At 59.8% G+C, this 57,671-nt stretch carries 51 protein-coding genes (2 of these 51 cut by a window edge); 34 read left to right on the forward strand and 17 right to left on the reverse strand.

Annotation, left to right across the window (positions count from 1 at the left end):
• The 4 genes from ACR0DB_RS05525 to ACR0DB_RS05540 all read left to right on the forward strand — a co-directional run.
• Positions 1–244: the 3' portion of a UDP-N-acetylmuramoyl-tripeptide--D-alanyl-D-alanine ligase gene (locus ACR0DB_RS05525; RefSeq protein WP_480549419.1), read on the forward strand. The gene continues 1,151 nt to the left of window position 1, outside the view; 244 of the gene's 1,395 nt are visible here — the last part of the coding sequence; the start codon falls outside the window, past its left edge; its stop codon occupies positions 242–244.
• A 24-nt stretch (positions 245–268) separates the two neighbouring features.
• Positions 269–1,351: a phospho-N-acetylmuramoyl-pentapeptide-transferase gene (mraY, locus tag ACR0DB_RS05530; protein ID WP_170784112.1), complete on the forward strand. Its 1,083-nt coding sequence runs from the start codon at positions 269–271 to the stop codon at positions 1,349–1,351.
• 150 nt (positions 1,352–1,501) lie between these two features.
• Entirely contained in the window at positions 1,502–2,902 is a 1,401-nt protein-coding gene (gene murD, locus ACR0DB_RS05535) for a UDP-N-acetylmuramoyl-L-alanine--D-glutamate ligase (protein WP_480549422.1), read from the forward strand.
• A gap of 105 nt (positions 2,903–3,007) precedes the next feature.
• Entirely contained in the window at positions 3,008–3,382 is a 375-nt protein-coding gene (locus ACR0DB_RS05540) for a glycine zipper family protein (protein WP_480549423.1), read from the forward strand.
• A gap of 23 nt (positions 3,383–3,405) precedes the next feature.
• On the opposite strand, the gene ACR0DB_RS05545 is transcribed toward ACR0DB_RS05540, so the two are convergent.
• Positions 3,406–4,584, reverse strand: coding sequence for a BaiN/RdsA family NAD(P)/FAD-dependent oxidoreductase (locus ACR0DB_RS05545; RefSeq protein WP_480549425.1), 1,179 nt, complete (start codon positions 4,582–4,584; stop codon positions 3,406–3,408).
• 9 nt (positions 4,585–4,593) lie between these two features.
• Between ACR0DB_RS05545 and ACR0DB_RS05550 the strand changes: the two genes are divergently transcribed.
• From ACR0DB_RS05550 to ACR0DB_RS05625, 16 genes are all read left to right on the forward strand, one after another.
• Positions 4,594–4,725, forward strand: coding sequence for a hypothetical protein (locus ACR0DB_RS05550; protein ID WP_272871033.1), 132 nt, complete (start codon positions 4,594–4,596; stop codon positions 4,723–4,725).
• Positions 4,722–5,078 (forward strand): cupin domain-containing protein, encoded by a 357-nt coding sequence (locus ACR0DB_RS05555; protein WP_170784119.1) that lies wholly within the window; start codon positions 4,722–4,724, stop codon positions 5,076–5,078. Before ACR0DB_RS05550 ends, ACR0DB_RS05555 begins: the two co-directional genes overlap by 4 nt.
• 155 nt (positions 5,079–5,233) lie before the next feature.
• On the forward strand, positions 5,234–6,397 hold the full coding sequence (gene ftsW / locus ACR0DB_RS05560; protein WP_170769212.1) for a putative lipid II flippase FtsW: 1,164 nt from the start codon (positions 5,234–5,236) through the stop codon (positions 6,395–6,397).
• Positions 6,397–7,488, forward strand: a complete 1,092-nt coding sequence (locus ACR0DB_RS05565; RefSeq protein WP_480549427.1) for a UDP-N-acetylglucosamine--N-acetylmuramyl-(pentapeptide) pyrophosphoryl-undecaprenol N-acetylglucosamine transferase — start codon at positions 6,397–6,399, stop codon at positions 7,486–7,488. Before ftsW ends, ACR0DB_RS05565 begins: the two co-directional genes overlap by 1 nt.
• Entirely contained in the window at positions 7,485–8,894 is a 1,410-nt protein-coding gene (murC, locus tag ACR0DB_RS05570) for a UDP-N-acetylmuramate--L-alanine ligase (protein ID WP_480549429.1), read from the forward strand. The genes ACR0DB_RS05565 and murC overlap by 4 nt, the downstream gene beginning before the upstream one ends.
• 72 nt (positions 8,895–8,966) lie before the next feature.
• Positions 8,967–9,215, forward strand: a complete 249-nt coding sequence (locus tag ACR0DB_RS05575) for a DUF2484 family protein (RefSeq protein ID WP_170769215.1) — start codon at positions 8,967–8,969, stop codon at positions 9,213–9,215.
• Complete coding sequence (locus ACR0DB_RS05580) at positions 9,212–9,466, forward strand: DUF2484 family protein (RefSeq protein WP_170784125.1); 255 nt, start codon at positions 9,212–9,214, stop codon at positions 9,464–9,466. Before ACR0DB_RS05575 ends, ACR0DB_RS05580 begins: the two co-directional genes overlap by 4 nt.
• Before the next feature lie 45 nt (positions 9,467–9,511).
• Positions 9,512–10,438 (forward strand): UDP-N-acetylmuramate dehydrogenase, encoded by a 927-nt coding sequence (gene murB, locus ACR0DB_RS05585; protein ID WP_480549432.1) that lies wholly within the window; start codon positions 9,512–9,514, stop codon positions 10,436–10,438.
• Positions 10,439–10,540: 102 nt separating this feature from the next.
• Complete coding sequence (locus ACR0DB_RS05590) at positions 10,541–11,464, forward strand: D-alanine--D-alanine ligase (RefSeq protein WP_480549434.1); 924 nt, start codon at positions 10,541–10,543, stop codon at positions 11,462–11,464.
• A complete protein-coding gene (locus ACR0DB_RS05595; protein ID WP_480549436.1) occupies positions 11,452–12,453 on the forward strand; it encodes a cell division protein FtsQ/DivIB in 1,002 nt (333 codons plus the stop codon). Before ACR0DB_RS05590 ends, ACR0DB_RS05595 begins: the two co-directional genes overlap by 13 nt.
• Positions 12,454–12,461: 8 nt before the next feature.
• The gene (ftsA, locus tag ACR0DB_RS05600; protein ID WP_170769828.1) at positions 12,462–13,796 is read left to right on the forward strand and encodes a cell division protein FtsA; all 1,335 of its coding nucleotides are present in this window, start codon (positions 12,462–12,464) and stop codon (positions 13,794–13,796) included.
• Between the two features lie 750 nt (positions 13,797–14,546).
• Positions 14,547–16,145, forward strand: a complete 1,599-nt coding sequence (gene ftsZ / locus ACR0DB_RS05605) for a cell division protein FtsZ (RefSeq protein WP_480549438.1) — start codon at positions 14,547–14,549, stop codon at positions 16,143–16,145.
• A gap of 213 nt (positions 16,146–16,358) precedes the next feature.
• On the forward strand, positions 16,359–17,279 hold the full coding sequence (gene lpxC / locus ACR0DB_RS05610) for a UDP-3-O-acyl-N-acetylglucosamine deacetylase (protein WP_170769222.1): 921 nt from the start codon (positions 16,359–16,361) through the stop codon (positions 17,277–17,279).
• Between the two features lie 127 nt (positions 17,280–17,406).
• A complete protein-coding gene (locus ACR0DB_RS05615) occupies positions 17,407–18,249 on the forward strand; it encodes an outer membrane protein assembly factor BamD (RefSeq protein WP_170769223.1) in 843 nt (280 codons plus the stop codon).
• A gap of 35 nt (positions 18,250–18,284) precedes the next feature.
• The gene (gene recN, locus ACR0DB_RS05620) at positions 18,285–19,934 is read left to right on the forward strand and encodes a DNA repair protein RecN (RefSeq protein ID WP_480549440.1); all 1,650 of its coding nucleotides are present in this window, start codon (positions 18,285–18,287) and stop codon (positions 19,932–19,934) included.
• Positions 19,935–20,015: 81 nt separating this feature from the next.
• A complete protein-coding gene (locus tag ACR0DB_RS05625; RefSeq protein WP_170788335.1) occupies positions 20,016–21,701 on the forward strand; it encodes a chloride channel protein in 1,686 nt (561 codons plus the stop codon).
• Here the strand turns inward: ACR0DB_RS05625 and ACR0DB_RS05630 are convergent.
• Positions 21,698–23,065 carry a DUF3179 domain-containing protein gene (locus tag ACR0DB_RS05630; RefSeq protein WP_480549442.1) on the reverse strand — a complete coding sequence of 456 codons (1,368 nt, stop codon included), beginning with the start codon at positions 23,063–23,065 and terminating at the stop codon, positions 21,698–21,700. The two genes, ACR0DB_RS05625 and ACR0DB_RS05630, sit on opposite strands and share 4 nt — an antisense overlap.
• Before the next feature lie 501 nt (positions 23,066–23,566).
• Between ACR0DB_RS05630 and ACR0DB_RS05635 the strand changes: the two genes are divergently transcribed.
• Positions 23,567–24,892 carry a hypothetical protein gene (locus tag ACR0DB_RS05635; protein WP_480549444.1) on the forward strand — a complete coding sequence of 442 codons (1,326 nt, stop codon included), beginning with the start codon at positions 23,567–23,569 and terminating at the stop codon, positions 24,890–24,892.
• A gap of 10 nt (positions 24,893–24,902) precedes the next feature.
• Here the strand turns inward: ACR0DB_RS05635 and ACR0DB_RS05640 are convergent, their stop codons facing one another.
• The 4 genes from ACR0DB_RS05640 to cobS all read right to left on the reverse strand — a co-directional run bounded on the left by ACR0DB_RS05640 (position 24,903) and on the right by cobS (position 30,138).
• Complete coding sequence (locus ACR0DB_RS05640) at positions 24,903–25,244, reverse strand: DUF427 domain-containing protein (protein WP_170769228.1); 342 nt, start codon at positions 25,242–25,244, stop codon at positions 24,903–24,905.
• 65 nt (positions 25,245–25,309) lie between these two features.
• A complete protein-coding gene (locus ACR0DB_RS05645) occupies positions 25,310–27,091 on the reverse strand; it encodes an aminopeptidase P family protein (protein ID WP_480549446.1) in 1,782 nt (593 codons plus the stop codon).
• A gap of 64 nt (positions 27,092–27,155) precedes the next feature.
• Complete coding sequence (gene cobT, locus ACR0DB_RS05650) at positions 27,156–29,033, reverse strand: cobaltochelatase subunit CobT (protein ID WP_480549448.1); 1,878 nt, start codon at positions 29,031–29,033, stop codon at positions 27,156–27,158.
• Between the two features lie 121 nt (positions 29,034–29,154).
• Positions 29,155–30,138 (reverse strand): cobaltochelatase subunit CobS, encoded by a 984-nt coding sequence (gene cobS, locus ACR0DB_RS05655; protein ID WP_170769231.1) that lies wholly within the window; start codon positions 30,136–30,138, stop codon positions 29,155–29,157.
• A gap of 478 nt (positions 30,139–30,616) precedes the next feature.
• Here cobS and ACR0DB_RS05660 point away from each other — a divergent pair, with 478 nt between their 5' ends.
• The gene (locus tag ACR0DB_RS05660; RefSeq protein ID WP_480503151.1) at positions 30,617–31,387 is read left to right on the forward strand and encodes a Hint domain-containing protein; all 771 of its coding nucleotides are present in this window, start codon (positions 30,617–30,619) and stop codon (positions 31,385–31,387) included.
• 5 nt (positions 31,388–31,392) lie between these two features.
• Here ACR0DB_RS05660 and ACR0DB_RS05665 read toward each other — a convergent pair whose 3' ends face one another.
• Positions 31,393–32,019: a J domain-containing protein gene (locus tag ACR0DB_RS05665; protein WP_170769233.1), complete on the reverse strand. Its 627-nt coding sequence runs from the start codon at positions 32,017–32,019 to the stop codon at positions 31,393–31,395.
• A 108-nt stretch (positions 32,020–32,127) separates the two neighbouring features.
• Here ACR0DB_RS05665 and ACR0DB_RS05670 point away from each other — a divergent pair, with 108 nt between their 5' ends.
• Both ACR0DB_RS05670 and ACR0DB_RS05675 read left to right on the forward strand, forming a co-directional pair.
• Entirely contained in the window at positions 32,128–32,382 is a 255-nt protein-coding gene (locus ACR0DB_RS05670) for a BolA family protein (RefSeq protein ID WP_170753030.1), read from the forward strand.
• Between the two features lie 31 nt (positions 32,383–32,413).
• Positions 32,414–32,638, forward strand: coding sequence for a GDCCVxC domain-containing (seleno)protein (locus ACR0DB_RS05675; protein WP_480549966.1), 225 nt, complete (start codon positions 32,414–32,416; stop codon positions 32,636–32,638).
• On the opposite strand, the gene ACR0DB_RS05680 is transcribed toward ACR0DB_RS05675, so the two are convergent.
• From ACR0DB_RS05680 to pepN, 5 genes are all read right to left on the reverse strand, one after another.
• The gene (locus ACR0DB_RS05680; protein WP_480549450.1) at positions 32,635–33,057 is read right to left on the reverse strand and encodes a DUF4177 domain-containing protein; all 423 of its coding nucleotides are present in this window, start codon (positions 33,055–33,057) and stop codon (positions 32,635–32,637) included. The genes ACR0DB_RS05675 and ACR0DB_RS05680 overlap by 4 nt on opposite strands.
• A 158-nt stretch (positions 33,058–33,215) precedes the next feature.
• On the reverse strand, positions 33,216–34,727 hold the full coding sequence (gatB, locus tag ACR0DB_RS05685; protein ID WP_480549452.1) for an Asp-tRNA(Asn)/Glu-tRNA(Gln) amidotransferase subunit GatB: 1,512 nt from the start codon (positions 34,725–34,727) through the stop codon (positions 33,216–33,218).
• Positions 34,728–34,798: 71 nt separating this feature from the next.
• The gene (locus ACR0DB_RS05690) at positions 34,799–36,049 is read right to left on the reverse strand and encodes a hypothetical protein (protein WP_480549454.1); all 1,251 of its coding nucleotides are present in this window, start codon (positions 36,047–36,049) and stop codon (positions 34,799–34,801) included.
• A gap of 128 nt (positions 36,050–36,177) precedes the next feature.
• On the reverse strand, positions 36,178–36,561 hold the full coding sequence (locus ACR0DB_RS05695) for a hypothetical protein (RefSeq protein ID WP_480503146.1): 384 nt from the start codon (positions 36,559–36,561) through the stop codon (positions 36,178–36,180).
• 41 nt (positions 36,562–36,602) lie between these two features.
• Positions 36,603–39,155, reverse strand: coding sequence for an aminopeptidase N (gene pepN / locus ACR0DB_RS05700; protein ID WP_480549455.1), 2,553 nt, complete (start codon positions 39,153–39,155; stop codon positions 36,603–36,605).
• A 205-nt stretch (positions 39,156–39,360) separates the two neighbouring features.
• Here pepN and ACR0DB_RS05705 point away from each other — a divergent pair, with 205 nt between their 5' ends.
• The 3 genes from ACR0DB_RS05705 (at position 39,361) to ACR0DB_RS05715 (ending at position 42,983) form a co-directional block, all read left to right on the forward strand.
• Positions 39,361–41,496 (forward strand): malate synthase G, encoded by a 2,136-nt coding sequence (locus ACR0DB_RS05705; protein ID WP_480549456.1) that lies wholly within the window; start codon positions 39,361–39,363, stop codon positions 41,494–41,496.
• 82 nt (positions 41,497–41,578) lie between these two features.
• Complete coding sequence (locus tag ACR0DB_RS05710) at positions 41,579–42,004, forward strand: GlcG/HbpS family heme-binding protein (protein WP_170410912.1); 426 nt, start codon at positions 41,579–41,581, stop codon at positions 42,002–42,004.
• Positions 42,005–42,203: 199 nt separating this feature from the next.
• A complete protein-coding gene (locus tag ACR0DB_RS05715) occupies positions 42,204–42,983 on the forward strand; it encodes a gamma-glutamyl-gamma-aminobutyrate hydrolase family protein (RefSeq protein ID WP_170769239.1) in 780 nt (259 codons plus the stop codon).
• 46 nt (positions 42,984–43,029) lie between these two features.
• Here ACR0DB_RS05715 and ACR0DB_RS05720 read toward each other — a convergent pair whose 3' ends face one another.
• The gene (locus tag ACR0DB_RS05720; protein ID WP_480549457.1) at positions 43,030–45,270 is read right to left on the reverse strand and encodes a xanthine dehydrogenase family protein molybdopterin-binding subunit; all 2,241 of its coding nucleotides are present in this window, start codon (positions 45,268–45,270) and stop codon (positions 43,030–43,032) included.
• Positions 45,271–45,273: 3 nt separating this feature from the next.
• Positions 45,274–45,738 (reverse strand): (2Fe-2S)-binding protein, encoded by a 465-nt coding sequence (locus ACR0DB_RS05725; RefSeq protein WP_480549458.1) that lies wholly within the window; start codon positions 45,736–45,738, stop codon positions 45,274–45,276.
• Between the two features lie 88 nt (positions 45,739–45,826).
• Between ACR0DB_RS05725 and ACR0DB_RS05730 the strand changes: the two genes are divergently transcribed.
• Positions 45,827–46,420 carry a TetR/AcrR family transcriptional regulator gene (locus ACR0DB_RS05730; protein WP_170788349.1) on the forward strand — a complete coding sequence of 198 codons (594 nt, stop codon included), beginning with the start codon at positions 45,827–45,829 and terminating at the stop codon, positions 46,418–46,420.
• Here ACR0DB_RS05730 and kynU read toward each other — a convergent pair.
• Positions 46,413–47,606 carry a kynureninase gene (kynU, locus tag ACR0DB_RS05735; RefSeq protein WP_480549459.1) on the reverse strand — a complete coding sequence of 398 codons (1,194 nt, stop codon included), beginning with the start codon at positions 47,604–47,606 and terminating at the stop codon, positions 46,413–46,415. The two genes, ACR0DB_RS05730 and kynU, sit on opposite strands and share 8 nt — an antisense overlap.
• A 204-nt stretch (positions 47,607–47,810) precedes the next feature.
• Between kynU and ACR0DB_RS05740 the strand changes: the two genes are divergently transcribed.
• The 6 genes from ACR0DB_RS05740 to ACR0DB_RS05765 all read left to right on the forward strand — a co-directional run bounded on the left by ACR0DB_RS05740 (position 47,811) and on the right by ACR0DB_RS05765 (position 55,374).
• On the forward strand, positions 47,811–48,260 hold the full coding sequence (locus tag ACR0DB_RS05740) for a methyltransferase family protein (protein WP_170784172.1): 450 nt from the start codon (positions 47,811–47,813) through the stop codon (positions 48,258–48,260).
• A gap of 132 nt (positions 48,261–48,392) precedes the next feature.
• Entirely contained in the window at positions 48,393–49,964 is a 1,572-nt protein-coding gene (locus ACR0DB_RS05745; protein WP_170769245.1) for a Re/Si-specific NAD(P)(+) transhydrogenase subunit alpha, read from the forward strand.
• Between the two features lie 13 nt (positions 49,965–49,977).
• A complete protein-coding gene (locus ACR0DB_RS05750) occupies positions 49,978–51,429 on the forward strand; it encodes an NAD(P)(+) transhydrogenase (Re/Si-specific) subunit beta (protein WP_480549461.1) in 1,452 nt (483 codons plus the stop codon).
• A 283-nt stretch (positions 51,430–51,712) separates the two neighbouring features.
• Positions 51,713–52,990, forward strand: coding sequence for a DUF3422 family protein (locus tag ACR0DB_RS05755; RefSeq protein WP_170784174.1), 1,278 nt, complete (start codon positions 51,713–51,715; stop codon positions 52,988–52,990).
• Positions 52,991–53,058: 68 nt separating this feature from the next.
• Positions 53,059–54,195 carry an MFS transporter gene (locus tag ACR0DB_RS05760; protein WP_331252254.1) on the forward strand — a complete coding sequence of 379 codons (1,137 nt, stop codon included), beginning with the start codon at positions 53,059–53,061 and terminating at the stop codon, positions 54,193–54,195.
• Between the two features lie 15 nt (positions 54,196–54,210).
• Positions 54,211–55,374, forward strand: coding sequence for a M20 aminoacylase family protein (locus ACR0DB_RS05765; RefSeq protein ID WP_480549463.1), 1,164 nt, complete (start codon positions 54,211–54,213; stop codon positions 55,372–55,374).
• A gap of 46 nt (positions 55,375–55,420) precedes the next feature.
• On the opposite strand, the gene ACR0DB_RS05770 is transcribed toward ACR0DB_RS05765, so the two are convergent.
• Both ACR0DB_RS05770 and moaA read right to left on the reverse strand, forming a co-directional pair.
• The gene (locus ACR0DB_RS05770) at positions 55,421–56,743 is read right to left on the reverse strand and encodes a 3-deoxy-D-manno-octulosonic acid transferase (protein WP_480549465.1); all 1,323 of its coding nucleotides are present in this window, start codon (positions 56,741–56,743) and stop codon (positions 55,421–55,423) included.
• Between the two features lies 1 nt (position 56,744).
• Positions 56,745–57,671 carry the 3' portion of a GTP 3',8-cyclase MoaA gene (gene moaA, locus ACR0DB_RS05775; protein ID WP_480549467.1) on the reverse strand. 81 nt of this gene lie beyond the right edge of the window, so the window shows 927 of its 1,008 coding nt (coding positions 82–1,008); its start codon lies beyond the right edge, outside the window; the stop codon is at positions 56,745–56,747.

Here is a 57,671-nt window from a genome sequence, read left to right on the forward strand (position 1 = left end):
TGCGGCGATGGCCACGGTCGATCACGTGCATTGCATTGGTCCGCTGATGAAATCGTTGCACGACGCGCTGCCCGACGACAAGCGCGGGCTTTGGACGGAAACAAGCGCCGAGATGGCCACCAAGCTGCCTGACCTGATCCGGTCGGGGGATGTAGTTCTGGCCAAGGGCTCGCTGAGTATGGCATTGGCACGGATTGTTGACGGGCTGAGTGAAATGGGGCAAGGGAGCGCGCTTGAGCCATGATCGCCGCATCAGAAAGGTACTAGGATGCTCTATTGGTTGACCGGCCTATCGGATGGCGGGGACTTCTTTAACCTCTTTCGCTATATCACCTTCCGTGCGGGTGGTGCCTTTATGACAGCGCTGATCTTTGGGTTTATCTTCGGCAAACCGCTGATCAATGTGCTGCGTCGCAAGCAGGGCAAGGGTCAGCCGATCCGTGACGATGGTCCCGAGGGGCATTTTTCCAAGGCGGGAACGCCAACGATGGGGGGCTTGCTGATCGTGGGTGCTCTGGTCACGTCGACGCTGGTCTGGGCGCGGTGGGACAACCCCTATGTTTGGATGGTTTTGTTCGTGACTTTGGCATATGCGGCGATTGGCTTTGCGGATGACTACGCCAAGGTCTCCAAACAGAACACCAAGGGCGTATCAGGGAAGATGCGCTTGGCTTTGGGCGTGTTGATTGCAGTGCTGGCCTCGGTCTGGGCAACGCTGCACCACCCAGAGGCGTTGCAGAACCAATTGGCGGTGCCGGTGTTCAAGGATACGCTGGTTAATCTGGGTATTTTCTATATCCCGTTTGCGATTGTTGTGATCGTGGGGGCTGCGAATGCGGTGAACCTAACCGACGGGTTGGACGGGTTGGCGATTATGCCTGCGATGATTGCAGCCTCGACTTTGGGTGTGATTGCCTATGCGGTTGGGCGGGTCGACTTTACCGAATATCTGGACGTGCATTATGTGCCGGGGACTGGCGAGATTTTTATCTTTACCTCGGCGCTCTTCGGCGCGGGACTTGGGTTCCTGTGGTACAATGCACCCCCGGCGGCGGTGTTCATGGGTGACACGGGGTCGTTGGCCTTGGGCGGTGCTTTGGGGGCGATAGCGGTGGCCACGAAGCACGAACTGGTGCTGGCTGTTGTTGGCGGCCTGTTCGTGGTCGAGGCGCTGAGTGTTATCATTCAGGTGCTGTATTTCAAACGGACCGGGCGACGGGTGTTCCTGATGGCGCCGATCCATCATCACTATGAGAAAAAAGGTTGGGCCGAGCCGACGATTGTGATCCGGTTCTGGATCATCTCGCTGATCCTGGCGATGATCGGATTGGCGACGCTGAAGGTCCGGTAACGCTCCCGCCTGGTTCGGAGGGCCTGCGGCCCGCCTGCCACCAGTTGGGCCCGGCTCGCGCTGACGCGCGAGCCTTTTGCGTCTCTTGCCAATGCTGGTTTCTTCTGCGCAGTGTGGCGGCGCATTTGGCGGCAGAAGAAGGTGGGCGGCATGATCCCGGTCAAAGGGTGTTCAGGACAGAAAATTGCAGTTCTGGGGCTGGGGCGATCCGGGTTGGCGACCGCGCGGTCCCTGCGGGCCGGGAAGGCTGAACCGATCTGTTGGGATGACAACCCAGCAGCCCGAGAAAAGGCCGAAGCCGAGGGGTTCACTTGCGCTGATCTGCGGCGGCAAGGTGCGTTTGACGATATCGTGAGCCTGATCGTTTCCCCCGGCATTCCGCATCTCTACCCCGAGCCGAACCCGGTTGTTGCGGCGGCATTGGAGGCCGGGGTGCCGGTGGACAATGATATCGGCCTGTTTTTTCTGTCTTTCGCCGGGCCGGAGTGGAACAATTTCGACACCCCTCCGCGGGTCATAGCGGTCACGGGGTCGAACGGTAAATCAACGACCGCCGCGCTGATCCATCATATTCTGACTGCGGCCGGGCGAGAAACGCAACTGGCGGGCAATATCGGGCGCGGTGTGCTGGATATCGAGCCGGGGGGCGATGGCTCGGTCGTCGTGCTGGAACTGTCGAGCTATCAGACCGAACTGGCGCGTGCGCTGACGCCGGATGTGGCGGTTTTTACCAACCTGTCGCCCGATCATCTTGATCGGCATGGCGGGATGGGCGGCTATTTCGCGGCCAAGCGCCGCCTGTTCGCCGAAGGCGGGCCCGACTGCGCGGTGATCGGAGTGGATGAGAAAGAAGGTGCGTTTCTGGCAGGCCAACTGGCCGAGGGGCCCGCGGATGACCGGGTCATGCGGATTTCGGTCACGCGCAAGCTGACGGGGCCGGGGTGGCAGGTTTTTGCGCGCAAGGGGTTTCTTTCGGAATACCGCAAAGGCCGCCAAACCGGCGCGATTGACCTGCGTGAGATCAAGGGTCTGCCGGGTACCCATAACCATCAAAACGCCTGTGCCGCCTATGCAGCGTGCCGCGCGCTGGGGTTGGCCCCGCGCGTGATCGAAGATGCGCTGCACAGCTATCCGGGCTTGCCGCATCGCAGTCAGATCATCGCCGAGGCGGACGGCGTCATCTATGTAAACGACTCAAAGGCCACCAATGTGGACAGCGCGCTCAAGGCCTTGCGCGCGTTCAAGAAGATTCGCTGGATTTGCGGTGGGCTTGAGAAAGAGGGCGGGCTGGACGCTCTGAACGGCGCGAAGGACCATGTTGTCAAAGCCTATGTCATCGGGCGTGAGGCTGCTGGTTTTGCCATGCAGCTTGAGGCCGAGGCGCAGGTTTGCACCACCATGGGCGCAGCCGTGGCGCAGGCCTTCGCCGATGCCCAACCGGGTGAGACGGTCTTGCTGGCCCCGGCGGCGGCCAGCTTCGACCAATATGACAATTTTGAACAACGAGGCGACGACTTCACGGCAGAGGTGCAGAAGCGGCTGGCGGACTAAGGATTTGCAATAGACCGCCGGTTGCGCCAAGCTGCGGTGCCATCTGCTTGACGCACCAGCATTTTTGGTTTTGCGTGCCACCAAATTCAATGTGAGGTTAAGATTATGTCCTACCGTAAAGTCTCTTTGATCCTGCCCGCTCTGCTTGTTGCGGGGGCCTGCACCAATGTGGGTGCCAATTACCAGCCCGTGGTCGATGGGCCCGTGGGTCCGAACTACAACGCGGATCTGGCCCAATGTCAGGCGCTGGCCCGGTCGCAACCGGTGGTGGATGGTAACACGGCAGGGGCTGCGGCGATTGGCGCTGCAGGTGTCGCAGGCACCAAGGCTATCATCGACGACAGCGCCAGTGATCTTGGCCGCGCGGCAGTTGCTGGTGCCATTGTCGGGGCAGGGGCCAGCGCGATCAGCAATACTCAGAACCAGGAAGTCATCGTGCGCAACTGCATGCGCAACCGTGGCTATGCAGTCGTCGGCTAAATCTGCGCAAACTGAAGTGACGGTTATCGCCCTGCGATAGCCGTTGCGGCCGCGTGGCCCGAGGACCACGCCCACTGGAAGTTATAGCCGCCCAGCCACCCGGTGACATCCACCGCTTCACCAATCGCATAGAGGCCGGGGACATCCCTGGCCTCCATCGTTTTGGACGACAGATCATCTGTGTCGATCCCACCCAATGTGACCTCGGCGGTGCGATAGCCTTCGGTGCCCGACGGAGTCAGGGGCCAGTCGGACAGAGCCGCTGTGAGATCGGTCAGGGCGGCGTCGGACTGATCGGCCAAGTTTCCGCTCATCGGAATGTGGTGCTTCAGGTACTCCACCAACCGCGCGGGCAGGTGGCGGGCCAGTTCGGTGGTCAGGGCCTTGCGCCCTCCGGCCTGACGCTGATCGCGTAGCAGGTCGAACAGGGGCAAGTCCGCGATCAGGTTGACGCAGATCGCCTCGCCTTCACGCCAATAGGATGACAGTTGCAGCACTGACGGTCCGCTGAGGCCGCGATGGGTGAACAACAACGCCTCATCAAAGCTGGTGCGCGCGTTCGACAGGCGCGCAGGTACGGACACGCCTGACAGCTCTTTGAACCGGCCATCCGAGAAGGTGAAGGGCACCAGCGCCGCGCGGGTATCCGTGACCCGCAGGCCGAACTGTCGCGCGATGTCATAGGCCAGCCCGGTCGCGCCCATCTTGGGGATGGACTTGCCACCGGTAGCCAGCACCAGATTGCGGCAGGTCAGGTCGTGACGCTGACCTTCCCGCTCGACCTCCAACGCGAACCCAGCTTCGGTCTTGCGCAGATCGCGAAGACTAGTTTGCACCCACAGCTCGGCCCCGGCGCGCGCCATCTCATCCAGCAACATCTGGATGATCTGCTTCGACGAGCCGTCGCAAAACAACTGCCCCAGCGTTTTCTCGTGCCATGCGATGCCATGGCGACCAACCAGATCAACGAAATCCCACTGCGTGTACCGTGCCAGCGCGGATTTGCAGAAATGCGGGTTTTGCGACAGGAAATTGCCCGGCCCCGCATGCATATTGGTGAAATTGCATCGCCCACCGCCCGAGATGCGGATCTTCTCACCCGGCGCTTTGGCGTGGTCGATCACCAGAACCCGCCCGCCACAATTGGCCGCGCACATCATGCCAGCAGCACCGGCACCCAGGATGATCGTGTCATAGCTCATGCGCGGGGGATGGCTTGGATCAGGGCGAAAGACAAGGCCCCATACGCTGTGTTGATCCGTGCAGGCTTGCAAATCGCCTGCGAGTTCTCGAATGATATGGGGTATTTCCCTGTCACCGCACACCCGATGGAACCGAAATGAACCCGATCAACCTGCAAGAAAAGCTGGCGCAATTCTCAACACATTGGGACCCGCATGTCGTCGCCGACTACAACCAGAATGACGTCATGGTGGTGAAATTTCAGGGCGAGTTTCCGTTCCACAAACATGACACCACCGACGATTTCTTTCTGGTGCTCGAGGGTGAGATGATCATGGATATCGAAGGCCAGCCCTCGCAAACCGTGCGGGCCGGAGAGATCTTTGTGGTTCCCACAGGTGTCGTGCACCGTCCGCGTGCAGAGCGCGAGGTCAAGGTGCTGCTGATCGAACCGAAGGGAGAGCCGAATTCGGGCGATTCCGACCAGCCCGCGGCACCCAAGCCAAGGCTGTGACACTGGTCGTTTTGCCGATCTGCTGGCGTCTCCGCGCTAAGCGGAGATTTTCCTATCTTTCCCTTATTTCCCTAGCCCAAACGGCAAAACCGCTGTAGAGTCTCAATCAGACCCCGAAAACGGGGCGTGAACGAGGCAGAGAGTGGCGGTATCTCATGACTGAGATGGTGTATGGCGCGGTCCAGGACACGCGCGGCGAACCGATTCTACCAAAGTGGTGGCGCACGATTGATCGCTGGACCATGTCCTGCGTTTTGATCCTGTTTGTCATTGGCTTGTTGCTGGGGCTGGCTTCATCGCCGCCGCTGGCTGGGCGCAACGGGTTCGATCCGTTCCACTATGTCGAACGGCAGGCGCTCTTTGGCGGGTTGGCGCTGGTGGCGATGCTGTTGACCTCGATGATGTCGCCCACACTGGTGCGACGTTTGGCGGTACTGGGTTTTCTGGGCGCGTTTGTGGCGCTGGCTTTCCTGCCGGTCTTCGGGACCGATTTCGGCAAGGGCGCGGTGCGCTGGTATTCGCTGGGATTTGCCTCGCTGCAACCTTCTGAGTTCCTGAAACCCGGCTTCATCGTTGTCGCCGCGTGGCTGCTGGCGGCTTCGCAAGAGATCAATGGCCCGCCGGGGCGATTGTGGTCGTTCGCGCTTTGTATGGCGATTGTGGCGATGCTGGTACTTCAACCGGATTTCGGGCAGGCCTGCCTTATCCTGTTTGGCTGGGGCGTGATGTATTTCGTGGCCGGTGCGCCGATGCTGCTTCTGGTGGGCATGGCGGGGGCCGTAGTGCTGGGCGGAATGCTGGCCTATTCCAACTCGGAGCACTTTGCCCGCCGCATTGACGGTTTCCTGAACCAAGAGGTCGATCCGACCACGCAGCTTGGCTATGCCACCAACGCGATCCGCGAAGGCGGTCTGTTCGGCGTTGGCGTGGGGGAGGGGCAGGTGAAGTGGTCCTTGCCCGATGCGCATACCGATTTCATCATCGCTGTCGCGGCCGAGGAATATGGGCTGATCCTGGTGCTGATCATCATCGCGCTTTATTCGCTGATCGTCGTGCGCTCGCTGCTGCGGTTGATGCGCGAGCGTGACATGTTCATCCGTCTGGCAGGCACCGGTCTGGCCTGCATGTTCGGCGTTCAGGCGATGATCAACATGGGTGTGGCGGTGCGTTTGTTGCCCGCCAAGGGCATGACGCTGCCGTTCGTCAGCTACGGCGGCTCGTCCCTGATTGCGGGCGGCATCGCCGTGGGCATGTTGCTGGCCTTCACCCGAACCCGCCCGCAGGGTGAGCTGGGTGACATTCTACGCGGTCGCGGCTGATGCCTTATCTTTTGATCGCGGCAGGCGGCACCGGGGGGCACATGTTCCCCGCGCAGGCGCTGGCCGAGGCGATGCTGCAGAAAGGCTGGCGCGTGCGCCTGTCCACTGATGCGCGCGGTGCGCGCTATACCGGCGGATTTCCCCATTCGACCGAGATTGTCGAGGCGACTTCGGCCACCTTCGCGCGTGGCGGGCTGGCGGCCAAGGCGCTGGTCGGGCCAAAGATTGCGGGCGGCGTAACCAGCATGGCGATGCAAATGATGCGCGACCGCCCGGATGTGGTGGTTGGCTTCGGTGGCTATCCTTCGATCCCGGCGCTGGGGGCAGCGACGCTGTTGACCGTTCCGCGCATGATCCATGAGCAGAACGGCGTGTTGGGGCGGGTCAACCAGCTGTTTGCCAAGCGCGTGGCGCAGGTGGCCTGCGGGGTCTGGCCCACGGATTTGCCCGACGGCGCAAAGGGCGTCCATACCGGCAACCCGGTGCGCGGCGCGGTGCTGGAACGTGCCGCGGCAGGCTATATCCCGCCCGGAGACTACCCGATGTCAGTTCTGGTGATGGGTGGCAGCCAGGGTGCGCGTATCCTCAGTGATGTGGTGCCCGGCGCGCTTGCGGCGCTGCCGGAAGACCTGCGCGACCATATCCGCGTGGCCCATCAGGCCCGCGATGAAGATGGTGAACGTGTCACCGCCTTTTACGCTGACCATGGCATCCGGGCCGAGGTTCTGCCCTTTTTCGATGACGTCCCCCGGCGGATGTCGGATGCGCAGTTGGTGATCAGCCGCTCGGGCGCGTCCAGTGTGGCCGATATCTCGGTCATCGGGCGGCCCTCAATCCTTGTCCCCTTTGCCGCCGCTGCGGGCGACCATCAAACCGCCAATGCGCGCGGGCTAGTGCAGGCGGGCGGCGCGATCATGATCCCCGAAAACCTGCTTGACGTTGCCGCGCTGACCGAGCAAATCACTGCCGTTCTGAAAAACCCCGAGGCCGCACAAAAGATGGCCCGTGCCGCCCTATCGACCGGAGCCCCGGACGCGACCGAGCGTTTGGTTCACCTTGTCGAAGAGCTGGCGCAGAAGGAGACCACATGAATCCAGCCACCAAACTGCCGCAAGACGTAGGGCCGATCCATTTCGTTGGTATCGGCGGGATCGGGATGTCGGGGATTGCCGAGGTGCTGTTGAACCTGGGCTACCGGGTGCAGGGCTCGGACCTGAAAGCGTCCAAGATCACCGACCGTCTGGCCGGGCTGGGGGCCGAGATTTTCGTGGGCCAACGCGCAGAAAACCTTGAAAACGCAGCCGTCGTTGTGGTCTCTACAGCGATTAAACCGGGCAACCCGGAACTGGATGGCGCCCGCGCGCAGGGCCTGCCGGTTGTGCGCCGCGCCGATATGCTGGCCGAGCTGATGCGCCTGAAATCCAACATCGCCATCGCCGGCACCCACGGCAAGACCACCACGACCACCATGATGGCCGAGTTGATGGTGGCCGGTGATTTCGATCCAACCGTGATCAATGGCGGCATCATCCATGCCTATGGGTCCAACGCGCGGATGGGACAGGGTGAATGGATGGTGGTCGAGGCCGACGAATCCGACGGCTCGTTCAATCGCCTGCCTGCAACCATTGCCATCGTCACCAATATCGACCCCGAGCATATGGAGCATTGGGGTGATTTCGACCGGCTGCGGGATGGCTTTTATGAGTTCGTCTCGAACCTGCCGTTCTATGGTCTGGCCGTGTGCTGTACCGACCATGCCGAGGTGCAGACGCTGGTGGGTCGCATCAGCGACCGCCGGGTGCGCACCTATGGGTTCAACGCGCAGGCTGATGTGCGGGCCGTGAACCTGACTTATAAGGGCGGTGTCGCGCATTTCGATATCCACCTGCAATACGAAGACACGGTGATCCAAGGCTGCACCTTGCCCATGCCCGGCGACCACAATGTTTCGAACGCTTTGTCCGCCGTGGCCGTTGCCCGCCATCTGGGCATGAAAACCGCTGAAATCCGCGATGCGCTGGCCAATTTCGGTGGCGTCAATCGCCGCTTTACCAAGGTCGGCGAGGTCGATGGTGTTACCATCATCGACGACTATGGCCACCACCCGGTTGAGATTGCCGCCGTGCTGAAAGCCGCGCGCCAAGCCAGCGATGGGCGTGTGATCGCCGTTCACCAACCGCACCGCTATTCGCGCCTGTCGAACCTGTTCGAGGATTTCTGCACCTGTTTCAACGACGCCGACGTGGTCGCAATCGCTGATATTTTCGCTGCGGGTGAAGACCCGATCGAGGGCGCATCCCGCGATGATCTGGTGCAGGGCCTGATCCGCCACGGTCACCGCCACGCCCGTGCTCTGCTGGATGAAAACGATCTGGAACGTTTGGTCCGCGAACAAGCTCGCCCCGGTGACATGGTCGTTTGCCTCGGGGCCGGGACAATCAGCGCCTGGGCCAACAGTTTGCCGGACCGTTTGCAACGTAAACAAGCTGTGTGACGCAGGGAACCAACTTGACGCTCGACTGCTTTGAGCGTTTGCAGCCGCGAAACAACGTCCTCGGAGGGGCGCATGGTAAATTCAGTGGTGTTTGCGGGACTTTGGGTGATTGCCTCGACCATCGTGGCGATGTTGCCGTTGCGTCTGCAGTTTCCGCCCGGCGTTGTGCTGTTCGTCAGTGCCCCCGCGCTGATCGTCTGGTTGGGCCATGATTTCGGCTGGTTCGTTTCAGTGCTGGCCTTCGCGGGGTTTGCATCCATGTTCCGTAGACCGATCCGCCACTACTGGCACCGTTGGACCGGGCAGGAGGTTCAGGAATGAATTGGTCAATCGCTCTGGCTGCGTTGTGGGGAATCGCCGCGAATGTGCTGGCGATGATCCCCAGCAAAGACAACCACTGGACCCGCGCCTATGTCCTGATTGCGGTGGGGATTCCGATATTGGGCTATGTCACCTTGCAGAACGGCCCGTGGATCGGACTGTTGGTGCTGGCGATGGGTATGTCCGTGCTGCGCTGGCCGGTGATTTATCTGGGGCGTTGGATACGTCGGATGCTCGGTTCGGCTCAGTGACAGATACGGCTTGCGCGGAGGAAGTAAATCCGCGAAGGAACCCGAATGACATCTCTTCCAGAACCCCGTGGCAAGCTGACCCAGAACCGAGCGTTGAATGACCTGACATGGCTTCGTGTCGGCGGTCCAGCAGATTACTTGTTCCAACCTGCGGATATCGACGATCTGAAAGGGTTTCTGCGCGACCTGCCCGCAGATTTCGACGTGTTCCCCATGGGTGTTGGGTCAAACTTGATCGTCCGGGATGGCGGCTTGCGCGCCGTGGTGATCCGGCTAGGGCGCGGGTTCAACGGGATCGAGATCGCAGGTAACACCGTTACAGCGGGTGCCGCGGCGCTGGATGCACATGTGGCGCGCAAGGCGGCAGATGCGGGCGTGGACCTCACGTTTTTGCGGACCATTCCGGGCTCGGTCGGTGGGGCGGTGCGGATGAACGCGGGCTGCTATGGCAGCTACACGGCGGATGTGTTGCGCAGAGCCACAATTGTCACGCGCCAGGGCGAGGTCGTGGACCTGACGCCGCAGGACCTGAACTTCCGCTATCGCCAGTCGGATTTGCCCGATGGGGCGGTGCTGATTTCGGCCACGTTCGAGGGGCCCGCGGGTGATCCACAAGCGCTGCATGACCGGATGGCGGCGCAATTGCAAAAACGCGATGAGACCCAACCCACCAAAGACCGCAGCGCAGGTTCGACCTTTCGCAACCCGGCTGGGTTTTCCTCGACCGGACGGGCGGATGACGTGCACGATCTGAAGGCGTGGAAAGTGATCGACGATGCCGGAATGCGCGGGGCCACCAAAGGTGGCGCGCAGATGAGCGAGAAGCACTCGAATTTCCTGATCAACACTGGCGGTGCCACTGCCGCCGACCTCGAAGGTCTGGGCGAAGAGGTGCGAAAAAAGGTTTACGAAACAAGCGGCATCACGCTAGAGTGGGAAATCATGCGGGTCGGAGATCCGTTGAAAGAATAAAGCCCCAGCCGTCAGACCAAAACAGGCAAATTCAGGCGACGGATCAAAGGCATAAACGCAGTACGGACCACCACATAAGGTCCGGGGACATTGAGGCGCTAAGTGGGTAAGTCGAGCAGGACACACCCCAAAGTGGCGGTATTGATGGGCGGCCCCTCGGCGGAACGCGAGGTGTCTCTCAGCAGCGGGCGCGAATGCGCAGCCGCCCTTAGGGGAGAAGGCTTTGAAGTGGTCGAACTGGACGCGGGTCCCGACCTTTCTGCGCGCCTGTCGGAAATCAAGCCAGATGTGGTTTTCAACGCGCTGCATGGGCGCTGGGGCGAAGACGGCTGTGTGCAGGGCTTGTTGGAATGGATGCGCCTTCCGTACACGCATTCCGGGGTGCTGGCCTCGGCCTTGGCGATGGACAAACAACGCAGCAAAGAGATCTACCAGACCGAAGGCTTGCCGATCGTTCCCAGCGTGATCCTACCCAAGCAACAGGTCGCGGTATCCCATGTGATGGAGCCGCCCTATGTGGCCAAACCGAACAACGAAGGCTCCAGCGTGGGTATCTACATTGTCCATGAAGGCGCAAACTGCCCTCCACGCCTGTCCGAGGATATGCCAGATCATGTGATGGTCGAGAAATACGTGGCGGGCCGCGAGCTGACCGTGACCGTGATGGGCGACCGCGCCTTGACCGTGACCGAGATCATGACCAATGGCGGCTGGTATGACTATGACGCCAAGTACAAGCCCGGCGGCTCGTGGCACGTCCTGCCTGCCGACATCCCGCAGGACATCTTTGACCGCTGCATGGACTATGCACTGAAGGCTCATAATGCCTTGGGGTGTCGGGGTGTCAGCCGCACCGACTACCGCTGGGATGACAGCATGGGTGCGGACGGTCTGTTCCTGTTGGAAACCAACACCCAGCCGGGCATGACACCGACCTCGCTGGTGCCCGAACAGGCCGAGCATTGCGGCATGAGTTTCGGACAGCTTTGCGCCTGGATGGTGGAGGACGCCTCATGCGACCGCTAAGAGCCACCCGTGCCCCCGTCATTCGTCGGACCACGCAGCCGTCCGGCCCTGATGCTGATTTTGCATCGGGCGAACGGCACGATACGCAGCCCAAGCTGCGGCTGGGCGGGGTTAAGCTGTTTGGCCGTAAATCGCAGAGGTTCGATCCGGCGCCATCGCGGCTGAGCTACCGGATACAACGTTGGATGCTGACACCGAGTATTCGGCGCGGGTTGAAGTACGGCCTGCCTGTGTTTGCAATCTGCGCGGCCACTACGCTCTATTTCAGTGCTGAAGATCGGCGCGAGGCGGTTGTGGCCTATGTCAACGACATCAAGACCTCGATCCAGCAGCGACCGGAATTCATGGTCAATCTGATGGCGATCGACGGGGCAGGGACCAACCTGTCCGAAGATATCCGCGAGGTCGTGCCGCTGGATTTCCCGATCAGTTCCTGGGATCTGGATGCCGAACAGATCCGCGACACGATTACCGGGCTTGATCCGGTTAAATCCGCCACCGTTCGGATCCGCCCCGGCGGTATCTTGCAGGTGGATGTGGTCGAGCGTCAGCCCGTCGTGGTTTGGCGCACCCGCAGCGGGACCGAGTTGCTGGACGAAACCGGCGCACATGTGGAACGAATCACCTCGCGCAAGGATCATGCGCATCTGCCACTAATTGCAGGTAAAGGCGCGGATGCGCATGTCGACGAGGCACTGCAACTTCTGACAACCGCCCGCAGCCTTGGTGCGCGTGTGCGCGGGTTGGTACGCATAGGCGAGCGCCGCTGGGATTTGGTTCTGGATCGCGGCCAGCGCATCATGTTGCCCACCGAACGTCCCGTGCGTGCGCTGGAGCATGTGTTGGCGGTGAACGAAGTGCAGGACCTGTTGGAACGTGACGTGGCCGTTGTGGACATGCGCCTCGGCCAGCGTCCGACGATACGAATGACCAAAGCCGCCAGCGACGACTGGTGGGGTACTAAAACCGATGTGAGTAGCAGGCAGTAACGACCATGATGACCGATCTTTATCAGTCCCAACGGGCCATGCGGCAGATGCGCAGGCAGGCAATGCAGCGCGGTGTCGTGGCCATTCTGGATGTTGGCAGCTCGAAGATTTCCTGCCTTGTGCTGCGGTTCGACGGTGCTGGTCGTCTGCATGAAGATAGCGGGATCGGGTCACTGGCCGGCCAGACCGGGTTCCGGGTGATCGGCGCGGCGACGACTCGGTCGCGTGGGGTGCAATTCGGTGAAGTCACCGCGATGCAGGAAACCGAACGGGCCATTCGAACCGCCCTGCAAGCGGCGCAGAAAATGGCCGAGATCCGTGTTGATCACGTCATTGCCTGTTTTTCGGGCGCGAATCCTCGGTCCTACGGTCTGGATGCGCAGGTCGATCTGGAAGGGCAGGTGGTCAGCGAGGCCGAGGTCGGTCGGGTGCTGAACGCCTGCGATGTCCCCGACTATGGTGCCGGCCGCGAAGTGTTGCACGCGCAGCCTGTGAATTTTGCCTTGGACAACCGCTCGGGTTTGATTGATCCGCGTGGCCAGATGGGGCAGTCGCTGGCCGTCGATATGCATATGCTGACCGTGGATGCGGTTGCGATCCAGAACATCGTGCGCTGCATAAAGCGGTGTGACTTGGAACTGGCAGGGATCGCGAACTCGGCCTATGTGTCGGGGATTTCTGCACTGGTCGAGGATGAGCAAGAGCTCGGCGCGGCCTGTATTGACATGGGTGGCGGTACCACCAGCGTGTCTATCTTTATGAAAAAGCACATGATTTTCGCCGATTGCGTGCGCATGGGTGGGGATCACGTGACCAGCGATATCTCGATGGGTCTTGGCGTGCCTGCGAATGTGGCCGAACGGATCAAGACCTTCAACGGCGGTGTTCACGCGACCGGGGCAGATGACCGCGACCTGATCGACATCGGTGGCGATACCGGCGATTGGGAACATGACCGCCGCACCGTCAGCCGGGCCGAGTTGATCGGCATCATGCGTCCCCGAGTCGAAGAAATCCTCGAGGAAGTCCGCATTCGTCTGGACGCCGCTGGGTTCGACCATCTGCCTAGCCAACAGATCGTTCTAACCGGTGGCGGTAGTCAGATCATGGGGCTGGATGGGCTGGCGACTCGAATTCTGGGCCAGCGCGTGCGTTTGGGCCGCCCATTGCGCGTACACGGCTTGCCGCAATCAGCGACGGGGCCAGGATTCTCATCCGTGGTGGGGCTCAGCCTGTTTGCGGCGCATCCGCAGGATGAATGGTGGGATTTCGAGATTCCCGTCGATACCTATGCCGCACGCCCGTTCAAACGCGCCGTGCGCTGGTTCCGTGACAATTGGTAAACTCCTGATCGCGGCGCTGGTTGCCGCGATTCCGGCGTCTGTCCGCGCGCAGACCCTGATAACGCCCGAGGCGTTTCTGGATGCAGTGCAAGGCAAGACGGTCCGATTCCATCTTCTGCCCGGCGGTGACCCGGTCGGTACCGAAGAGTTCCTGAGTCCGACTCTCTCAGTCTGGCGGATGGAAGGTAGGGGTTGTGTCTACGGTCAGATTACCACCCCAGATGGTAAGATTTGTTTCCTATATGACGACGATCCTGATGGCCTCCCCGTGTGTTGGTGGCCGTTTGTCTACAATGATCGTCTGATGGTGCGTTTGGCGGACATTACGAACGGTGAAATTCAAGAGGTGCGTAGTATCTCGGACGACAGCTTAAGTTGTCCAAGTACTCCTATTGGTTGAAGAATTCCCTTGCGGAGAGGCGTCGAATCCCGCAAGATATCCACAAGGCCCGTCAGAGGCCCAATGCGAGGACCCGAGCAGGTTTCCGCACCCTAAAAAACGATTGAATCGCAGTCCGCGCATCCGCCTGCGGCCCTCGGGCAAGGGGTATGTTTTGTGTTGGATTGAGTTCATTCCGCAACATCTGGCAAACAATACGAAATACCGGCGGATTATGCCTTAATTCCTCCATATTTTGTGGAGTCTGACGATTTTTGGCGTGACCTTTGCGGTTTCGGTCGGTAGGGTTGTTTAAGGATAGGTAAGAAAAACACCGCGTTGGCGGAGCATATAAACAGGCGGACAGAAGCATGACATTGAATCTTTCGATGCCCGGGCACGATGAACTGAAGCCTCGGATTACGGTATTTGGCGTAGGCGGCGCAGGTGGTAACGCCGTCAATAATATGATTGAAAAAGAGTTGGATGGCGTGGATTTCGTCGTCGCCAACACAGACGCGCAAGCATTGCAGCAAAGCCAATCCTCGGCGCGCGTGCAGCTTGGCGTGAAGGTCACCGAAGGTCTGGGGGCAGGGGCGCGCCCGACCGTTGGCGCAGCCGCCGCCGAAGAGAGCATCGAGCAGATCGTCGATCATCTGGCAGGCGCGCATATGTGCTTCATCACCGCCGGTATGGGCGGCGGCACCGGTACGGGTGCGGCTCCGATCATCGCGCAGGCCGCGCGTGAGCTGGGCGTTTTGACGGTGGGTGTTGTGACCAAACCCTTCCAGTTCGAAGGCGCCAAGCGGATGCGTCAGGCCGAAGACGGTGTTGAGGCGCTGCAAAAGGTTGTCGACACGCTGATCATTATCCCGAACCAGAACCTGTTCCGTCTGGCGAATGAAAAGACAACATTCACCGAGGCATTCTCGATGGCCGATGACGTTCTGTATCAGGGCGTTAAAGGCGTGACCGACCTGATGGTGCGTCCGGGCTTGATCAACCTCGATTTTGCCGATGTGCGCGCCGTGATGGACGAGATGGGCAAGGCGATGATGGGCACTGGCGAGGCCACCGGCGAAGATCGCGCGGTTCAGGCCGCCGAGAAGGCGATTGCCAACCCGTTGCTGGACGAGATCAGCCTCAGGGGTGCCAAAGGCGTGCTGATCAACATCACCGGCTCGCACGACCTGACCCTTTTCGAACTGGACGAAGCCGCCAACCGCATCCGCGAGGAAGTGGACCCCGAGGCCAACATCATCGTCGGCTCGACTCTGGATACCGCGATGGAAGGTGGCATGCGCGTGTCGGTCGTGGCCACTGGCATCGACGCCACTGAGAAATCCGAGGACGTGCCGGTTGCACGCCGTTCGATGTCGGCTCCACTGACCCGCACGGTTTCAGCAGAAGAAGAAGCGGCTGAAGAAGAAGCCCCGGCAGCGGTTGCCGAACCGGTCGAGGCCGAGCCCGTGCGTGAACCGTCGCTGTTCGAGGCGACAGAGGAGCCATCCGAGCCCCGTTTCCAACCTCAGGCTGAACAGGACGATGATGGCCTGCCGCCTCCGGCTTATCAGCCACGTGTCGCCGAATTCGAGCCGACGCCCGAGCCGGTCGAGCCTGCTCCGGAAAGCTATGCGCCGCAGCCTCAGCCTGCAGCAGGCACTCCGTCGCCCGAAGCATTGCAGCGTCTGCAAGCCGCTGTACAGAACGTCCCGACGGGGGATCGCAGCCATATGGCACCGCGTCCGCAACCCGCTCCGGCGCCGCAATCCGAGGCGGATCGCCCGCGGTTTGGCTTCAACCGTCTGATTGACCGGATGACCGGTCACGCGGCGGATACCCCGGCCCAACCGCAGCGTCAGCAGCCCGTGATGCGCCAGTCTGACGCCACGGCTCCGGCCCATGATCAGGCCGATCCCGAGCAGGAACGGATCGAAATTCCGGCCTTCTTGCGCCGTCAGGCGAACTGATCGCGGTAACAAAATACGTAGAAGGGGTCGCCTAGTGGCGGCCCTTTTTCGTTTCAAAACAACAATATACCCCGATGTAAGCAGGGTTTTGCCGATCTGTTACATTCATGTTTCATTCGGTTACAAAGAGTGAGTTGAGCCTTTCGCCTGCGTTCCTTAACTGAATGCCCAACACGGCCAAAGCAGGCCGGACACCACTCACCGAGGCCCACATTGCAACATACGCTCAAATCTCCGATCACGTTTACCGGTGTCGGGCTGCACAGCGGCAAGCCTGCAAACATGGTTCTCAAACCGGCAGCCGCCGGTCATGGCATCTGGTTCAAACGGACGGATATTGATCTGGGCAATGCGCTGATCCCTGCGATTTACGACGTGGTGGAGCGGACCCCGCTGTGTACGCGTCTGGTGAACGAGGCGGGTGTGTCGGTATCGACGGTCGAACATATCATGGCAGCGCTGGCGGGTTGTGGTGTTCACAACGCACTGATCGAGATTGACGGTCCCGAAGTGCCGATCATGGATGGGTCTTCGATCGAATTTGTACGCGGGATCATGACCAAAGGTGTGCGCCGTCAGGCCAGCCCGGTGTTGGCCTATGAGGTGCTCAAGCCCGTAACTGCCTCGCGTGAGGGGGCCAGTGCGTCGATTGCGCCTGCGGACGGTCTGATCATTGACTTCCACATCGACTTTGAAGATGGCGCCATTGGCCGTCAGACCAAAACGCTGGACATGCGCAACGGATCGTTTGCGCGGGAACTCAGCGATTGCCGCACCTTCTGCCGTCGCATAGATGTTGAAGCGATGCGCGAAAACGGTCTGGCCCTGGGTGGCACGCTAGAAAACGCCGTGGTGGTTCAGGGGAACGAGGTTCTGACGCCGGGCGGGTTCCGTCGCGCAGATGAGGCTGTGCGCCACAAGATGCTGGACGCGCTGGGGGATCTCTACCTCGCGGGCGGTCCGATTCTGGGTCGTTTCACCGGCGACAAGTCCGGCCACTCGTTGACCAACACATTGCTGCGCACCCTCTTCGAGACGCCAGGCGCAGTGCGACCGATCCTGTGCACGGCCGAACAAGCCGCGCGTTTGCCCGGTCAGGGCCTGATCTGGGACGAAATCCCGGCTGTCGCCTGATTGGATCAACTCTGCGTACAATTCCGGTGCTGGCTCTACTAAGGCGTTTTGCCCCGGAATTATATGTGCTAAACCAAGCCTAAATCCGGGGTTCGCTCCGACAAGTAATACAACAAGGATAGGCGGAATGGGTGGCACCAGGGCGGCGGTCAGATTCGCGGGCGCGATTCTTCTGACAGCAGTTTTGTCAGCATGTGGCGGCCAAGGGGCCGACCGCAGCCAGAACCTTGAGGGGTTTACCCCCGAGCAAATTTTTACACGCGGTGAGTTTGAGCTGTCGCAGAATCGCTCGGATGATGCGGCGTGGTATTTCTCGGAAGTCGAGCGTCTTTATCCCTATTCGGATTGGGCCAAGCGCGCGCTGATCATGCAGGCGTTCTCGTATCACTCTGACAAGAACTACGAAGAAAGCCGCGCAGCTGCGCAGCGCTTCATCGACTTCTATCCGGCGGATGAAGATGCGGCCTATGCGCAGTACCTTCTGGCGCTTAGTTATTATGATCAGATTGACGAGGTTGGGCGCGATCAGGGTCTGACCTTTCAGGCGTTGCAATCCCTGCGCACGGTGATCGAAGTCTATCCGGACAGCGAATACGCAACCTCTGCCGTTCTGAAATTCGATCTGGCCTTTGATCACCTGGCGGGCAAGGAGATGGAGATCGGGCGTTATTATCTGCGTCAGGATCACTATACGGCGGCAATCAACAGGTTCCGCGTTGTGGTCGAGGATTTCCAGACCACCTCTCATACCGCCGAGGCGCTTTATCGTCTGATCGAGTCCTACCTGTCCTTGGGGCTGGTGGATGAGGCGCAGTCGGCCGGTGCGATCCTTGGGTTCAACTACCGCTCGTCGGAATGGTATGATGCGGGCTACAAGCTGCTGACATCGCGTGGGCTGAAACCCAGAAGCCTGGGCAACAACTGGCTGAGCCAGATCTACCGCCAGACCGTCAAAGGTGAGTGGTTGTAATCGTCATGACGAACGGCGTGGGACGCTAAGACCCGATGCTGCGCGCCCTTGATATCCGCGACATGCTAATCATCGACCGGTTGGAACTGACCTTCCAACCGGGCCTGAACGCGTTGACCGGTGAAACCGGTGCGGGCAAGTCAATTCTTCTGGATTCGCTGGGCTTTGTGCTGGGCTGGCGCGGTCGCGCCGAATTGGTCCGTCAGGGTGCTGCGCAGGGCGAGGTTGTGGCCGAGTTCGAGCTATCGGACGATCATCCCGCCCACGCCATTCTGGCCGAGGCCGGATTGCCCAGCGGCGAGGAATTGATCCTGCGCCGCGTGAACACCGCCGAGGGGCGCAAGACCGCGTGGGTCAATGACCGCCGCTGCTCGGGCGAGGTGTTACGGGCGTTGTCTGAAACATTGGTTGAGTTGCACGGTCAGCATGATGACCGGGGTCTGTTGAACCCGCGCGGGCATCGCGCAATGCTGGATGATTATGCCGCGGTCGCGGATGATCTGGCCTTGGTTCGTGCGGCCTGGAACGGGATGTCGCGCGCGCGGAAAGCGTTGGCCGAGACCGAGGCTGCCTTGGCCGCTATGCGCGCGGAAGAGGAATTCTTGCGTCACGCCGTGGCAGAGTTAGACAAGCTGGATCCACAACCGGGCGAAGACGCCGAACTGGACGCCCGCCGCCGCATGATGCAGGGGGCCGAGCGCATACGCGACGACGTGGTGCGGGCCTTTGACCTGCTGGGCGGAGACGGGGCTGAAGGCGCCATGTCCGACGCAGTCCGTTGGCTGGAAGGCGTATCCGACAACGCGGGCGGTCAGTTAGAGGAACCCATCGCCGCGCTTGGCCGCGCCCTGATCGAACTGGGCGAGGCGCAGGATGGCGTCAATGTCTGCCTACAAGCTTTGGACTTCAACCCCGCAGAATTGGAGCAGGCCGAGGAGCGCCTGTTCGCCATCCGCGCACTTGGCCGCAAACATGACGTGGCCCCCGATGATCTGGGCGCGTTTGCCGATACGCTACGTGAGCGTCTGCACAAACTGGACGCAGGTGACGCCGATCTGGCCGATCAGCGTGCTGCGGTTGAGGCTGCGCAGACTGCCTATGACAGGGCTGCGACAGCGCTTAGCACTGCGCGCCAGCAGGCAGCGGGGCAGTTGGATGCGGCCGTGATGGCCGAGCTTGCGCCGCTCAAGATGGAACGCGCGGTGTTTCAGACCGAAATTTCGCCCACCGATCCCGGCCCCGAGGGCACCGACGCGGTGGCCTTTACCGTCGCCACAAACCCCGGCGCACCTTCGGGTCCGCTGAACAAGATCGCCTCGGGTGGAGAGCTCAGCCGCTTCCTGCTGGCGCTCAAGGTCTGTCTGACCGGCGAAGATAGCGCCCGCACGATGATCTTCGATGAAATCGACCGCGGTGTCGGCGGGGCAACTGCCGATGCGGTGGGCCGCCGTCTGGCCTCGCTTGCGCAGGGCGGGCAGGTTCTGGTCGTGACGCACTCGCCTCAAGTAGCTGCGCGTGCGGCACATCACTGGCGGGTTCAAAAACAAGTCACCGAGGGGCAAACTCTGTCGACCGTCATCCCGTTGGCCGACCCGGACCGGGTGGATGAGATCGCCCGCATGGTTGCAGGCGACACCATCACGGACGAGGCGCGCGCCGCCGCGCGTGCCCTGTTGGACGCATAGACCTTCTCACCTGCGCGATCCCGCTTTTATCCGTGCCGCCCGTAGCTTAGTAAGGGGTAGGTACTGATCCCCCGAGGGCACATGAGCCAATCAACTCGCACCGTTTTGCGCAACCAGCTGCATCAGGCTTTGGCCGCCATAAAGGATGCATGGCGGGTGATGCGGCGGCGCGGACCCAGCCAGTTTCAGTTCTGGCTTATCGCGCTTGTGATCGGGATCGCAGCCGGGTTCATGGCGCTTGGATTTCGCAAGGCGATCCGCGCCTTGCAAGCCTGGGTCTATGATACGGAAAACATCCTACTACTCCACAGTCACGCCGAGATGTTGCCTTGGTTCATGATCCTGATCACCCCCATTGTCGGGGGTCTAATCGTGGGGATCATCCTGCACAGGTTCACCGATGACGGGAGGGTGCGCTCGGTCGCGGACGTGATCGAAGGGGCGGCGCTGACCGATGGACGGGTCGAGCGGAAGGCCGGAGTCGCGTCTCTGTTTGCCTCGCTGATCACGCTTAGCACTGGTGGCTCGTCGGGGCGAGAAGGGCCAGTTGTGCACATGGCCGGGGTGATCTCGACCTGGGTCAGTAATCGTATCCATGCCGACGGGATCACCGGTCGTGACCTGCTGGGCTGCGCAGTGGCGGCGGCGGTTTCAGCCAGCTTCAACTCACCCATCGCCGGCGCATTGTTTGCGCTCGAGGTCGTGCTGCGGCACTTTGCTGTGCATGCGTTTGCGCCCATCGTGATTGCTTCGGTTGCGGGGACGGTGATCAACCGGTTGGAATATGGCGACGTGACCGAGTTTACTTTGGACACGCCCGGAACGCTGCAATTCTATGTGGAACTGCCCGCCTTTTTGATCCTGGGCCTTGTGTGCGGGCTGGTGGCGTTGCTGCTGATGCGATCGATCTTTTTCGCTGAGGATATCGGCAACCATATCCAAAACCGCCTATCCCTTCCGGGATGGCTGCGCCCTGCGGTGTCCGGGGCGATGCTGGGTCTGATTGCGATCTGGTTTCCCCATATCATTGGCGTTGGATATGAGACCACGATCCGCGCTTTGGCCGGGGATCTGACTCTGTCTGCCGCGATCCTGTTTGCCGTTATCAAAACTGTCGCCTTGGCGATCACGATGGGCGGACGTATGGGCGGAGGGGTCTTTTCGCCCTCATTGATGGTAGGAGCATTAACCGGGTTGGCCTTTGGCTGGATTGCTACGGGGGTGTTGCCGGATGTGTCGGGGACACCGTCGCTTTATGCTTTTGCCGGGATGGGCGCGGTGGCCGCTGCTGTGTTGGGCGCGCCGATCTCGACCACGTTGATTGTGTTTGAATTGACCGGTGAATGGCAGATCGGACTGGCGGTGATGGTCTCGGTCTCGATGTCCACCGCACTGGCCTCGCGCCTTGTGGACCGGTCATTCTTCCTGACACAGTTGGAACGCCGTGACGTGCATCTGGCCGCGGGGCCACAGGCCTATCTGCTGGCGATGCTGCGGGCGGGGGCGGTGATGCGCCCGATTGGCGATCCGCGCTCGATCACCAGGGAAGAGGCGCAGGCGCTGATCCAACAAGGCCTTTGTGTCAAGGCCAGCGCCACGCTTGAGGCGGCGATGCCCTATTTCGACCGGGACGACATTCCCTGTATCCCGGTCGTGATCATTGACGAAGACGGCTGCGAAAACCCGGTCGGCGCGCTGTTCCACATTGATGCGCTGAAAGCCTATAACCGCGCGCTGGCTGCCACGGCGGCCGAGGAACATTCCTAGCCGCGATAGACCGTCGCTGTGTCACCCAGATAATTGTCCCACGCAAACCAGTACGAGATATGTCCGGCCACGCGCGGCAATTCTGTGCCGTCTGGCCCGACCAGCGCCTCTTCGTTCAGGCGCCACTTTCCGCCCTTCTGGTCGACCAGCCCACCATCTGACGCGGTAAAGCGGTTGGACTTGCGCTCATAGGCGCGAACGGCGCGTTTGTCGGGGTTGCCGATCAGCACCAAGGGCCGGTTGGCAATCGCGTCATTGATCACCCGCGTGTTGCTGAACGCATCCAGCGGCCATGCGCGCGCCGCACCGAACTGGCGGATGGCGAAGACATAGTCCTTCTGCCGGTGCTGCGACTGATCGACCAGCGCCGGAAACATCAACTCGGACGAGGCGAAATAGTCGCGATATACCACACCCGACCCATAGTTGCGCCGGTGGCCGGTGCTGAGCGACAGAACCTGGGTCTTGGGATGCGACGCCTTCCAGCTTTGCCATGTGGTGATGACCACAGGGCGCTGTTTCAACTCGATCCCGCTGTCGACCAGAGGGCCGACGACCGGTTTGCCGGTGTATTGGTTCCACAACGAATGGGTCTCGCGGTCAAACATCAGCTTGTTCGAACGGTACAGGAAGCCCGATGAACCAAAGACAAAGGGCTTCCGCCGTCCTTCAACCTGGGTCTCAAACAAGATACCCGACCCGCAGAGCGTACAATAGGCCAGTGCGACCGGGACGCCTCCGATCACTTCGTTGAACATTTCGTGCCAGCCCATGATGCGCAGCGGATAGGCGCGCTCATCCCCGTTGATCGAAACACCAAAGACCAGATCGCCGTCCTTCAGATAATCCGCATCCGAGGCAGAGATCAGCTTGGGATTGTCCAACGAAGGGATGCCGTCCTTTTGAACACCGCCCCATGTGATTTCTTCCAACCGGATCTTCATCTTGTCGCGTTGCAGATATTCGGGCCGCAGGAAATCGTCGAAATTCTGGTCGATGCCCAGCAACACTTCGCGCTTGAACGGGATAAGCGAGGCGTGAGGCACGACTTGCGGGTTCTTTTCCTGCCAGATCATCCAGTCGAACCAGTCGGTACCAATATCTTCGCCGGTGAGGGTGCGCATGACCTGGGTGATGTCATCGCTGCGGCGACGGCCATAGCGCATGGCGGTCAGCAGGGCGGGCACGACGTCAGGGCTGCCGCGCTCGACCAGAAATTTCATGCTTTTCTCGAAATCCGTGCGACCGCTGTAAAGCGTGGACCGAACCGCGTCCAGCACAGGGTCCGTTTGCGCAGACAGGGCACCGGGCATGGCTGTTGCGGCCCCAAGTAATCCTACAAAATTGCGGCGCGTTATTGACATTGCATCCTCCGGCTGATTATCGCGCGTATTCTGCCTTGCCGCGACCTAAAATGCATTCAACAGGCGCGTGAACCGGGCGTGAGCGGCCGCTTCCTTGATCGAAAACCGGTTTTGTCGGTAAGATTACGGAAAGCGACCCGGTTTCGATTTGAGAAATACAACCTGATTATTTCCGGGTTTTTGGTAAATTGACGACGCAGAAGTTTGCGCCACCTGATACGACTGATCTGATTTTGTGCCTAAACTCATATAGTTGGAGGCAATACGCGAATGAATTTGAAGAACCTCTCTTTGCGGGTCCCCGTGGCCCCTAACGCACACGTGCGTTGGTTCTGCGATAGTGTGTGCAACCCCTGCTTGTTGTCCGGTCCCTTTGCTGGTGCGCGATGAGTAAGTCCACAGTGATCAGCCCTATCGGCAGAAATTTGCTTGTGATCTTGGGCGGTTGCCCGGTTTCTGTTCCTGGCTGTGACTGTGGTTTGCACCGCTGGGGGCAAGCAGATGCGCGTGTTTGATGTTGCCGTCATAGGGGCGGGACCCGCCGCCTACGCCGCGCTGACCGCAATGCGCGGGCAGGCTTTATCTATAGCGGTCATAACCGGAGCAACCAAACGCTCCAATGTCGAAGGTCCGCCCAAAATTGTTTCGGTCGCCTATGAGCGCCAGCAACCTGCGCACCTGACGGAACGCACCGTTGTGTCCGAGGGAGCACCACCACTGTTTTCTTCAGCCGAGATTGGGGGATTGGCCAATTATTGGGGCAAGCAGTTGCAGCTCTATGACAGCGGTGATCCCTGGGGCGACGGCCCTTTTCTCGAAAGCTGGAAGGATTACAGCGCCGCCTGCGATACGGTGCAGGCCGACCTCGAAATAACTGGCGGTGTCCGGCGAGAGCATTTGGATAACGGATTTGAAAAAAGCGCTCCACGGTTGTTGACCGGAACCGCGCAGGCACCGGGGTCCGGGCTTGATGCCATGGCCCTGGCATTCAAGGCGCGTCTGAATGAGCTTGAGCAAGTCGAACCTATTGATGGGCGGGTGCATCGGATTGAGGCCCGCGAGGGGCTGGTCTCAATAGAACTGGACGGAGGCGATGTGCTTCAGGCACGCTGTGTCTTTCTGGCGGCAGGTGTGTGGGGCACGGCCAGCTTGCTGATGCGCAGCGTATCGCAACTCAACCGACTAATGTTTCGCGACCACGCGCCCTATACGATCAACTGCTTTCGACTGGATCGCGCTTTGGGCTCGGCCCGCAGCTACGCGGATCGGGGGAATTTCAATGCGCTGACGTTGAAACACAAGGTGGATGGGCGCTGTGATATGTTCGCCTCAGTCTACGCGGTGTCACAGGCGCCGATCAGTTTGTTGACGGCCACTTTCGGACTGGGGCCGCATCTGAGGGGCAAGCGCATCGGTCGCCTGATCGACTTCGTCCAACCCGTTCGGATATGGACCCCCAGAACACAGGTTCAATTGCGCTATGATCTGCACCATACAACGGTCGAAGCTGTTCGACTACCTGACCCTGACGGTGACACGCAGCTGCAGCGCCTGTTGGAGTGGCTATCAGCGCATAGGGTGCGCCACACGCTTGGGACAACTGCACCGGGTCAAGGGTTCCACTACCACGACCTGACTTTCGGCCCGAAAGAAGACCCAGTCGATGAAGTGGTGCGATCGGCATTTAGCGGTTTAGTTCGGGTTGTCGACGCCTCATGTTTGCAAAGGATCGGATGCCCTCCGCATACATTGACGTCGATGGCACAAGCTTTTGCACGGGTACGGCACGACCTTCAGGCAAACCAAGCAATGCGGAGGGCGATTTAGCCCGGTCGTCCTAGATTTGTTCGACCTTGACCGACTCGAGGCGATAGAACGCGATGTGATCCTTGATCTCGGCCACGGCTTGGATTGGGTCCTCATAGCTCCAAGCCGCGTTTTCTGTAGTTGAGGACTTATTGACGATCGAGAAATGCGTGGCGTCGCCCTTATGCGGGCAATGGGTGCTTTTGTCCGTGCGGTCCAGAAAGGCCATGGCGATATCGCTGCGGGGGAAGTAGATGACCGGTTCCAAATCACCTTCCAGCAGTTCAAGCGCATTGGTGGTTTCGCCCAAAATGGCACCGCCCGAACGTACGCTCCACTTGCCTGACGCTTTGCGAATGGTGATCTCGGTCATAGATATTCCTTCCCCTTAAGTTGTTTCGGGCCTCTCCTCTGCCCTGTGAGTGTGACAGTCTTGTGTCAGATCGGCGCGGTTGCGGCATCCAACCACAGTTGCGCGGCTGGGCCCAGCCTGGGTCGGATTTTTTCCGTAACGTCGCGGTGATAGGCGTTCAGCCAGTCGCGCTCAGCCGTGCTGAGCATTTCGACCACAATCAACCGCCGGTCGATGGGCACAAATGTCAGTGTTCGCCAGTTCAACATCGCCCGCTCGTCATCGCCACCGGGTAGGGCAGGGGCCTCTTGCACCACCACGAGGTTTTCGATGCGGATGCCAAAAGCCCCTTCGCGGTAATAGCCCGGCTCGTTTGACAGGATCATGCCCGGCTTCAACGGCACATGGCTGACGCGCGACAGGCGCTGAGGGCCCTCGTGCACGCTTAGATACGCGCCCACGCCGTGGCCGACGCCATGGTTGAAATCCTGCCCCGCCGCCCACAAGGGCGTTCGCGCCACGCATTCGATATCTCGTCCGGCCAAGCCCACGGGCCAGCGCAGCATCGACATGTCGATCATGCCTTTCAGAACGCGGGTAAAGCAGGCTTTCTCTTCGTTCCCAACCTCGCCAATGGCGATGGTCCGGGTGATATCGGTGGTGCCATCAAGATACTGACCGCCGCTGTCCAGAACCAGAATATGGCCGTTTTCCAGCAGGGTATCGGTTTCTTCGGTCACGCGGTAATGCATGATCGCCCCATTGGGACCGGTGCCCGCGATGGTGTCGAACGAGATATCCTGAAGCGCGTTGTCCTTGCGGCGGTTGTCCTCCAGCCGCGTCACCACCTGCGTTTCGGTCACACTGCCGGGGTGCTGCGTGTCCAGCCAGCACAATGTCTCGACCACGGCAACGGCATCGCGCAAATGCGCCTCGGCGCTGCCCGCGATCTCGGCTGGGTTCTTGCAGGCTTTGGGCAAGGCACAGGGATCGCCAGCATCTATGGCTTTGTCCTGCAATGTATCTGCCACGATCTGCGGCAGCGTTCCCAAATCGACCTGTACCGGCCCCTCCAGCGCGGCAACAGCGTCAAGAAACGCCTCGGGCGCGTGTAGCCGAACCTGAGGCTCCAAGGGCGCAGACAGTTTCTCTGCCGCCATGAACAGATCGACACCTCCATCTGCATGCAAAATGGCAAACCCATGGGCCACGGGGTTATATCCGATATCCGAGCCACGTACGTTCAGCAGCCACATGATCGAATCCGGTAAAGTGATCACGGCAGCCCCACATCCCGCGTCACGCAGTGCGGCGGCCAACCGAGCGATCTTGCTGTCCGAGGTCTCGCCCGCAAATTCAAGCGGGTGCTCCTTGACTGGGTTCATCGGCGGGGCAGGCTGATCGTCCCAAATGCTGTCAACCAGATTGGCACAACGCACCAGCTCAATCCCGGTACCCGCCAGATCCTTTTGCGCGCCGGCGATCTGAGCCGCCGCGTGCAGCCAGGGATCGAACCCCACCTTGCCACCTTGGGGCAACTGATCCTTCAACCACGCGCTCAGGGTGGTTTCGGGCCAGTTGACCGGAGTATATTCCGGCGCGACCTGTGCCTTGACCTGCGTGCGATAGCGCCCATCGACGAACACCCCGGCGACATCGGTCAACGCAACACAAAACCCGGCCGATCCTGTGAAGCCTGTCAACCACGCCAAACGCTCATCCCGAGGGGCCACATATTCGCCCTGATGCGCATCCGAGCGAGGGACCAAAAACCCGTCCAATCCAGCCTGAGCCATCTCTGTGCGCAAAGCGGCCAACCGGGGTGGCCCTTGTTCGGGGCGCGCGGTTACGGCAAAGGATTGGAACATTTATTACCTCATCACTTCAGGGCCGCGCCCTTCGATTTATGACAACGACAGGCCAAAGCCGCGTTCAACCGACCTTGCGCATACCCATCACACGGGCGCGCGCCCTTGGGTCATTGTCGAAGAGGGCGGCAAGCTGTTCGGTCATTGCACCGGCAAGCTGTTCGACATCGGTAATCGTGACGGCACGGTCATAATACCGTGTCACGTCATGGCCGATCCCGATGGCCAGCAGTTCGACCATATTGCGCTTTTCCACCATGGCGATGACGTCGCGCAGATGCTTTTCCAGATAGTTCGCCGGGTTCACGCTGAGCGTTGAATCATCAACCGGCGCCCCGTCCGAGATCACCATCAGGATCTTGCGCTGTTCGCGCCGCATCATCATCCGGCGATGGGCCCATTCCAGCGCTTCGCCGTCGATGTTTTCCTTCAGCAGGCCTTCTTTCATCATCAGGCCCAGATTTGGGCGCGCTCGCCGCCAGGGCGCATCAGCCCCCTTGTAGATGATGTGGCGCAGATCGTTCAAACGCCCCGGCTGCTGCGGGCGGCCGTCGTTCAACCACGCCTCGCGCGCCTGCCCACCTTTCCAAGCGCGGGTGGTAAAGCCCAAAATCTCGACCTTGACGTTGCAGCGTTCCAGCGTCCGCGCCAGAACATCGGCACAGATCGCAGCGATTGAGATCGGACGCCCGCGCATCGAGCCGGAGTTATCCAGCAGCAACGTCACCACGGTGTCGCGGAATTCGGTGTCCTTTTCCATCTTGAAGCTCAGCGGCGTGGTCGGATTCGCCACCACCCGAGCCAAACGACTGGCGTCCAGAATGCCTTCTTCCAGATCGAATTCCCAACTGCGGTTCTGTTGCGCCTGAAGGCGGCGCTGCAACTTGTTGGCCAGCCGGCTCACTGCGCCCTTTAGCGGCTCTAGCTGTTGATCCAGATAAGCGCGCAACCGTTCCAACTCGGCCGGTTCGGCCAGATCTTCGGCCGCGATCTCCTCGTCATGGGTGTTCAGATAAACCTTGTAATCCGGGTCCGCATCCGAAGCTGGCGGTGGCGCCGGGGGCTCCAGCGGAGCCTCCCCTTCGGGCATCTCAGCCTCGTCGCCCATCTCTTCATCAGCCATCTCATCCATCGAGACCTGGGCCTGCGACTGATCCTGCTGCTCTTCCTGGCTCTGTTCCGGCGTGGCGTCAGCGTCCTGCTCGTCTTGTTCATCCTGACCGGTGCTGTCGGGGTCAGGCTGCTCTTCAGCGTCCTCTTCGGCCTGATCTTCCTGCTCGTCATCCAGCTCATCCGGGTCATCGCCCAGCTGGTCACCATAGCCCAGGTCTTTGATCACTTGACGCGCGAATTTGGCAAACTCGGCTTGATCCGAAAGAACCTCACCAATGTTCTCGAGAACGCCACCAGCCTGTTCCTCGATGAACCCGCGCCACAGGTTCATGATGTTTTCCGCCGCCGGAGGCAGATCGCGCCCCGTGGCCAGATGCCGGATCAGATAGCCTGCCGCAACCGACAAGGGCGCATCGGCAGGTTGCTTGCATTGGTCATAACCGCGCCGGATCGCCTCATGCGCGATCTTGACGTCGATATTGCTGGCGGTGCCGGGCATATCGCGCGCGCCCATTGCCTCGCACCGGGCGGTCTCCATTGCTTCGTACAGGTCCCGCGCCATATCCCCCGGAGGCGCATAGCGTGCGTGTGTCGCGTCGTCATGATACCGACGCTGCAAGGCCAAGGCATCCGCCGTGCCGCGTGCCAGCAAGACCTCTTCACGGGTCATGCGGCGGCTAACCTGCGGCAGGCGCATCGCTTCGCCCGACAAGCCCGAGGGGTCGACAGTGTAGGAAACGCTCAACTCTGGGTCGTCGGCCATGACCTTGGTGGCCTCGGCCAAGGCCTTCTTGAACGGATCAGCAGGATTGTCGTTCTTCTGCACCATGTTCAGACGCCCTTTATTCTATGCAGGTCCATTGGCTCAACGCGCAGCGGGATCCACCTTCATCTGGCCAAAAATTTTCCTCGCCGGAGGCATTGCGCCCGATATGGGCGCAATTCTCAGCTTATCCGACACTGGCAGACGCTGCGCTTTCAGGCAATTCCTCGTCAAAACAACGCTGGTAGAATTCAGCAACGGTCTGACGTTCCAATTCGTCACACTTGTTCAGGAACGAAAGGCGGAACGCGTAGCCAACATTGCGGAAAATCTCGGCGTTTTGGGCCCAGTTAATCACTGTCCGCGGGCTCATGACCGTGGACAGATCGCCATTCATGAAAGCGGTCCGGGTCAGGTCAGCCACAGTCACCATCTGGCTGACGATCTTGCGGCCTTCGGCGGTGTTGTAATGCGGTGCCTTGGACAAGACGATCATCGTCTCGGCGTCGTGGCTCAAGTAGTTCAGCGTTGCGACCAAAGACCAGCGGTCCATCTGCGCTTGGTTGATCTGTTGGGTGCCGTGGTAAAGACCGGTGGTGTCGCCCAGGCCAACGGTGTTGGCGGTGGCGAACATGCGGAAATAGCGGTGCGGTGTCAGAATCTCGTTCTGGTCCAACAAGGTGAGGCTTCCGTTCGCCTCAAGCACACGCTGAAGTACGAACATGACGTCGGCTCGCCCGGCATCGTATTCGTCGAAGACGATCGCAACCGGGTTGCGCAAAGCCCAAGGCAGGATGCCCTCGCTGAATTCGGTGATCTGAACGCCATCCCGCAGTTTGATTGCGTCCTTGCCGATCAGGTCGATCCGGCTGATGTGACTGTCGAGGTTGACCCGCACTGCAGGCCAGTTCAGGCGTGCAGCGACCTGTTCAATATGGGTCGACTTACCTGTACCGTGATAGCCTTGGATCATCACCCGGCGGTTATGTGTGAAACCTGCCAAAATCGCGAGGGTCGTGTCGGGATCAAACTTGTAAGTCGAGTCAATCTCGGGAACCCGTTCGGTTGTTTCGTAAAAGCGTTTGACCTGCATATCGGTGTCGATGCCGAACACTTCGCGGACCGAAATCTCTTCTGAAGGATGTGCATTTGCGTCAATCGGCCAATCCATGCCTGTCGTCCTTATCTTGATACCTCAGCCTCGCGCGGGCTTTCGAACCTGTGTGTGGTGCAACATATTCCGGGGAAGGGCAAGGAAAAGCCGCTCGGTTCGTGTGTCCTGCTGGATTTTCCCCAAAAAACGTCGTGATACCCAAATGCACAGATTTCGATTCAAGCTCATGCACCAGGCTGAACGGCTGTTGGAATGCCGAAGATCGGGGCCTTACTCTCTAGTTTTTGTTTGCCTCAATTCGATACAGGATCACATTGCTATGTTGTGATATGATTGGCATACTAACCTTATGTTTGGGCAAAACTTGTGTCCGTTGTTGTGTTTAGCGGTAAAGATCTAGATGGCGCTTTCGATAATCGGCCCTTCTTCGCTTTCGATTCCCAGTGGATCGTCCACTGTGATGCAGCAATATTTTGCGACGAAATCTGGAGCATCCTGGAGTGTGGTCGTTTCTGGGACCGGTGGATTAGACCCGATGGATTACACCGTTTCGATTTCATCAAGCGGAGTTTTGACTGTCGAGCTAACCGAAGGGGCCGTTATCCCACCGAACACGTCACTCACTCTTGAAATATTCGCTTCGACAGGACCCGGAAATGGAAACAACGACTCGCTCATTGTCACAGTTGCGCTGCCGGCAGGTACAGTTCCCTGTTTCGTAAAAGGCACTTTGATTGAGACCGAACATGGTCCTTGTCTCGTCGAAGACCTTGTTGTTGGGGACAAAGTCCGAACATCAAGCGGTGAACTATTGCCCATAGTATGGATTGGCCAAAAAACCCTTGGCGCAGAAGTATTGAAACGAACCCCCCATATGCGCCCGGTTTGCATTCAAGAAGGATCATTCGGAGACGGCTTACCGAACCGCGACTTGTACGTCTCACCACAGCATCGCATTGTTTTGGAGGGATGGCGTGCTGAACTGCTTTACGGAGAACCTCAGGTATTCGCAGCGGCCATTCATCTGGTCAACGACAAGACCATACGTCAGGTGCAATTGGATGAGCCTGTTACGTACTTTCACGTCGCATGTAGTCGCCACACGATCCTGACATCGAACGGTTTGCCAACAGAAAGCCTGTTTCTGGGCGAAATCGCTTTAATGTCATTCGATCGTGAAGACGTGCAGGAACTGGTGTCGCTGTTCCCAGAACTCCGTAGTGATGCTTTCGGATGGAAGCAAACGCGCATACGCTGCTTGAAACGTCAGGAAGCACAAGCGTTAAAGGCGTCTCTAAGTGCATAGAGGCGTTACTTGAAATTCCGGCTGTCCTTGATCTGATCCCAGGCCCAGACGACCTCTTGCAACTGTTCTTCCTGGCTGCGGTCACCACCGTTCATGTCGGGGTGCAGCACCTTGATCAGTTTCTTGTAGGCTTTACGCACCTCGGCCTTGGACCAGCTGTCATTGGCTTCAAGGATTTCAATCGCGCGGCGCTCGGTTGGGGGTAGGCGGCGGCCACCTGTGCCCGCGGTGCGGCCTTTGTTCTGCGTGCCATTGGCGCCCAGAACCTGATGCGGGTCTTCGATGCCCAGACGGGCCCAGGCGCGCGCCTCGGGGTCACCCATGGGTTTGGTTTCACGCTCCCAAACCTTGTCCTTCGAGCGTTGCGCATTCATCTCGGCTTCAGTCGTGCCGTCGAAGAAATTCCATTTCTGGTTATATTCGCGCACGTGCTGCTGGCAGAACCAGAAGAAATCGTCCAGCACATCCGGCGCTTTGGGTGCGCGAAACTTGCCCGCCTCTTCACAGCCTTCATGATCGCAGATTCGGACCGATGTCTCAGACGCGCCCGACATCCCCCGACGCCCGCGCGGGTTCTTTTTCTTGGCGCTGGAGACGGACATATCGAATCCGAAAGGGTCTGATTTCGTCATGCTGTGATCCTTAAGAACGCATCTTCTCGACTCGGAGGCAGCAGTTTAGTCTAAGCAGCCGAAAGTAGAAGAGGGGAGGCGGTAAAATTTTTGCCGCTGAGCATAAAAATGACCGTGACCGACGAAATCCGCACCGCCTTGCAATCCGCCTTTGACCCGCATGAGCTGGAGGTGGTGGATGACAGCGAAAGCCACCGGGGCCATGCGGGCTTTCAGGAAGGCGGCGAGAGCCATTTCAACGTCCGCATCCGCGCCGCCGCGTTCGAAGGCCAATCCCGCGTCGCCCGCCACCGCGCCGTTCACAAGGCGCTGGGGGACATCGTGCCGCGTATCCATGCGCTGGCGCTGGATATCGGGGTGTGAAAGCGCCAAGATGGCGGAAACCGAGGTGAACATGGACGGATCGCAAACAAAAGTGACACTCGAATCCACTCTGACCTGCCCGTCCTGCGGGCATGTCGAGACGGAAACCATGCCCACAGATGCGTGCCAGTGGTTCTATGAATGCAAGTCCTGTCAGACAGTGCTGAAACCTCTGAACGGCGACTGTTGCGTCTTTTGTTCGTACGCGACAGTGCCTTGCCCACCGATCCAAGAGGGCAATTCCTGCTGCGCTTAGGCCTTCGGTTCAGAGTTTTCCTGCGGCTCGGGAACGGCTTCTGAGCCTTTCAACGACAGCGGCGGCTCTTTCACCTCTTCCGCAATCGGGGCCGGGGCCACGACCATTTCGGGGCCCGGAACAGGCTGGGCCAAAGGTACGCCTTCGGGTGTTTCCGTCGGGCCGCGGGTAGAGACGAAACTTGGTTCGATTTCGCGCCGGAACACCAGAACATTGCGCCAGTTCACGGTTGAGCCAGTCAGACCCGTTCGTTCCTCGCTGGGCAGTAACTCCGCACGCTGATATTCCCAGCCGTCCTGCCCCATCTGGTTGAGCACCTGTTCGACCGAGGCCGCAAACCGGTCCTCGGCGGTTTTGGCCCCTTTGGCCTTGCCGCTTTTCTGCGGGGCGGGGACGACTTTGTATTCGTAGCGCGGCATCGGATCTTCCTACCTGTTCGTTCCCGGCAATCTAGCATTTTGAGGCCATTGGGAAAGTCTCCTTCGCGTGGTGCCCGGCTTGTGTTGCCCGGACACAGCGCAAAAGAAAGGCGGCAGTGGGTATGCCCTCTGCCGCCCTTTCATCAATTTCTGTAGATTTAACCGCCCAGCTTCTTGGCAACCAGCTCGTTCACGGCCTTGGGGTTGGCTTTGCCGCCGGTGGCTTTCATCACCTGACCAACGAACCAGCCCGCCAGTTTCGGGTTCACCTTGGCCTTTTCAACCTGCGCGGGGTTGGCGGCGATGATCTCGTCCAAAGCGGCCTCGATCGCACCGGTATCGGTGACTTGCTTCATACCGCGTTCTTCCACGATCTGCGCGGGGTCGCCGCCTTCGGTATAAACGATCTCGAAAAGATCCTTGGCGATCTTGCCCGAGATGGCATCCGATGAAATCAGATCAATGATCCCACCCAACTGCGCCGGAGACACCGGGCTGTCGGTGATGTCGTGATCTTCTTTTTTCAGGCGGCCAAACAGTTCGTTGATAACCCAGTTCGCGGCCAGCTTGCCGTTGCGGCCTTTTGCGACCTCTTCGAAATAGGCGGCGCTTTCCACTTCGGCGGTCAGGACAGAGGCGTCATAGTCGGTCAGGCCGAATGCCTCAATGAACCGCGCCTTTTTGGCGTCTGGCAGTTCGGGCAATTTGGCGGCAATGTCGTCGACCCAGCCTTGTTCAATTTCCAGTGGCAGCAGGTCGGGATCGGGGAAATAGCGGTAATCATGCGCCTCTTCCTTGGACCGCATCGAGCGTGTCTCACCCTTGTCCGGGTCATAGAGGCGGGTCTCCTGCTCTACTTCCCCACCAGCTTCAACGATGGCGATCTGACGACGGGCTTCGACCTCAATCGCTTGCTGGATAAAACGCATCGAGTTCATGTTCTTGATCTCGCACCGCGTGCCCAGATGCGAGAAGTCCTGCGTTTCCTGATACTTCTCATACGCGCCCGGCAAACAGATCGAGACGTTCACGTCCGCGCGCAGGTTGCCGTTCTGCATGTTGCCATCACAGGTGCGCAGATACCGCATGATCTGGCGCAGCTTAGCGATGTAAGCGGCGGCCTCTTCGGGGCCACGAATATCGGGGCGCGACACGATCTCCATCAGGCAGACGCCCGTCCGGTTCAGATCGACAAAGGACATATGCGGGTCCATGTCATGGATGGATTTGCCGGCGTCTTGCTCCATGTGGATGCGTTCGATACGGACCATGCGCGCGGTGCCATCGCCCATTTCCACCAGCACTTCGCCTTCGCCCACGATAGGGTGGTACAGCTGGGAAATCTGGTAGCCCTGCGGCAGGTCAGGGTAGAAGTAGTTCTTGCGGTCAAAGGCTGATTTCAGGTTGATATCCGCCTTCAGACCCAGCCCGGTGCGCACCGCTTGTTCAACGCAATATTCGTTGATGACCGGCAGCATTCCAGGCATCGCCGCGTCCACGAAGGCCACGTTTGAATTGGGTTCAGCTCCGAATTGTGTCGATGCGCCCGAGAAAAGCTTGGCGTTGGATGAGACCTGAGCGTGCACCTCCATCCCGATGACCAGTTCCCAATCGTGCTTGGCCCCGGCAATGGTTTTGATTTTGGGCATTTCATATGTCAGGTCGAGCATGGCGCGCCTCTATTTCCGCAGAAGTCTAAGCCTGCGTATTAGGCGTGCCACGCCAAAGGGGCAAGGGGGAATCAGTGGCTGGACAGGCGCGGGCCCGATGGGGTGAAGGTCACATCCATGCCCTTGCGCAGTTCTTCGCTGAACAGGTTGCCAATCGCACGCAGCGCGTCACGGTGGCCGCGTGCGGCAAACCGCTCGGTCGAGTTGATGCGCACAGCGTTGTTGAACCCGTTTGCGGCATGGGCCCAGACCAGCGGGTGCAGCTCGGTCAGGTGGTCACGGATCAGCCAGTTCGCAGCCTCGTGGATTTGCGCGCGTACGGCGTCGGCTTGGGCGTTCTGGCCCTGACCTTTTTTGATCGTGATGGCGCAATAGGCGGCCAGCATGTTGACCATTTCCTGATCGGGGCGGTGGCGCAGAATGTCGCGAAGACCTTGCAGGAAATATTCGACATCCAACCGTGCACAGGCTTCGTCATCCAGGACAATGGCGTCGAATTGGGCCCAGGTATACCCGCCTGCGCCCCAGATATCATGGGTGCGGGCGGCATTGCGCAGGGCTTGCACCTCAAGCTCTTCGTAGCTGCCGAACCAGCGCGGCAGCAGATGCGTGCCCATAGCGCGCATGTGGCGCTGGTTATGCGGGTCCAGCGTGATCAGACGTTCGTATTTGTCGGCCACGCGGACGCGCGTCTTGCGCTGTCCCGCCAGCAGAGCGCAATCGGCAGCTGCCACCAGAGGGCTGTCCGGCGCCGTTTCGCGACAAGCAGGCAAGATAGCCGCAGCCCGGTCGAAATGCGCGGCACAGCGCGATTGATGCAGCGGCGGCAGATTGGCCTCGGTGGCCGTGCCACGCCACGCCCATGCGATGTCGATATGCGCCAGCGCAACCACCAGCGTGATCATCGGATCACCGGCGTTTTCGCGCATTTCGTCTTCCAACTCTGAGATACCGCCCAGCAGGTCATAGTCCCGCACTTCTTTCAAGTCGGACAGGGCATGTTCGACGGCCAGAACCACATCTGCCCGGGCCCCGAAGGCCAGCAGATCGGCAATCGGCATCCCGTCCGGGGCAGACGTGCGCGCCTCATCCGCTGCTTTCATTTCCTGCGACAAAACCGTCCACAGGCCCTGACGCGCCAAATGGCGGCCCCGCTCGATCGCATCGCGACCAGCGATGTCGTCCTCGCGGGCATCGGCCAGCGGGATGTTCACTTGCCCCCGATTCGGGAACACGGATGCGACATCTGCTGACAGATGCAAATCTGCTGGCATTTCGGGGACAAGGGCGCTGGGCGCAGTGGATCGGAAAAACCGCAACATGGTGAAACTCGGTAACTGTAAAAACTGGCAACTGCTGAACTGTCGCCGCGAATTGATTCAAATTCAAGATTTTGGGCCTGTTTTGCACACAATTTGGGAACAATGAGGTCTTGAGATGGGGATTATGCCTAGAAAACCGTAAAGTGATGACGCTTTACCCGAAGCCCCGCTTGCTGCAAAAGCCGCTCGAATTCCCGGTGCGGAGGGGTCGATTCATCGGGCAGGCGAATCTTTTTCTCGGACCTAAGCACAAGTGAAACGCGCACGCTGAAGTCCCAGCGGGTGTCCATGCGCACGTGGTCGATATCGGCCAGATTGACCTCGGCCTGACGCGCGCCGGTGAACCAGCTGATCCGGTCCGGACCCAAGGTCAGACCGGCGCTGGTGCCGCGCGCAAAATCCCACAGCGCGGGCAGGGTGGTCAGCGCCAACAGCGCCATCAGCCACCACGCCGCATCAAACAGGATCACCAGGGCAATCAGTGCCCCATACACGCAGAGCAGGATCGCCAAAACGCTTGGCGTCCTGTTCTGACGTGTGAACGTGTAAGGCGTCATGCGCCCAGAATGCGCGAGACCATCTCGGTCGTGTCCCGCGACAGATCGGGTGTTTCTGCGATGCGGGTTAACTGCGCGCGGATCAGAGCCTGACGGTCGGTGTCATAGCGTTTCCACGTTTGGAAGGCCGAGCACATCCGTGCCGTCGTCTGCGGGTTCACCGGGTCCAGTTTGATCAACCAGTCCGCCAGCAAGGCATAACCCGCCCCATCTGCTCGGTGGAATCCGGCATGGTTCATCGCCAACGCTCCCATGACGGCGCGGAAGCGGTTGGGGTTTTTCCAGTTGAAATCCGGATGCTCCGTCAGGTTGCGCGCCACATCCGCCGTCGCCTCTGGTGCCGCCATCGAGACTTGCAGTCCAAACCACTTGTCCATCACCAGCCGGTCATGTTGCCACTGGTCATAGAATGCGGCCAGCTCAGCCTGTCCCTTGCCTGCGCGCAGAAGGCAGGACAGGGCCGTCAGTTGCAGGGTCATATTGTCGGCGGCTTTGTATTCCTCGGCGGCCTTGGCACCTCCGTCCAGTCGTGAGGTCAACGCCAAAGCGGCCCCGCCCAAGGCGCGCTTGCCCGATTGATCGGCATCCGGGCTGTAGGGGGCGTCAATCACGGTCTCGCTGTGAAGCCGTGGCAATAGGTCTTGCACGTGTTGAGCGGTGACTTGCCGCAGCGTTTCAACGGCGGTCCAGATTGCCATTGGATCGGGCGTTAAGCCTTTCTCGTGCAATGCGGCCGCTAATTCCGATTGCGTCGGCAGGCCCAGCATCAGTGCGCGGTAGGCCGGGTCCAGATCACCATCGCGCAGCACAGCCAGTAGGCCATCCAAATAGTCTGCATCGGGTGCTGCGTCCGACCGGATCATGTTCAGCAACGTATCTTCAGCCAGAGACCTTCCGGCCTGCCAGCGGTTAAACGCGTCAGTGTCGTGGGCCAGCATGAAGGCGCGCTCTGCGTTGCTTTGATCCTGCTCCAGAATAACCGGGGCCGAGAAATCCCTCAGCACCGAGGCCGTCGGTTTGGCCGCCAACCCGGTGAAGGTAAAGCTCTGGCTGGCTTCGGTCAGTTCCAGCACCTCAGTCGCACGGACCTCATCGCCATTCGGGCCCAGAAGGCCAACGGCTACCGGGATCACCTGCGGTAGCTTTTCGTCCTGACCTGGCGTGGGTTCGGTGCGCTGCGACAGGGTCAGGGTGTAGGTGCCGTCTGCCCATTCTTCGGCCACCGACACGCGCGGAGTGCCGGATTGACTGTACCAGCGCTTGAATTGGCTCAGATCGCGGCTGGTCGCATCCTCGAATACCTTGATCCAGTCTTCTATCGTGCAGGCTTGCCCGTCATGGCGGTCGAAATACAAATTCAGCGCCTTGGTATAGGCTTCATCGCCCACCAGCCGTTTCAGCATACCGATGATTTCGGCGCCTTTTTCGTAGACTGTGGCGGTGTAGAAATTGTTGATCTCTTGAAAGCTTTCGGGCCGGACAGGATGCGAGAGCGGCCCGTTATCCTCGGGGAATTGCCGCGCGCGCAGGTCGATGGCGTCGTGGATGCGTTTCACCGGGGCCGAGCGCATGTCTGAGGTGAACTGCGCATCACGGAACACGGTCAGACCTTCTTTCAGACACAGCTGGAACCAGTCACGGCAAGTGATGCGGTTGCCGGTCCAATTGTGAAAATACTCATGCGCGATGATCGCCTCGATCCGCTCAAAGTTCATATCGGTCGAGGTCTCGGAGCTGGCCAGCACGGCGGAGGAGTTGAAGATGTTCAGCCCCTTATTTTCCATCGCGCCCATGTTGAAATCATCCACGGCCACGATGTTGAACACGTCCAGATCGTATTCGCGGCCATAGACGTCCTCGTCCCATTTCATAGACTTTTTCAGAGCCTCCATGCCAAAGGCGCATTTGCCCTCATCTCCGGGGCGGACCCAGAGGTTCAACGCGACATCGCGCCCGGACATGGTGGTGAACTGGCCGGGATGCGCGATCAACTCGCCCGCGACCAGCGCGAACAGATAGGCAGGCTTGGGCCAAGGGTCGGTCCATTCCGCCCAGCCTTCGCCTTTGCCGCTTGGGTTGCCGTTGGACAGCAGCACGGGCATATCGCCGTTGATGCGCACGGTGAAGGTGGACATCACATCGGGGCGGTCGGGATAGTAGGTGATCTTGCGGAACCCTTCCGCCTCGCACTGGGTGCAATACATCCCGTTTGACATATAGAGCCCCTCAAGCGCGGTGTTGTTGCCGGGGTCAATCTCAACCTCGGCCTCCCAGATGAAGGGCGCGTCAGGGGCGGGCGCGGTCAGGCCCTTATCGGTCACCTCGGGCGCGATCTGCACCCCGTCAATGCAGGCGCGGATCAGGGTCAGTTCTTCGCCGTGCAGAAAGAAGGTGCGATCCGTGGCATCGGGGTTGGGGCGGAAAGCAATGCGCGATGTTACGCGGGTGGCGTGCGCTGCCAGATCGAAGGTTAGATGCACGCTGTCCACAAGATAACCAAAGGGCGTGTAGTCTTTCAGATAGATCGTCGTAGGGGCAGCGTCGCGCATCGGGGCCTCGCATCGGTTGGAGTTTGAGGCGACGTTATGGTCTGTGGCAATGGGCTGCAAGCCGTGTCGCGGATGGGGCGGATCCCAGGTAACGCGATTTTGGTAAGATTTTTTTACCAGAACGCAACGGCAGACGTTGCCTATCGGAAACTTACGCTCTAAATGCTGGCGGTATGCAGTGGCGTACATTGGCAGGAGGAACAAAATGACCAGCAGACAGACACGCAGCGGGCTTCAAGTCGACCCAGTTCTGGCCGACTTCATCGAAGATAGGGCTCTGCCGGGAACCGGTGTCACCGCTCAGACATTCTGGGATGGTCTGTCGCGGATGGTGTCCGAACTTGGGCCCAAGAACCGCGCGTTTCTTGCCAAGCGCGAAGAGATTCAGGGCCAGCTGGACGCATGGCATGTTGAGCGTAAAGGTCAGGACCATGACGCCGAAGCCTATCAGGGGTTTCTGCGCGAGATCGGCTATTTGGTCGAAGAAGGTGATGACTTTCAAATCGAAACCGCCAATGTCGATCCTGAGATTGCCTCGATCCCCGGCCCGCAACTGGTCGTGCCGATAACTAATGCCCGGTTTGCGCTGAACGCCGCCAACGCGCGTTGGGGTAGTCTGTATGATGCTCTGTACGGCACGGACGCAATGGGCGATCTGCCCGCCGCGGGAGGGTATGACGAAGCACGCGGTGCGCGTGTGATTGCATGGGCCAAAAGCTTTTTGGATGACGCAGTGCCGCTGGCTGCAGGCTCGTGGGCCGATGTGTCCAATCTGCACGTCGAAGACGGTGCGCTGGTACCCGCGCTGGCCGACGCTTCGGCATTTGTTGGCTTTGGCGGTGAGGCCGGGAAGCCCGATTTCGTTCTGCTGAAGAATAACGGGCTGCATGTAAAAATCGTTGTCGATGCCTCTAGTAATATTGGCGCGACCGACCCGGCTGGGATTGCCGATGTTCATCTGGAATCGGCGCTGTCCACGATTATGGACTGCGAGGACTCGGTCGCCTGTGTGGATGGCGAGGACAAGGTCGTGGCCTATAGCAACTGGCTGGGCCTGATGAAAGGCGATCTGGCTGAGGAGGTGACCAAAGGCGGCACCACCTTTACCCGGAAACTGGCCGATGATCTGACCTATACCACCGCAGGCGGCGAACAGGACGTGCTGAAAGGCCGTTCGCTGATGCTGATCCGCAATGTGGGCCATTTAATGACTAACCCGGCCGTTCTGGATGGTGATGGCAATGAGATCGGTGAGGGCCTGATGGATGCGCTCTGCACCACGATGATCGCGATGCATGACCTGCAGCGCGAGGGCGGGAATTCGGTCAAGGGCTCGGTCTATGTGGTCAAGCCCAAGATGCACGGGCCAGCCGAAGTCGCGTTCGCGGTTGAGATTTTCGACATGGTCGAAGACATCCTCGGCCTGCCGCGCAACACCGTCAAGCTGGGTATCATGGATGAGGAACGCCGTACCTCGGCCAACCTCAAGGAATGCATCCGTGCTGCGAGATCGCGTGTGGCCTTTATCAACACTGGTTTCTTGGACCGTACGGGCGATGAGATCCATACCTCGATCGAGGCGGGACCGATGCTGCCCAAGGGTGACATGAAGGTGACACCGTGGATTGCGTCTTATGAGGACCGCAATGTCGATATCGGTCTGGCCTGCGGTCTGAAAGGCAAGGCGCAGATCGGTAAGGGCATGTGGGCGATGCCTGACCGGATGGGGGATATGCTGGATCAGAAGATCGGACACCCGAAATCGGGCGCGACCTGCGCCTGGGTGCCGTCCCCAACCGCGGCGACGCTTCATGCAACGCATTACCACAAGGTCGATGTTCTGGCCCGTCAGGACGAACTGGCCGCAGGCGGTGCACGCGGTACACTGGATGATCTGCTGACCGTGCCGCTGCTGGGCGGCCGCAACATGAACGAGGACGAGATCTCCGTCGAGATCGAGAACAACGCGCAGGGTATTCTGGGCTATGTCGTGCGTTGGGTCGATCAGGGCGTAGGCTGTTCGAAAGTGCCGGATATCAACGATATCGGGTTGATGGAGGATCGGGCAACTTGCCGGATTTCGTCTCAGGCGCTGGCCAACTGGCTGCATCATGATGTCGTCAGTGAAGAACAGGTGATGGCTGCGATGCAGAAAATGGCGGCCGTGGTGGATCGTCAAAATGAAGGCGACCCCAGCTACCGCCCGATGGCACCCGGCTTCGATGGTGTGGCGTTCCAAGCAGCTTGCGATCTGGTTTTCAAAGGTCGGGTTCAGCCTTCGGGTTACACCGAGCCGGTTCTGCACGCCCGCCGTTTGGAGTTGAAAGCGAGCTTGGGTTGAACGGATAGGGTCGGAACGAGGGGGCTGTCTGCCCCCTCCCGCTCCCCTGAGGATATTGTTAGCCAGATGAAAGGGATCAGGCATGGCTGTTACATTGCGCAAGGCGCGTACGATTGTGCGCAAGGCTTTGGAAAAGGGCCGCGAATTGGAACTGAAACCTCTGTCGGTTGTTGTTCTGGACGCCGGTGGTCATGTGATCGCGTTTGAACGCGAAGATGGTGCCGCGCCCGGTCGTTTTGCAATTGCACAGGGCAAGGCCTATGGCTCGGTCATGCTGGGCATGGCAGGCACCGCGCAGATGGCGCGGGCCGAGGCGCAGGCTTATTTCATGGCTGCTGTTAACGGTGTCTATGGGGGTCAGGTTGTGCCGGTTCCGGGCGGCGTGTTGCTGCGCGACAAGAAAGGCGCCGTGATCGGTGCTGTTGGCGTGACCGGTGACACCTCGGACAATGATGCGATCGCGGCGATGGCCGGGATCGAGGCTGCTGGTCTGACCGGCGAGATCTGATGCATTGGTCAGAGAGTCTGCGGGCTCTCTGACCCTTTGGCGTGTGTGAAGCGCCTGACAAATGGGCATTTGTCCCCATCACAACACCCATGTGCATAGCTGAACAGGTGCCTGCGCTGATACACAGGGGCTGTGCTATTGCGCGCGGCGGGCGTGGCGGCTAGCTTTCCCTGAACACGGCACAAATCAGGAAAGCAGAATGTCTCGACCCATCGTCGGTATCATCGGCAACTCATATTTGATGAACGACCAATACCCGACCCATACGGGTGGGACGATGAATTCGGACGCAGTGGCCAATGTCTCGGACTGTCTGCCGATGCTAATCCCGGCGGACCCGCGCTATGTGTCGGTCGAGGAATTGCTGGAGGTGTGTGATGGGTTTCTGTTGACCGGCGCGCGTCCCAATGTTCACCCCGAGGAATACGGCGAAGCCGCGACGGATGCGCACGGAGAATTTGACCGGGCACGGGATGCAATTGCGCTGCCATTGGTGCGGGCCTGCGTAGAGCGGGGCCAACCGTTCTTTGGCATTTGCCGCGGCTTTCAGGAGGTCAATGTGGCGATGGGCGGGACGCTCTATCCAGAAATCCGCGATCTTCCGGGGCGTATGAATCACCGGATGCCGCCCGATGGCACGTTGGAAGAGAAGTTTGCCCTGCGCCATATCGTGACCCTGTCTGAAGGTGGCGTATTTCACCGCCTGATGGGTGCACATGAAGTGATGACGAACTCGCTTCACGGGCAGGGGATCAAAACCGTAGGCCATCGCATCGTTGTTGATGGGTATGCGCCCGATGGTACGCCCGAAGCGATCTATGTGCAGGACGCGCCGGGGTTCACGCTGTCGGTGCAGTGGCATCCGGAGTGGGACGCGGAAAACGACCCGGTCTCGCGCCCGCTGTTCGAGGCGTTCGGGGCAGCCGTGCATGCATGGTCGGAAGGATCAGGTGCGCGGTTGGTTCAACAAAGCGCATAAAATGTACGCCGGTCCGGGAGAGAAGGACCAGACCGGCGCATCGTGATCAAACCAGCAGATTGAACTGATTGATCAGCGGTAGTGCGCGCGCACGCTCGCCCGTCAGGTCGAATAGGGCGTTGCCGAGCGCAGGCATTGAAGGGGGCGTTCCGGGCTCACCCACGCCGCCAAGGTGACGGTTGGTTTCCAGAATGCGCACCTCGGTCGCGGGCGCGTTGTGCATCCGCAGGGCGTCGTAGTCGGGGAAGTTGTATTGCTCGACCTCGCCCTCGGCAAAGGTGATCTCACCCATCACGGCTGCCGACAGACCATAGATCATGCCGCCGAACATTTGGGCCTCTACCGTGCCGGGGTCCAGCGCAAGGCCGACGTCACAGGCGATCCAGGCTTTGGCGATGCGGATGGTGCCGTCTTCGTCAACCACTTCGATCACCTGCGCGACTGGCGTGCCAAAGCTGTAAGTCATCGCGACACCACGCCCGACACCGTCGGGAGTTTTGCCGGTCCAACCCGACATCTCTTTGACCGCTTGTAGTACACCGGCCGAGGGGGCGTGCTCGTCATTCGCCAGTTCCAGCCTGAAATCCAGTGGGTCGCGACCGGCGGCGTGGGCCATTTCGTCCATGAATGTCTCGTGGAAAAACCCGTTATGGCTGTTGCCGACCGAGCGCCAGAACCCTACTGGCACGCTGAGATCCGCAATATGGCCACTGATGCGGTAATTGGGGACGGCGTAGGGCTGGTTGAACAGGCCTTCGACCAGCACCTTGTCGGGTCCGGCACCGGGCAGGCCGGTATAACGCTCAACCGCCTGCTGGGTGCAGGACTGCGCGGCGACCTTGCCGTCGATCAGAACGGCCTGACCGTCCTTGACCGCGCCGCGCATTCGGGCAATCGCGCCGGGACGGTAGTAGTCATGGCGCATGTCTTCTTCGCGGCTCCAAGTGGTCTGGACCGGGACGCCGGGCATGGCCATCGCAACCTTGGTCGCGATTTCAGCAAAGTCCAGCTCTCCGCGCCGGCCAAAGCCGCCGCCCAAATAGGAGGTGTGGATCTCGACCGCGTCCTTGTCCAGGTTGGCGGTGTTTGCTGCACGCGCCAGCAGTAGGGTGGGAGCTTGATTGCCACACCACAGATCCAGCTTGGTGCCGGTGAACAGCGCAGTGGCGTTCATCGGTTCCATCGTGGAATGCGCCAGGTAGGGCACCGTGTATTCGGCGCTGATTTCCGTCGCACCTTCAGGCAGGACATCCACATCGCCATCATCGCGCATTGTCGAGTTCGGAGCGTCGTCGAACGCCTCGGCGATCTTGGCGAACAAACCGTCAGTTTCAGGCGGATAGGGCGCGTCGCCCCAATCCACATCAATGGCCTCGACTGCTTGAATGGCCAACCAGGTGTTGTTGGCGATGACGGCGACACCATTGCCCAGATCGACCACCTGTTCTACACCGGGCATGGTTTTGGCGGCGCTGTCATCAAAGCCGTTCATCACGCCGCCCAGTTTCGGGTTCATCCGGACCGAGGCGAATTTCAAACCCTCAGGGCGCACGTCGATGCCGAACTCGGCGGTGCCGGTGGACTTGCCCAGCACATCAACGCGCGGCAGGTTTCGTCCTAGCAGACGCCAATCCGACGGGTCGCGCAGACCGACATTGGGTGGCTCAATCTGCCCGGCAGCTTCGGCCAGTTCCGTATACGGCAGGCGCGTGCCATCAGGCGCGATCACCGCACCACCTTCGGTCTTCAGCTGAGTGCGATCAACGCCCAACCGATCCGCCGCCGCCTGTTTCAGCGTTTCGCGCGCGGTGGCCCCGGCTTCGCGCATCCGCTCGAATCCGTCCTTCATCGAGGTCGATCCGCCCGTGACCTGCAGACTGAGGCTGCGGCCAATCACGCCCAAGGCCTCGCCCAGATTGTGCTGGAAATCGGAGATGTCATAGCCCTTGTTCGGCAGCCCTTCGCCCAGCAGAGCGTTGTTGTAATAGGCTGCTGCGGCCGGGCCGTGCAGAACGCGGATATCGTCCAGCTCCACATCCAGCTCTTCTGCGATCAAGGCGGCCCAAGTGGTCATCACGCCCTGTCCCATCTCGGCGCGCGGCGCGAACAGTGTCACACCTTGCTGGTCGATCAGGACAAAGGGGCTGAGCGCCGTTTCACCATCGCCGGGTTTCAGCGGGTTGGCGGCGGGGCGACTCACGTAATAGGCACCGAAGGCCACGCCGCCAACAATAGCGGCTGATCCGATCAGGAAGGTGCGGCGCAGGATTTTACCAACAGATGCCATGGCTTACGCCTCCTTCAGTTTGGATGCAGCGTCGTGGATCGCGGCCCGAATGCGGGGATAGGTACCGCAGCGGCACAAATTGCCCTGCATCGCGTTGTCGATATCCGCATCGGTGGGCGAGGGGTTCTCGGCCAGCAGCGCCGCGGCTTGCATGATCTGGCCCGACTGGCAAAAACCGCATTGAGCGACCTGATGATCCACCCAGGATTGCTGTATGGTGGCCATCGCTTCAGGCGTACCCAGGCCTTCGATTGTTGTGACGTCGCCCCAGACATCGGACAGGGCAACCTGGCAGGAGCGAACCGCCTCGCCGTCGATATGGACGGTGCATGCGCCACAGGCTGCCACGCCACATCCGTATTTGGTGCCGGTCATGCCCAATTCGTCGCGCAAAACCCACAAAAGGGGCACATCATCGGGCAGGTCCACCTGATGGGAAGTTCCGTTGATCGTCAGATTGGTCGCCATTGCGCTTCCTCTCGGCTTGTCGCTGCGTGGTTCTTCTGACATAAATAGGTGAAACTGTCAGATCGTCAACTGACAAAATGAGTTAAAAATGTCAGAAGCTGAATTGAAAGATATTGTTGCCGGAGAAAAGAGCCAGTCCATTCTGGAATCGGCCCTTCAGGCGTTTTCGGCCTATGGGTTCCGAAAAACCTCGATGGATGACATTGCCAAGGGTGCGGGAATGTCCCGCCCTGCCGTGTACCAGTATTTCCCGAACAAAGAGACGATTCTGCGCAAGCTGACCCAGCGGTATTATGACCGCAAGATTGCCGCCGTCGCCGAGGCTTTGACAGCCGGGGGGGCAGTGCAACAGATCATCAGCGGCGCGATCGAGGCGCAGACCGATGGGATGGCTGAAATATTGGCGACACCGCACGGACTGGAGTTGCTGGATGTCAGCGTCTCGACCGCTGCCGATCTGGTGACCGAGGGCGAGGCGCAGCTTGTCGCGCTTTACGCGAATTGGCTCGGGCTAGAGGCGGCAAACGGGCGTGTGCATTTGTTCGATGAGCCGTCGGAAACGGCCAAAATGATCACGTCGGCCTTGCGTGGGATCAAGGTTTCGGCCGCGGATTCGCAGGAATTCACCCGTTCCAACGCCAATCTGGCAACCCTTCTTGGCGCCGCGCTTGCGATCACGTAACGCGCTGGCGTTGCTTGTATTCCGGGGTATCCCACAGACGGTTGGTCATGATGTCGGCCAGAATTTCCACGGCACGCGCGACATCCTGTTCGTCGATGTAAAGCGGCGTGAAGCCAAATCGCATGATGTCAGGCGCGCGGAAATCACCGATCACGCCACGGGCAATCAGTGCCTGCATAGCCGCATAGCCTTCGGTGAACCGGAACGAGACCTGGCTACCGCGTTGGTTCGGGTCACGTGGGCTGGCCAGCACCAGTTCGGGGCAGGTGGCCTCGACCCGCGCAATGAACAATTCCGTCAGCTCCACCGATTTTGCGCGTACATCGGCCATGTCCGCCATGTCCCAGATGTCCATCGCTGCCGACAGCGCCGTCATCTGGATGATCGGAGGGGTGCCGACCCGCATCCGCTCGATCCCACCGCCGGGGCGGTAATCCAGATCAAAGGCAAAGGGTGCTTCATGACCGAGCCAGCCCGACAGGGCTGGGCGCACTCGGTCGGCCAGCTGCGGGGCGACATAGATAAAGGCGGGCGCTCCGGGGCCGCCATTGAGATATTTATAGGTGCAGCCTACCGCGAAATCGGCGTTGCAGCCCGACAGGTCTACGGGAATTGCCCCGGCGGAATGCGCCAGATCCCAAACCGTGATCGTGCCGTTGGCATGAGCCAGTTCGGTCAGCGCCTTCATGTCATGCATCCGCCCCGAGCGGTAGTCGACCTCGGTCAGCATCAAGACGGCGACGTCTTCGGTGATGTTGTCGGCCACGTCCTCGGGTGCCACGGCGCGCAATTCATAGTCCGGTCCTAACGAGCGTAGAAGACCATCCACCATATATAGATCCGATGGGAAATTGCCGCTATCGGACAGAACCACCTTGCGGTCCGGGCGCAGTTCCAACGCTGAAGCCACGGCTTGGTACACTTTGATGGACAGCGTGTCGCCTGTTACCACCGCGCCGGGTTCTGCGCCGATCAACCGTCCGATACGATCCCCAAGCGCCACGGGCAGCCCCATCCATCCAGCCTTGTTCCAGCCTGTGATCAGCATCTGACCCCATTCCTTGACCAGCATGTCGTTCACCCGGTCACCAGCGGCGCGCGGCAGCGGTCCCAGAGAGTTGCCGTCCAGATAGACAACGCCCTTGGGCAGATCGAACATGGCTTTGGTCGCTTTGAAATCGGTCATGGATGCTCCGGGCTGATGAAAATTCCGTTTCCTGAAGATGGCTAGCGGATGCGCACAGTGCTGTCCATCGGAAGAGGTTGTGAGTCGGGCGGCGTATTACACTGCTGCGACTATCTGGTATTTTGATATTCAGGTCAGAAAGCGATAGACCGTCGGTCGAAAACGACACTCTGGACCTGAGTGACAGCTGGAAAGACGCCGCGAATGCAGAAAATTGATATCCCTCCGATCTGGTTGCTAGCAGCTGCCGGTCTAGCGTGGCTGCAAGCGCAGTTCTTGCCCATGGGATTGTCCTTCAGCGGTTGGTTTACCGATCTTCTCAGTGGCCTTCTGATTGGCGGGGGTGTTATTCTGGCAGTGCTGGCTGTTGTCGAGTTTCGACGGCATAAAACAACGGTTCTTCCGCATCAGGTGCCGACCCAAATGGTGCAGACTGGCATTTTCAAGCGCAGTCGGAACCCAATCTATCTGGGGGATGTTTTGATCCTGACAGGATTGGTCCTGCGGTTCGATGCGGTGCTGTCCCTGGTGCTGATCCCGATTTTCACGTGGCTGTTGGAGCGCCGCTTTATCGTACCGGAAGAAGACCGGTTACGCCGAAAATTTCGTGCGGAATTCGCCCGTTACGAACAGCAGACCCGCCGCTGGGTCTGAGGATCGACGCGTTGTGACACAGCGTAAATTATGCTGCGCTTGCGAAATAATATTGCGCAGGATAGATCAATGTTTGATGAACCATACCGACCACCCGCTCGGGTCTGAGTGAAAATTAGGGGGATACAGCCGGTGAAGATAGGTACACCAAAGGAAATACTGGACGGTGAAAACCGGGTCGCCATGACTCCGGATTCTGCCGTGCAGTTGCAGAAACTGGGCTATGACTGCGCGATTGAGACCGGGGCGGGTGCCGCTGCCGGGTTCTCGGACGCGGTCTATGAGGCCGCAGGCGTTGAGATCGTCAAGACCGCAGCTGCGTTGTGGAAAGGGGTCGATATCGTCGCTAAGGTCCGCCAGCCCACTGAGACCGAGCTGAAGCGCCTTACCAAAGGCAAAACGCTGATCTCGTTCTTCAACCCTGCGGGCAACGAAGACGGGATGGAGCTGGCCAAATCCAAAGGCGCGAACGTGATCGCCATGGAAATGGTGCCGCGTATTTCCCGCGCGCAAAAGATGGACGCGCTGTCCTCGATGGCGAACATCGCTGGCTACCGTGCCGTGATTGAGGCGGGTAACAACTTCGGTCGTTTCTTCACCGGTCAGGTGACGGCTGCGGGTAAAGTACCTCCTGCGAAAGTTCTGATCGTGGGGGCCGGTGTGGCCGGTCTGGCCGCGATCGGGACGTCCACGTCGCTGGGCGCGATCACCTATGCCTTCGACGTGCGCCCCGAAGTGGCCGAGCAGGTCGAGTCGATGGGTGCAGAATTCGTCTATCTGGACTTTGAAGAGCAGCAGCAGGATGGCGCGGCCACTGGCGGGTATGCGTCGGTTCAGTCCGAAGAATTCCGCAACGCGCAGTTGGCCAAGTTCCGTGAACTTGCCCCCGAGATGGACATCGTGATCACCACCGCGCTGATCCCGAACCGCGAGGCTCCTGAGCTTTGGACCAAGGATATGGTCGAAAGCATGAAACCGGGCTCGGTCATCGTCGATCTCGCGGCGGAAAAGGGTGGTAACTGCAAGCTGACTGTCGCGGATGAGAAGATCGTGACCGACAATGGCGTGACCATCATCGGCTATACCGACTTCCCCAGCCGGATGGCGGCGCAGTCCTCGTCTCTGTACGCCACCAACATCCGTCACATGATGGCTGACCTGACGCCTGAAAAGGACGGTCAAATCAACCACGACATGGAAGATGACGTGATCCGCGGCTCGACCGTGACCTTTGAGGGTGAGATCACCTTCCCGCCGCCGCCGCCGAAAGTGCAGGCCATCGCAGCGCAGAAGAAGCCCGAGGTCAAGGAACTGACCCCGGAAGAGAAAAAGGCGCAGGAGATTGCGGCATTCAAGGCGCAGACCAAGCAGCAGTTCACCCTGCTGGGTGTGGGCGGCGCGCTAATGCTGTTGGTGGGTCTGGTCGCTCCGGCCAGCTTCATGCAGCACTTCATCGTGTTCGTGCTGGCCGTGTTCGTGGGCTTCCAGGTGATCTGGGGCGTGGCGCATAGCCTACACACCCCGCTGATGGCGATCACCAACGCGATCTCGTCGATCATCATTGTTGGGGCGCTTATGCAGATCGGATCGGGCTCGTTCCTGGTGATCCTGCTGGCGGCGCTGTCGGTCTTTATGGCCGGGATCAACATCTTCGGCGGCTTTCTTGTCACCCGGCGCATGCTCGCCATGTTCCAGAAATCTTAAGGAGGCCGGGTAGATGATTGGCTTCACTACTGCCGCTTATGTTGTTGCGGCTGTTCTGTTCATCCTGTCTCTGGGCGGGTTGTCGAACCAGGAAAGCGCCAAGCGCGCCGTCTGGTATGGCATTGTTGGTATGGCGCTGGCGGTGTTCGCCACGCTTGTGGGTCCCGGTTCGGGCCTGTGGCTGCTGTCGCTGCTGCTGATTGCAGGCGGCGGTCTGATTGGCTCTTACGTCGCCAAGCGCGTGCAGATGACCGAGATGCCGCAGCTTGTGGCCGCGATGCACAGCCTCGTGGGTCTGGCGGCTGTGTTTGTGGGCTTCAACGCGCATTTTGAGATCGGCAACGTCGCGCAGGTCATGGCGATTGCGGATGCGGCGAACCAAGCGGACCTGTCGGATCTGGGCGCCTTTGCCAAGCTGATCGCCAAGAAGACAGCTGCGGAACTGACCATCCTGCATGTGGAACTGTTCCTGGGCATCTTCATCGGTGCGATCACCTTTACCGGTTCTGTCGTGGCATATGGCAAGCTGGCGGGCAAAGTGACTTCGGCCGCTACCAAGCTGCCCGGCGGTCATGCGCTGAACGCGGCTGCGGCAGGTCTCTCGCTGATCTGCCTGATCTGGTACACCGCCTCGGGTGGGTTTTTCCCGCTGTTCCTGATGACGCTGGCCGCGCTGTTCATCGGTTATCACCTGATCATGGGCATCGGTGGGGCCGACATGCCAGTGGTTGTGTCGATGCTGAACTCGTATTCGGGTTGGGCCGCAGCGGCCATTGGCTTCAGCCTCGGCAACGACCTGCTGATCGTGGTTGGTGCGCTGGTTGGCTCGTCCGGTGCGATCCTCTCCTACATCATGTGTAAGGCGATGAACCGTCACTTTGTCAGCGTGATCCTGGGCGGCTTTGGCGGCACCTCGGGCCCGCAGATGGAAGTTGAGGGCGAGCAGGTGGCCATCGACGCCGATGGCGTTGCCGCAGCTCTGAACGACGCTGACAGCGTGATCATCATTCCTGGCTACGGTATGGCGGTTGCGCAGGCACAGCAGTCTGTTTCCGAACTGGTCCGCAAGCTGCGCGCCAAGGGCAAAGAGGTGCGCTTCGCGATCCACCCCGTTGCCGGCCGTCTGCCGGGTCATATGAACGTGCTGCTGGCTGAAGCCAAAGTGCCGTATGACATCGTGCTGGAGATGGACGAGATCAACGATGACTTCCCGGAAACGGATGTGGTCATCGTGATCGGGTCGAACGACATCGTGAACCCTGCGGCGCAGGAAGATCCCAACAGCCCAATCGCCGGGATGCCGGTTCTGGAATGCTGGAAGGCCAAGCAGGTGTTTGTGTCCAAGCGTGGTCAGGGCACCGGCTATTCGGGTATCGAAAACCCGCTTTTCTTCAAAGAGAACACCCGCATGTTCTATGGCGACGCCAAGCAGTCGCTGGACAAGCTGCTGCCGATGATCGACTGAGCATCCGGTTAAGAGAAATTGCAAAGGGCGCCTGCCGGCGCCCTTTTCTTTTTTTGATGTTGGGGGGCTTTGCCCCCAAAGCCCCCCAGGATATTTTTTGGCCAGATGAAGCATGCGGGATTTGCTTTTTTGGTGTTTGAGGCTGCTAGGTTTCAGGTTGGCAGTTATTTCAACAAGATAGCAGGAATGTATGCGAAGGTATTCTTGTAACTATAAGAAATAAAAAGAGAATTGATGAGAGGCCTGAACATCGTATAGTGCGACGGTGACTTCGGAGCCCGTTATGACCCCCATAGATGATCATCCTTTGCGCTATGCTCTGGCCAATGAATTGCATGCGCGCCCTTTTCCGGTGGCGTCCTCTCCTTGCACGGTAGTGTTTCTGGCGATCAAAAAATCCGAAGCAGCGGTGGCGCGGGATCGGGATGAAGATATCGCGCATCTGATCAATCTGCTGGACCGCCATGGCGCACAGCATCCGCAGCCTGACGCCACGCATTATGCCGGACAGATCGGGCGCCATTGGTTGAAATGGGAGCAACATACGGAATTTGTCACTTACACAGCGATTACGCAAAATGTCAGTGATCGTGCCTTCAATCCAGCCGATTTCGAGGTGTTCCCCCCCGATTGGTTGATGGCCAGCCCCGGTCAGCGTGTGACCTCGGCCATGATCCGTGTGGTGCCTCGGGAAGGAGATGATGTGGTGCAGTCTGCGCTGGTGGATTGGTTTGAACCTGAAAGCTTGGCTGTGGCGCGGGTGCTGGACGATTCGGCCATATGCGCCAGTGACTTTCGCATCGACCCGGCTGGACACATGCGCTTTGCGCTGTTTGTCGACGAACAGACAGGGCGGCGCAGGACCGGGCGGATTATTCAACGCCTGTGCGAGATCGAAACCTACAAGGCCATGTCCATGTTAGGCTTTGCAAGGGTGAAGCAGCTGACGCCACGGATCAGTGAGTTGGACGCACAGCTGACCCGGTTGATGGGGCAGATGACTGACAATTCGGCGCACCCCGATGAGCTATTGCCAGATTTGTTGTCGACTTCGATCGAACTGGAGACACTGTCTGCCCGCTGTTCGTTCCGCTTCGGGGCCACGGGGGCATATGAAGCGATTGTCAATCAGCGGATCGAAGTGTTGCGCGAAGAACGGTTCGCGGGGCGGCAGAGTTTTGCGGACTTCATGATGCGCCGCTATGATCCGGCCATTCGGACTGTGAAATCCACCGAACGTCGGTTGCAAGCCTTGTCCGACCGGGCGATCCGCGCCGGAGAGTTGCTGCGAACGCGGGTGGATGTGGAGCGCAGCGCACAAAACCAGGCGTTGCTGGAGAGTATGGATCGCCGGTCCGATCTGGCGCTGCGGTTGCAGCATACGGTCGAAGGGCTGTCGGTGGTTGCGATCAGTTATTATGCAGTCTCGCTAGCCAGTTATTTGCTGTACCCCTTGACCAAGGCTGGGATCAGCAAAGGTATGCTGACCGCTATTGTTACGCTGCCGGTCGTGTTTTTGGTCTGGTACGGGATTCGTCAGATACGCAAGCGGTTGGAATAATCCGCATTTGCTAATCCCGGGAGCGTCTATAGAACGGAAACAGGCAGGGACGTGCGAAGGATTAGAGCGTGATCGGAATATTGGCCGCATGGCGGGCCGTGGCGGCCATGTTCATCTTGAATGGTGCGCTTTTCGGTATCTGGGCCTCGCGCATTCCGGCGGTCCGCGACCGGCTGGATTTGACGCATGAGGCCTTGGGATATGGTCTGCTGTTTATGGCGGCAGGTGCGGTGTGTTCTTTTCCGGTCACGGGGCGTTTGACCGACAGGTTTGGTGCTGTTGCGATTACGCGGGTCATTGCCGTCCTCTATACGTTTTCCCTGATCCTGCTGGCCTTTGCGGGCGGGTTCTGGGCGCTGGCGGCGTTTCTGTTTGTATTCGGGGCCTTTCATGGCTCGATGGATGTGGCGATGAACGCCTGGGCGGCCGAGGTCGAGCAGGCCTATGACAAGCCAGTTATGTCCTCGTTTCACGCGATGTGGAGCCTTGGGGCAGGGCTGGGCGCGCTCAGCGGGTATGGCGCCGTGCAGTTGGGTTTGTCTGTCTTACAGCACTTCTTGCTGGCGGGCGGTGTTGTGGTCGCGCTGGCGTTGGCTTTTTCCTGGGTGCGATGGTCGTCGCGGCGGGTTGAGACGTCAGGTGGAGCGGTTTTCGCGTTGCCATCGGGGGCCTTGGTACTGGTGGGGTTCATCGCACTGTGCGGCGCTTTGGGCGAGGGCGCGGTCGCAGATTGGAGCGCGATTTTCCTGCGTGATGTCACCGGAGCAGCAGAAAGCGTCGCTGCGTTGGGATATGCGGTGTTCTCCGTTACGATGGTGGCGTTCCGGCTGGCAGGCGGGTTTGTCATCGCTCGGTTTGGCGCGGTGCCTACGGCACGGTTCGGTGGGGTTTGTGCGGCTTTGGGCGTGATCGGGGTTGTTGCGGCCAACGCGCCGGGACCAGCGCTGGCTGGGTTTGCGTTGATGGGTGTCGGCTATGCGGTGATTATGCCGCTTGCGTTCAGCCGGGCTGCCAATGATGCGACGATCCCGCCGGGGCAGGCCATCGCCAGCGTGGCGACGCTGGGCTATGGCGGGTTGTTGATCGGGCCTCCGCTTATTGGGTTTTTGGCCGAAATGCTTACATTGCGTTTGGCGTTCATGGCGCTGTTGCCGCTGGCCGTATTCATTGTGCTGCTATCTGGTGCATTGAAGACCGACAGATAGATTTGGGAGAGAGACATGCCGATCAAGAACCGCTTTGCGGAGTTGCAGGCTGAAATTACGGAATGGCGGCGTGACATTCACGAACATCCTGAAATTCTGTTTGAAACGCACCGGACCAGCGCTCTGGTCGCGGAAAAGTTGAAGGCGTTTGGGTGTGATGAGGTGGTCACGGGCATTGGCCGAACCGGAGTTGTTGGGGTGATCAAAGGTAAGGCTGACACCAGCGGCAAGGTCATCGGGTTGCGGGCGGATATGGATGCGCTGCCGATCCTTGAGGCGACAGAGCTGGACTATGCCTCGAAAACTGAAGGGGCGATGCATGCGTGTGGCCATGACGGGCATACGGCAATGTTGCTGGGGGCGGCTAAATACCTGTCCGAGACGCGGAACTTCGATGGCACTGTTGTGGTGATCTTTCAACCGGCCGAAGAAGGCGGTGGCGGCGGCCGCGAGATGTGTGAAGACGGGATGATGGACCGATGGGGTATTCAAGAGGTCTATGGAATGCACAACTGGCCGGGTCATCCCGTTGGCAGTTTCGCCATCCGGCCCGGTGCGTTTTTCGCGGCCACCGATCAGTTTGATATCGTGTTTGAAGGCAAGGGCGGTCACGCGGCCAAGCCACATGAGACGGTGGACACGACAGTGATGGCCGCACAGGCTGTGTTGGCCTTGCAGACCATCGCCGCGCGGAATGCAGACCCGGTGGATCAGGTGGTGGTGTCAGTCACTTCGTTCGAGACCTCTTCCACAGCGTTCAACGTAATCCCTCAGACGGTCAAGATGCGCGGCACTGTGCGGACTATGAGCACCGCCATGCGCGACTTGGCCGAGAAGCGGATTGGCGAAATCTGCAACGGTGTTGCTGCGACCTTTGGCGGGCGCGTCGATGTCACCTATTACCGGGGCTATCCTGTGATGGTGAACAGCGAGGCGCAAACCGAGTTTGCAGCTGATGTGGCGCGGTCGGTGTCCGGTGCATGCGAAGAGGCACCTTTGGTCATGGGGGGTGAAGATTTTGCGTTTATGCTGGAGGAGCGGCCGGGCGCGTATATTTTGGTGGGCAACGGCGACACGGCAGCGGTGCATCACCCAGAGTATAATTTCAACGATGAAGCGATACCGGCCGGGTGTAGCTGGTGGGCTGAGATTGTTGAACAGAGGATGCCGGCGGCTTGAACGTGCGGGCCGGTGGGGGCTCTGCCCCCACGCCCCCGGGATATTTTTAGCCAGATGAAGTGGGATCCTGACGTTTCAGGTTAAGCTGGGCGCAAAGTGTTTCGACGATGTCGTCCAGTGCGTTTTTTTGAGAGTTTACGCAGGATTTTGCAGCTTCGCGGGCCGTGTTCAGTGTGTTTGGATCAGACAGCCATCGGGTGACAGCCTTCGTTAGCTCTGGTGCTGTTCGGACCTCGGTCGCGCCCCCTGTTTCGATCAGAGGGGCGAAGGTCTCGGCGAAGTTGAAATAGCCGGGACCGGTGATCACGGCTGCGCCAGCTTGGGCAGGTTCGAACGGATTATGGCCACCGATTTCCCTGAGGGACCCGCCGAGGAACACAATAGGGCAGAGCGCATACCAGGTGCCGGTTTCGCCCAGCGTGTCGGCGACATAGATTTGTGCATCCTGCGCAATGGGTTGCGACGCAGAGCGGAAGGCTGCCGTTAGGTGAGACTGTTGGATCAGCGCGGCGACGTCGCCTCGACGCTCGGGGTGGCGAGGGATCAAGAGGAGCAGCAGGTCGGGCCAGCGGTTCAGCAGTTCGGCATGGGCCGACAGTACGGTTTCCTCTTCTCCGGCGTGGGTCGAACTGGCGATCCAGATGGGGCGGTCACTGATTTGGGTTCGAATTTCCTCAAGTGTGGTGCGGTCCACCGGTAGCGGGTCGGACATCGCTTTGAGGTTCGTGCCCGGTTTCACGCGGGTTTCTGGGGCACCCATGGCAATCAGGTTGCGGGCAGTTTTGTCGTTTTGGGTCAGGAAAAGGGTGAATTGGTCCAGAAGGAAACGCGCTGTTTGGGGCCGTTTTTTCCACCCCTCAACAGAGCGATCTGAAAGTCGTGCATTCAGCAGTGCCAGAGGTGTGTCGCGATTGTGGGTTTCGGTGATAAGCCGCGGCCAGATTTCGCTTTCGACAAAGATGGCAGCATCGGGTCGCCAGTGGTCCAGAAAGCGCCGGACAGGACCAGCTGCGTCCAAGGGCGGGTATTGATGACGCGTCCGGGGCGGCATCCGCTTTTCGATGAGCGCCGCCGATGTGGGCGTTCCTGAGGTGACCAGGAAATCGGCATCCGGCAGGCGTTCGCCCAGACGTTTGATCAGAGTGATGACCGACAGAGTCTCGCCCACACTGGCGGCGTGAAACCAGATGAGTTGGCCTTTGGGGCGCGGTTGGCTGGCGTGACCCAGTCGCTCATGTTGGCGCAGGGTTGGGACTTCTGCCGCCAGAAGTTTCTTGCGCACCGCGCGCCATACGAAGGGGGCCGCCACAGCAGTCAGGCCGCAATACAAATGGTAAAGCAGCGTCGGTCGGCCAGAAGGGGCGGCCATGTCAGCCGCCTGTGTGGCTCATGTGGCGGCTCATTTTGCCATCCACCGACTGGCGGGAATAGTCGAAATCATGCCCCTTGGGCTTGAGGTCGATTGCGGCCCGGATCGCCTCTTCCAGCGGTTGCTCGGTGTCGGGATGGTTGCGCAGCGCACCGCGCAGGTCTGCCATATCCTCTTGCCCGAGGCACATATACAGCTCACCGGTGCAGGTCAGGCGCACGCGATTGCAGCTTTCGCAGAAATTGTGCGACAGTGGCGTGATGAAGCCGATCTTTTGGCCTGTCTCTTCCAGACGGACATAGCGCGCGGGTCCACCGGTGCGTTCGGCCAGGTCGGACACTGTGTAGTGGTTTTCGTATTCCTTGCGCACATCTTTCAGTGACCAGTATTGGTCCAACCGGTCTTCGTTGCCGATATCCCCCATGGGCATCACCTCGATCCAGGTCAGGTCCATGTCGCGTTCGGCACACCATTTTGTGATCGTGGGGAGCTCTTCTTCGTTGAAGCCTTTCAACGCAACCGCATTGATTTTGATCCGCAACCCGGCCTTTTGCGCCGCATCAATTCCGTTCAGAACTTGCTTGAGACGTCCCCAGCGGGTGATCTGAGCGAATTTGTCCTCGTCCAGCGTATCCAGCGAGATATTCACCCGCCGTACGCCAGCGGCGTAGAGGTCATCGGCAAAGCGATGCAGCTGCGATCCATTGGTGGTCAGCGTCAGCTCTTTCAACGCGCCGCTGTCCAGATGCCGGGTCATGGCGTTGAAAAACGTCATGATATTGCGGCGTACCAGCGGCTCACCCCCGGTGATCCGTAACTTTTCTACGCCCATGTTCACAAAGGTCGAACACATGCGGTCCAGCTCTTCCAGCGTCAGTAGGTCCTTTTTGGGCAGGAACTTCATGTCCTCGGACATGCAGTAGACACA

Source organism: Ruegeria sp. AB6 (genome assembly GCF_056542685.1).

Coding starts and splice junctions, on each gene's coding strand:
- ACR0DB_RS05715 (WP_170769239.1), top strand. CDS start 42,204: ATGTCTCGACCCATCGTCGGTATCATCGGCAACTCATATTTGATGAAC.
- mraY (WP_170784112.1), top strand. CDS start 269: ATGCTCTATTGGTTGACCGGCCTATCGGATGGCGGGGACTTCTTTAAC.
- ACR0DB_RS05640 (WP_170769228.1), bottom strand. CDS start 25,244: ATGACCGAGATCACCATTCGCAAAGCGTCAGGCAAGTGGAGCGTACGT.
- ftsZ (WP_480549438.1), top strand. CDS start 14,547: ATGACATTGAATCTTTCGATGCCCGGGCACGATGAACTGAAGCCTCGG.
- ftsA (WP_170769828.1), top strand. CDS start 12,462: ATGACCGATCTTTATCAGTCCCAACGGGCCATGCGGCAGATGCGCAGG.
- ACR0DB_RS05720 (WP_480549457.1), bottom strand. CDS start 45,270: ATGGCATCTGTTGGTAAAATCCTGCGCCGCACCTTCCTGATCGGATCA.
- murB (WP_480549432.1), top strand. CDS start 9,512: ATGACATCTCTTCCAGAACCCCGTGGCAAGCTGACCCAGAACCGAGCG.
- ACR0DB_RS05750 (WP_480549461.1), top strand. CDS start 49,978: ATGATTGGCTTCACTACTGCCGCTTATGTTGTTGCGGCTGTTCTGTTC.
- pepN (WP_480549455.1), bottom strand. CDS start 39,155: ATGCGCGACGCTGCCCCTACGACGATCTATCTGAAAGACTACACGCCC.
- ACR0DB_RS05665 (WP_170769233.1), bottom strand. CDS start 32,019: ATGACGAAATCAGACCCTTTCGGATTCGATATGTCCGTCTCCAGCGCC.
- ACR0DB_RS05595 (WP_480549436.1), top strand. CDS start 11,452: ATGCGACCGCTAAGAGCCACCCGTGCCCCCGTCATTCGTCGGACCACG.
- ACR0DB_RS05710 (WP_170410912.1), top strand. CDS start 41,579: ATGGCTGTTACATTGCGCAAGGCGCGTACGATTGTGCGCAAGGCTTTG.
- ACR0DB_RS05580 (WP_170784125.1), top strand. CDS start 9,212: ATGAATTGGTCAATCGCTCTGGCTGCGTTGTGGGGAATCGCCGCGAAT.
- ACR0DB_RS05770 (WP_480549465.1), bottom strand. CDS start 56,743: ATGGCCGCCCCTTCTGGCCGACCGACGCTGCTTTACCATTTGTATTGC.
- murD (WP_480549422.1), top strand. CDS start 1,502: ATGATCCCGGTCAAAGGGTGTTCAGGACAGAAAATTGCAGTTCTGGGG.
- ACR0DB_RS05615 (WP_170769223.1), top strand. CDS start 17,407: ATGGGTGGCACCAGGGCGGCGGTCAGATTCGCGGGCGCGATTCTTCTG.
- ACR0DB_RS05625 (WP_170788335.1), top strand. CDS start 20,016: ATGAGCCAATCAACTCGCACCGTTTTGCGCAACCAGCTGCATCAGGCT.
- ACR0DB_RS05555 (WP_170784119.1), top strand. CDS start 4,722: ATGAACCCGATCAACCTGCAAGAAAAGCTGGCGCAATTCTCAACACAT.
- ACR0DB_RS05540 (WP_480549423.1), top strand. CDS start 3,008: ATGTCCTACCGTAAAGTCTCTTTGATCCTGCCCGCTCTGCTTGTTGCG.
- ACR0DB_RS05635 (WP_480549444.1), top strand. CDS start 23,567: ATGCGCGTGTTTGATGTTGCCGTCATAGGGGCGGGACCCGCCGCCTAC.
- ACR0DB_RS05575 (WP_170769215.1), top strand. CDS start 8,967: ATGGTAAATTCAGTGGTGTTTGCGGGACTTTGGGTGATTGCCTCGACC.
- ACR0DB_RS05755 (WP_170784174.1), top strand. CDS start 51,713: ATGACCCCCATAGATGATCATCCTTTGCGCTATGCTCTGGCCAATGAA.
- ACR0DB_RS05675 (WP_480549966.1), top strand. CDS start 32,414: ATGGACGGATCGCAAACAAAAGTGACACTCGAATCCACTCTGACCTGC.
- ACR0DB_RS05730 (WP_170788349.1), top strand. CDS start 45,827: ATGTCAGAAGCTGAATTGAAAGATATTGTTGCCGGAGAAAAGAGCCAG.
- cobS (WP_170769231.1), bottom strand. CDS start 30,138: ATGGATTGGCCGATTGACGCAAATGCACATCCTTCAGAAGAGATTTCG.
- ACR0DB_RS05645 (WP_480549446.1), bottom strand. CDS start 27,091: ATGTTCCAATCCTTTGCCGTAACCGCGCGCCCCGAACAAGGGCCACCC.
- ACR0DB_RS05670 (WP_170753030.1), top strand. CDS start 32,128: ATGACCGTGACCGACGAAATCCGCACCGCCTTGCAATCCGCCTTTGAC.
- kynU (WP_480549459.1), bottom strand. CDS start 47,606: ATGACCGATTTCAAAGCGACCAAAGCCATGTTCGATCTGCCCAAGGGC.
- ACR0DB_RS05705 (WP_480549456.1), top strand. CDS start 39,361: ATGACCAGCAGACAGACACGCAGCGGGCTTCAAGTCGACCCAGTTCTG.
- ftsW (WP_170769212.1), top strand. CDS start 5,234: ATGACTGAGATGGTGTATGGCGCGGTCCAGGACACGCGCGGCGAACCG.
- ACR0DB_RS05725 (WP_480549458.1), bottom strand. CDS start 45,738: ATGGCGACCAATCTGACGATCAACGGAACTTCCCATCAGGTGGACCTG.
- ACR0DB_RS05550 (WP_272871033.1), top strand. CDS start 4,594: ATGGCTTGGATCAGGGCGAAAGACAAGGCCCCATACGCTGTGTTGATC.
- ACR0DB_RS05740 (WP_170784172.1), top strand. CDS start 47,811: ATGCAGAAAATTGATATCCCTCCGATCTGGTTGCTAGCAGCTGCCGGT.
- ACR0DB_RS05565 (WP_480549427.1), top strand. CDS start 6,397: ATGCCTTATCTTTTGATCGCGGCAGGCGGCACCGGGGGGCACATGTTC.
- cobT (WP_480549448.1), bottom strand. CDS start 29,033: ATGGTGCAGAAGAACGACAATCCTGCTGATCCGTTCAAGAAGGCCTTG.
- ACR0DB_RS05765 (WP_480549463.1), top strand. CDS start 54,211: ATGCCGATCAAGAACCGCTTTGCGGAGTTGCAGGCTGAAATTACGGAA.
- ACR0DB_RS05680 (WP_480549450.1), bottom strand. CDS start 33,057: ATGCCGCGCTACGAATACAAAGTCGTCCCCGCCCCGCAGAAAAGCGGC.
- ACR0DB_RS05630 (WP_480549442.1), bottom strand. CDS start 23,065: ATGTCAATAACGCGCCGCAATTTTGTAGGATTACTTGGGGCCGCAACA.
- ACR0DB_RS05690 (WP_480549454.1), bottom strand. CDS start 36,049: ATGTTGCGGTTTTTCCGATCCACTGCGCCCAGCGCCCTTGTCCCCGAA.
- ACR0DB_RS05660 (WP_480503151.1), top strand. CDS start 30,617: ATGGATTACACCGTTTCGATTTCATCAAGCGGAGTTTTGACTGTCGAG.
- ACR0DB_RS05545 (WP_480549425.1), bottom strand. CDS start 4,584: ATGAGCTATGACACGATCATCCTGGGTGCCGGTGCTGCTGGCATGATG.
- murC (WP_480549429.1), top strand. CDS start 7,485: ATGAATCCAGCCACCAAACTGCCGCAAGACGTAGGGCCGATCCATTTC.
- recN (WP_480549440.1), top strand. CDS start 18,285: ATGCTGCGCGCCCTTGATATCCGCGACATGCTAATCATCGACCGGTTG.
- gatB (WP_480549452.1), bottom strand. CDS start 34,727: ATGCTCGACCTGACATATGAAATGCCCAAAATCAAAACCATTGCCGGG.